This is a genomic window from Caulobacter sp. BK020, assembly GCF_004342605.1.
In the GTDB taxonomy this organism is placed as follows: Bacteria; Pseudomonadota; Alphaproteobacteria; order Caulobacterales; family Caulobacteraceae; genus Caulobacter.
Genome location: NZ_SLZL01000024.1, coordinates 1 through 55,630, shown reverse-complemented (window position 1 = coordinate 55,630; position 55,630 = coordinate 1). Strand labels below are relative to the sequence as shown.

Here is a 55,630-nt window from a genome sequence, read left to right as displayed (position 1 = left end):
CTGTGCCGGTCGCTGAACGACGAGATCCAGTTCCACGCCCTGGGCCGGCTGCAGCTGTTCAACCAGCTTGCGGGCCTCCTAACCCTGCGGTTGCGGTTCGAGGACCTTTGGCGGCGCCATCCGGAAATCCTGGATCAGCCGGTCGAACGCCCGATCATCGTCATCGGCCTGCCTCGCAGCGGAACGACCATCCTGCACCGCCTGCTGTCGCGGGATCCGGCCAAGCGCTCGTCGCCGTTCTGGGAGCAGGTCGCCCCGCTGCCGGACGGCGATCCGACGGCGCCGCAGCCTGACCCCGACCCGCGCCTGGTCCGCATGCGTCAGTCCCTGGACATGCTGGACACGGTCGTGCCCGATCTGAAGCTGATGCACGAACTGACGGCCGACCAGCCGGACGAGGACATCAGCCTGCTGATCTTCGCTTTCGCCTCGCTGCAGTTCGAATGGAGCTACAGGGTTCCCAGCTATAGCCGCTGGCACCAGGCCTTCGACCATACCGAAGGCTACCGCTATTTCCGCCGGGTGCTGCAAACCCTGCAGTGGCTGCGCGGCGGAGAGCGCTGGGTGCTGAAGGCGCCGCAGCATCTGGAACAGCTCGGACCGCTGCTTACCGTCTTTCCGGACGCCATCCTGGTGCAGACCCATCGCGATCCCGTGCCGGCCGTCATCTCCCTGGCCAGCCTGACCACCTATGGCGGACGACGTTACTACGACCACCCCAATCCCCACGCGGTCGGAGCCGACATGGCCTCGATCGTCGAGCGTCTGCTCCGCAAGGGCGTGGAGGACCGGCCGAAGGATGAAGGACGCTTCGTCGACATCCAGTTCACGGACCTGATCGCCGATCCCCTGGGCTGCGTGCGACGCATTTATGCGGTCGCCGGGGATGTGCTGAGCCCCGAGGCCGAGACCGCGATGCAAGCCTGGATCGACGATAATCGCCAGGGCAAGCACGGCGGCCACGACTACGCCGCCGAGGACTTCGGTCTCGACGTCGGCGACCTGCGCCGCCGCCTGGGTTTCTACCAGGACCGCTTTTCCATTCCCGTCGATCGCCGGTTCGCGGGCTGAGGAAGTATCGATGACCTCGCCGATCGATCCCGCCCTGTCGCCCGACGAAATCGCCGCCATCGCCGAGGAGGCCTATGTCTACGCCTTCCCGATGATGATCGCCTATGGCTTCTTCCATCGTCAGACCATGGGCCCCGACACGCCCGAGAAGCAGGCGATCGGACGGTTCACCCACTTCCGGACCCTGGGCAGCCCGACGTTCAACAACGTCATTCCCTGGATCAACACCGACACGCTGTACTCGGCCGCCTGGCTGGATCTGCGGCGGGAGCCCGTGGTGCTGAAGGTTCCGCAGTTTGAAGGGCATCGGTTCCAGAACGTGCAGGCCGCCGACTGGTACACGATGAACTTCTTCACCCGCGGCACGCTGGACGTGGGCAACGCGGCGCGGACCTATCTGCTGACCGGGCCGGACTGGCGTGGTCCTTCGCCGCCCGGTGTCGACGAGGTGGTGACGGCCGACAGCTGGATCATCAAGCTCTTCACCCGGATCATCGTCGAGGGGCCTGGCGACGAGGCCGCCATCCATGCGCTGCAGGACCGATACGCCCTGATCCCGCTCAGCCAGTTCCTGGGTCTGACCCAGCCGCCCGCGCCGCCGGCGGTCGAGTTTCCGGCCCCGCCCGCCTCCGGCCTTCGGGGGCGAGGGTTCTTCGAGCAGCCGTCGCCCGAGTTCATCGCAACCTTCAACCACCTGATGACCCAGGCGGCCGTCCATCCCGACGAGGCGGCGCTGTTCGAGCGTTTCGCCGGCCTCGGCGTGGCGCCCGGCGCGGATTTCGACGCCTCGGCGCTGACGACCGAGCAAGCGGCGGCGATCCAGGCCGGGATCGACGCCGGGCGGGCCAGGATCGAGCATCGGCTGGCCAACCTGGACACGCCGGTCAACGGCTGGGTCTATCCCCTGGACCTGCGCGGCGGTCGCGACCGTCTGACGGGCTCGTCCGACGCCTATCTGGCCCGGGCGGTCGCGGCGCGCTACGCCATTTGGGGGCCGGGGGCTTCGGAGGTGGTCTACATGGTCGCCGAGGTCGACGCCGCCGGCGCGCCGCTGGACGGGGCGGCCGCGGCCTACGAGATGACCTTCGACGCGGCGCCGCCGGTCGACGGCTTCTGGTCCTATACGGTCTATGACGCGGCGACGCGGCTGCTCGTTCCGCATCCGTCGGGGCGCTACAAGCGCGGGGACCGCGACGCCGACATCCGCCGCAACGCCGACGGCGGCTTCACCCTATTGCTCCAGAACGCGCCGCCTCCAGCTGATCGCCTGGGCGACTGGCTGCCTGTCCCGACGGGACCGTTCCAGGTGGTCGGGCGGCTGTACGGGCCCCACGCGACGGTGCTGGACAAGTCCTATTCTCCGCCGCCGCTGGTGGTCCGGCCGCTCCGAACCTAGGCTGGATAGGCCGTCGATTCCACCAGGTCGACATGCAGGTCGTAGTCGGCCAGGCGCGCGTGGATCGCATCGCGGATGTACTTGCGCCCGTCGGCGCCCAGCGCCAGGTGAACGGGCGGCTTGTCCATCGACGCCAGAGTCAGGACCACCGCCGCGCCACGGGCCGGATCATTGGGGGCGGGGACCGTGGGACGCTCCATCGACTCCCGCATGCGCGCCGTCATCGCCGCATAGTCGGGCAGGGGGGCCTGCGCCCACGCCATGCTGCCCGCGCCGAAATTGGTGCGGAAACCACCCGGCTCGACCACCGTCACCCGGATCCCGAACGGTGCGAGCTCCTTGGCCAGGGCCTGACTCAGGCCCGCGACGGCGAACTTGGAGGCGCAGTAGAGCCCCATGCCGGGAAAGCCTCGGGCCCCGGCCACGGACCCGATGTTGATGATGGAGCCGCCGCCACGCGCCTTCAGGTGCGGGATCGCGGCCTTCACGACCCTGAACACGCCGAAGAAATTGGTGTCCATCTCCCGGGCGGCCTCGGCTTCGGTCAGCTCCTCGACCGCCCCGACCAGGCCATAGCCCGCATTGTTGACAACCACGTCAAGCCCGCCAGCGAGGGCCGCCGCCGCATCGACGGCGGGACCGACCGCCTGGGCGTCGGTGACGTCCAGGGCCAAGGCATGGGCGCGTCGCGGAGCCAGGGCTTCGAACGCGGCGAACTGGTCGGGCTTGCGCAGCGTGCCGACGACCACATGGCCGGCCGAGAGGGCCGCTTCGGCGATCGCCCGCCCGAGCCCGCTGGACACGCCGGTAATAAGCCATGCCTTGGGAGAAACCATCGAAAGCCTCGTTGGCGGCGCCTGGACAGCGTCCGCCTCAGCCTTTCCCGACGTGCTGGCCGCGTCCAGTCGTCGCGCTCGCCAAGCTAGGCATATCGCTGACGCGATCAGGACATGGGGTCGCATAGGCAAGGCGAGCGCCGGGGATAAGGTGGATAGTCGAGAGCCCGCCAAAAGAGAACGGGCCTCGCTCGCCGGACAAGCGGCGGCCAGGGATCGAAACGCAGAAGGGGAGCCCGATGGGCATTCGAGGGAATTGGCGTGTGTTAGCCTGCGCGACAACCGCCTTGTGCGGAGCGCCGGCCATTGCCTTGGCGCAGGACGCGCCGACCGCGCCCGCCCAGACGGCGCCGGCCGCGCAAACCGTGACCACCGTCGACGACATCATCGTCACGGCCCGGCGACGGGAGGAACGCCTCCAGGACGTGCCCTTGGCCGTCACCGCCGTTCCGCCCCAGGCCCTGGAACGCGCCAATATCACCAACGTGTCGGGCCTCAGGACCCAGGCTCCGGCCCTGATCATCGTCCCGGGCGCCGGCGCCAACAAGAGCACCCCGACCTTCGCCATCCGCGGCCAGAGCCAGCAGGAGCTGACGATCCTGGCCGACCCGTCGGTCTCGCTCTATATCGGCGACATCGTCGCCCCGCGCTCGCAAGGCGCCAACGGCGGCCTGTTCGACCTGGCTTCGGTCCAGGTGCTCAAGGGGCCGCAGGGCACCCTGTTCGGGCGCAACTCGACAGGCGGCATCGTTCAACTGATCCCGAACGCGCCAACCCACGAAGCCGGCGGCTCGGTCGGCGTCACGGTCGGCAACTTCGGAACCCTGAACACCGAGGCGGTCGTCAACATGCCGCTAGGCGATAAGCTGGCCGCCCGCCTGGCTGTGGTCAGCAACAAGGACGACGGCTACCTGTATGACGTCCTGCTGGGCCGCAACGTAAACTTCACCGACAATCAGGCGCTGAGGTTCTCGCTGAAGTGGGACCCCAATGACGCGCTGACCAACACCCTGGTGGTCGACGCCTACCACTCCAACGAGGGCGGCGCCGGCTCCTATGTCCGCGCCATCAATCCGAACGGGGTCTTCAATTCCGCGCCGGTCCGGACCCCGCGCAACTATCCGACGCTGCAGCAGATGCTGGCCGACCAGCAGGCGCGCGGCACGCTCAAGACCGCCAGCGGCACGCCGTCCTTCTCCAAGGTGGAAACCGTCACCGTCGCCAACTCGACGGTCTACGACCTTGGTGACCACATCTCGGTCAAGAACATCCTCGGCTACCGTGACGTCAAATCGCACAGCTACGAAGACACCGACGGCCTGCCGATCCCGCTGCTGGAGATCGAGCGGATCTTCGATCAGCATCAGTTCTCCGACGAGTTCCAGGTCCTCGGCCAGACCGGCAACCTGAACTGGATCGCCGGGGCTTACTATTTCCGTGAGAAGGGTTCCGACCAGGGCGCCAGCGTCACCGGCGCGGTCGACTTCGGCGACGTGCAGCCCACCAGCGTTTTCGCCTATCCGGGCTGGGCCAACACTTGGATCAAGGCCAAGAACACCAGCTACGCGGTCTTCGCCCAAGGCACCTACGCCTTCCCGAGCGTTGAGGGACTGTCGCTGACCGCCGGCGTCCGTGGCAACTGGGACAAGCGCGAGGCCGACATCCTGAGCCGGACGGCGACGGCCTGCCGCTTCACCATCGACGCCGACCACAACCCGGCCACCGCCGAAACCCGACCGGCCCTGGCCGATTGCGACCTGCCGCTGGCGGTCAAGTACAGCGAGCCGACCTATAACGTCAGCCTCGACTACAAGTTTGGCGACAACAAGCTGGTCTATGTCGCCCACCGCCACGGCTACCGCACCGGCGGCTTCGGCGCCCGCGCCTCGACGGAGGCGGGCCTGCGCCGAACCTTCGAGCCCGAGATCGTCGATGACGTCGAAGTCGGCGTAAAGGCCGACTGGCGCTTCAATGGCGCCTTCCTGCGCACCAACCTGGCCCTCTACAGCAGCCAGTACAAGGACATCCAGCGGCTGTTGCAGGACAACACCGTGATCCCGATCACGACGGTGACCGCCAACGCCCAGAAGGCCCAGGTCCAGGGCGGGGAGTTCGAGTTCCTGTTCCGGCCGGTCCAGTCGGTCGAGCTGTCGGGCTTCTGGGCTTACGCCGACGGGAAGTTCAAGGAGTTCATCGATCCTAATGGCGTGGACCTTTCGGCCACGGCCTTCTCGCGCACGCCCAAGAATGTCTACAGCCTGTCGGCCCGCTTCACGCCGACGATCCCGGACAAGATCGGCAGCGAGCTGTCGTTCGGGGCCAGCTATTTCCACAGCGACGGCTTCGTCGACAATGACGGCGCCGCGCCGACCCAAGTCACCTACGGCTACGAACTGGTCAATCTGACGGCCGAGCTCCGCAATGTGGGCGGGACGAACGCCTCGATCGGCCTCTACGTCAACAATGCCCTGAACGAAAAGTACGACTTCGCCATGCTCGACGTCTTCTCCTCGCTGGGCTTCAGCGCCCGGACCCCGGGCGACCCGCGGACCTACGGCGTGCGGCTGAAGTACGAGTTCTAAGATGCTGAAGGGCCTGGAGGATCACCTCCAGGCCCTAGCTGCCTCGGCAAAGAAAGGGCGGAGATCGATACGATCTCCGCCCTTTTTCTTGTCTGTGCGAGGCGCCTAAGACGGTTCAGCGCGACGCCTTGTCCGGGCGGTAGTCCTGCGGCAGGCCCAGGATCCGTTCAGCCACGGTGTTGAGCAGCATCTCGTCGGTGCCGCCGGCGATGCGCAGGGTCGGCTGGTCCATCCACGACATGGCGAAGTCGGTCTTGGGGCGGAGATGGGCGGCTGCGTCGAACCGTAGTCCGTCGGCGCCCATCAGGTCCAGCGCACAGATCGCGACCTCGCGTCGGCCCCGCGCGCCGACGAGCTTGTGGATCGAGCCCTCGGGGCCGGGTTCGCGGCCCGCGGCCAGTTCCAGCACCGACTTTTCGTGGATGGCCGACAGGGCCTGCTGCGTCGCGAACGCGCGGGCGATGACGCTGCGCACGCGACCGTCCTGGCTGGCCGGCCGACCGTTCAGCTGGGTTTCCTGGGCCAAAGCGACCAGGGCGTCCAACGGCGGTCCGAAGCCGGTCTCGTCGGCGGCGGCCGTATAGCGCTCGATCATCAGGGTCTCGACCGCCAGGCGGAAGCCTGCCCCGACCTCACCCAGGCGCCAGGCGTCCGGGATGCGGACGTCGTCGAAGAAGACCTCGTTGAACTCCTCGGCGCCGTGCAACTGACGGATCGGCCGGACCGTGACGCCCGGCGCCTTCAGGTCCACGAAGAAATAGGTCAGGCCGCGATGCTTGGGAGCGTCGGGATCGGAGCGGGCGACGATCACCCCGTAGTCCGAGTACTGGGCAAAGGTCGTCCAGACCTTCTGGCCGGACAGGATCCAGTCGCCGCCGTCCCGAACGGCGCGGGTGCGCACCGCGGCCAGGTCCGAGCCCGTCGAGGGTTCGGAAAACAGCTGCGACCACATCTGCTCGCCGCGCAGGGCCGGCGGCACGAAGCGGGCCTTCTGCTCGGGCGTGGCGTAGCGCAGCACCATCGGGATCGGCATCGACAGGCTGATGACGAAATAGGCCGAGGGAAAGCCGCGCGCGGCTTCCTCTTCGACGAACAGCACCTGCTCGATTTGGCTGAGACCCGCGCCGCCATATTCGACGGGGAAGGTCAGCCCCGCGAACCCGGCCGCCGCCTTGGTCGCCTGCCAGCGACGAGCGAGCGCAACGTCGTCGTCCAGGGACAGACCCAGGCGCGCGGCCTGGCCGAACTCGGCGACATGCGGATCCATGAAGGCGACGACGCGGGCGCGAAACGCTTCCAGCTCGGGCGAGAGGGCGCTCATGCGGTCAGGTCCCTGGCGTGATGGGCGACCAAGCGTTCGGCCACGACGTCCTCCCAGCGCCCGGCGGCGCACAGCTCGAGGGCCAAGGCCCGGCTTCGGCGATAGTAGAGGTGCAGGTCGTGCTCCCAGGTGACGCCGATCGCGCCGTGAGTCTGGATCGCCTCGCGCGCCGCCAGTTCGCTGGCCTCGATGGCGCAGAGCCGCGCCGCCCCCGCCCGGATCACCAAGTCGTCGGCATTGTCGCGCAAGGCCAGGACGGCGCTCAGGGCCGTGCCGCGCGCCAGTTCGGTGGCGACATAGATCTCGGCGACCCGGTGCTTGATCGCCTGGAACTTGCCGATCGGCTGACCGAAGGCCTGGCGCTCGTTGGCGAAGGCGCGGGCCCGCTCCAGGCAGGCCTCGGCGACGCCCAACTGCTCGAAGGCGACGACCACGGCCACGCCGGCCAGCAGGTCCAGCGCGGCTTTCCGGGCGTCCGCCGTGGTCAGGATCGAGGCCGGGGCGCCTTCGAAGGCCAGATCGGCGTAGCCCCGGCTGTTGTCGAAGGTCTGGACCGGGGCGCGGCGAGTCCGAGCGTCGAGCTCGGCCAGGACCATGACGTCGGTCTCCGTCGCCACGTCATGGGCCAGCGTGACCAGCAAGCCAGCCTGCAGGCCGGCCGCTACGGGACCAAGCGCACCATGCAGAGCGCCGTCACGCAGCTGTGGCGTCGCGTCGGCGTCGAGAGCCGCCGACAAATGGACCGCGCCGATGGTCTCGCCCGCGGCCAAGCCCGGCAGAAGCCTGGCCCGAACCTCAGGCGTTGCATGCCGACGCAGGGCCTCGCTGGCGCCGAAGCTGGTCGAGAGGAACGGCGCGCCGGCGACGAAGCGGCCGGCGACCTGGGCGGTCAGGCAAAGCTCGACAGGGCCCAGGTCCAGGCCGCCGTACTCCTCGGCGATGGTGATCGCCGTCCAGCCCATATCGCGGCAGGCCGTCCAGAAGACCTGGTCATGGCTTCCGGTCCGCTCCAGCAGGTCACGCAGCCGGTCGGGCGAAAAATTGTCGGCCAGCAGGCGTTCGGCCTCCCGGACGATCTGGCGCTGGTCGTCGTCGAGCAGGAAGGCCATGGACTGTGATCCTACAGGCCTTGGGCGATCAGGGCCGGGGCGTCCTTCCAGCCCTTGCCCTCGGCGACCAGGCGTTCCAGGAGCTTGGAGGGGCCCCATCGGGTCTGGCCGTTCTCGGCGCCGAGGGTCCGCGCGGTCTCCAGCACCTTGTCCAGGCCGATCTGCTCGCCCCAGAACATCGGGCCGCCGGTATGGATCGGGAAGCCGTAGCCATTGACCCAGGCCACGTCGATGTCGCTGGCGCGGATCGCGATCCCTTCCTCCAGCTCCTTGGCGCCCTCGTTGACCAGGGGATGGAATAGGCGCGCCAGGATCTCTTCATCGGTGAAGGTGCGCTGCTCGATCCCTTGGCGCTGGGCCTCGGCGATGATGATCGCGATGGCCTCGGGGTCAGGCAGGCGGTCGCGGCCCTCGTAGCGGTAGAAACCTGAACCCGACCGCTGGCCGATGCGGCCCGCCTCGACCATCCGCTCGACCAGTTCGGGCATCCGCTCGTCGGAGGGCAGGGTCTTCTTGCGCACGGCGCGGACGTTGACCGCCTGGGCCATGCCGGCCAGGTCGCGCATGGCCAGCGGCCCCATGGCCATGCCGAAGGCCTCGGCCACGCGGTCGATCTGCTCCGGCGTCGCCCCGCGCTCCAGCATGTATTCGGCGTTGACCGTGTAGTACTGCAGCATGCGGTTGCCGATGAAGCCGTCGCAGTTGCCGGCCAGCACCGGAGCCTTGCCGATCTGTTTGCCCAGCGCCATGACCGTGGCGATCGTTTCCGCGCTGGTCTTAGAACCGCGCACGGCTTCCAGTAGCTTCATCACATTGGCCGGGCTGAAGAAGTGGGCTCCGATCACCTTGTCGGGCCGATTGGTGGCCGAGGCGATCTGGTCGATGTCCAGTGACGAGGTGTTGGTGCCCAGGATCGCGTGCGGCGGGGTGGCTTTGTCCAGCAGGGCGAAGATCTCCTGCTTCAGCGCCATGTCCTCGAAGACCGCCTCGATGGCCATGTCCACGTCGCCCAGGTCGTCATAGCCGCCGATCGGCTGGATGCGGCCCAGCCGATCGTCCATCTGGGCCTGGGTGATCGAGCCACGCGACAGCGAAGTCTCGTAGGTCTTGCGCACCGTCGCCATGCCGCGCTCCAGCGCCTCGGTGTTGACGTCCAGGAGCTTGACCGCGATGCCGGCGTTGGCGAACGACATGGCGATGCCGCCCCCCATCAGGCCCGAGCCGATCACCACGACCTTGCGGACGGGCAGGGGCTTCACCTCGGCCGGAACGTCGGGGATCTTGCGGGCCTCGCGCTCGGCAAAGAAGTAGTGGATCAGGGCCTTGCGCTGGTCGCTGGCCATCAGCTCGGCGAAGGCCTGGTTCTCGTAGGCCTTGGCCTCGTCGAAGCCCCGGTTCGTCGCCGCCTCGATCACGTCGACGATGCGGGCGGGGGCGATCTGGCCGCGCCACTTCTTGCGGTTCTTGGCCCGGAAGTCCTCGAAGACCTTGGGATCGACGCCGCTGACCTTGTCGTTGCGGTCGCGCACTGGGGGCGGCGCGCCTTCGGTCGCCAGCTTCAGGGCGTAGGCGACGGAACCGGCCCGCAGGTCGTCGACGATGGCGTCGAGAATGCCCAGCCGCTCGGCCTCGCCGGCGCCGATGTGGCGACCGGTGGCGACGGCCTCCAGGGCGACCTCCACCCCAGTCAGGCGGGGCAGGCGGATCGTGCCACCGGCGCCGGGCAGCAGGCCCAGCTTGACCTCCGGCAGGCCGACCTTGGCCGAGGCGACGGCGACCCGGGCATGGGCCGTCAACGCCAGTTCCAGCCCGCCGCCCAGGGCCGTGCCATGGATGGCGGCGACGATCGGCTTGGGGCTGGCCTCGAACTGGGCTTGCAGGGTCTGCAGCCGGGGCTCGGCCGCGCTGTTGGGGGTGCCGAACTCGCTGATGTCGGCGCCGGCGATGAAGGTCGAGCCGCCGCCGATGACCACGATGGCCTTGACGCCATCGTCGGCCAGAGCGCGCGCCACGCCTTCGCCCAGTCCCGTGCGGACGGCTAGGCTCAGGGCGTTGACGGGCGGGTAGGCGACGGTGAGGACCGCGACCTCATTCTCGACGGCGTATTCGACGGCGGACATGGAAACTCCCGAAGCTGACGTCCTGTCTTACGCGCGGCGGGAAGGCCGCCTCAACCAAACCCGTCCGTCTGGAGGCTCTGATCGCGCTTACGATGCCGCGGGGATCGGACGCCGCCGCTAGGCCAGGGACTGGCCGTCATCGGCCGCGAAGACGCCGCCGGTGATGGCGCTGGAGGCGTCGGAGCCGAGGAAGCTGACCAGCCCGTCCAGGTGGTCGGGGGTCATGACCCGGCGGCGCGGGAAGGTCTTGATCAGCTTTTGCCCGCCTTCGCCCGCCAGCCATTCGGCGTTGAGCTCGGTGACGATCCAGCCGGGGCAGATGGTGTTGACGTTGATCCCGTAGCGGGCCCACTCCCTGGCTAGGCCCTTGCCCAGCATGGCCACGCCAGCCTTGGAGGCGGAATAGGCGGTCAGGCCCGCCAAGGGACGCAGCGAGCCCACCGAGCCCAGCAGGATGATCCGGCCCCGGGAGGCGTCCGGCGAGGCGATCAGCCGGCGCGCGCCTTCCCGCGCCGTCAGGTAGACACCCTGGACATTGATCCGCAAAAGCTGGCCCAGGTCGTCGGCCGGCAGTTCGGTGGCGGGGCCCTGGGCGTTGACCCCGGCGTTGGCGATGACGATGTCGGGCGTCCCGAACGTGGCTTCGGCGCGATCGTAGGCCGCCTTGATCGAGGCTTCGTCCTCCACGTCCATCTCGACCGGTTCGACCTGGCCGCCGTCAGCGCGGATCGCTTCGGCCAGGGCTTCCAGGCGGTCGAGGCGGCGGGCGCCGGCGACCACCTTCACGCCTTGCGCCGCCAGCATCCGTGCGAACCGTGCCCCGAGGCCCGAGGAGGCGCCGGTCACCAGGGCGATGCGGCCGGTCAGGTCGAGGGCAGAGCTCATGGGAATCTCCTGTTTCGCCAAGGCGATAGCGGTCCGCCTTGCACCCGGCGACCCGGGCGCCGAAGGCATCGGATGGGCGATGCCGTCGGAGGCGGCCGGCGATCAGTAGAGGCTGGCCAGAAGCTCCTTCTCGAACGGGATACGCTCGTCCAGTCGGCCCTCGCGGACCTTGTCGGTCCAGTCAGGGTCGGCCAGCAAGGCGCGACCGACGGCGATCAGGTCGAACTCCCCAGCAGCCATCAGCGCCTCGACCCGCTCGACGCCATCGAGCCCCGCATCGGCGAAGCTGACGGTCGCGCTGTTGATCTGGCCCGGCGCGGTCTTTGCGGTCGAGGCCACGCCGGCCAGGCCGACACTGCCGACGGCGATCACCGGCTTGCCCGTGATCTCACGGGTCCAGCCGGCCAGGGTCTTTTCCGAGAAGTCGCGGAAGCCGACCTCCCAGAAGCGCCGGGTCGAGGCATGGAAGATCGTCACTCCGGCGTCGGACAGCGGCCCGAGCAGTGTCTCCAGTTCCTGCGGCGTCTGGGCCAGGCGGGCGCGATAATCCTGCTGCTTGAACTGCGACCAGCGGAACGACAACGGGAAGTCCGGACCCACCTTGCGCCGGATCGCCTTGACGACCTCGATCCCGAACCGGGCGCGGGCCGCCAGGGTGGGGCCGCCCCAGGGATCGTTTCGGCGATTGGTCTCGTGCCAGAAGAAGGTGTCGATCAGATAGCCATGGGCGGCGTGCAGCTCGACGCCGTCGAAGCCGAGCGCCTGGGCGTTGGCCGCCGCCACCGCATAGGCGTCGATGACGTCGGCGATGTCGGTCTCGCTCATCGGCTTGGTCAGGTGGGTGGTGTTCTCGAAGGCGTTGAGGTTCTCGGAGGGGCCGAAGCCCGGAACGTCGCGATCGGGCGCCATGCCGATCTCGCGGAAGCTGCCGGTGTGCCACAGCTGCGGCATGATCTTGCCGCCCTCGGCGTGCACGGCCTCGACCACGCGCTTCCAGCCGGCCAGCGACGCCTCGCCATAGAACCGCGGCACGTTCTCGTAGCTGTGCGCCGAGGGGTGGCCGATATAGGTGGCCTCGGTGACGATCAGGCCCACGCCGCCGCGGGCCCGGCGGGTGTAGTATTGGACCACATCGTCGTGCGGGATCTCGTCGGGGCAGAAGTAGCGCGACATCGGCGCCATCACGACCCGGTTCTTCAGCGTCAGCGGGCCAACGACGAGCGGCTGGAACAGCGGGCTTTGGTCATCGCCGGAACCGTCCGTCATCTCGTCTTCCTCGGCCGCGCCTTCGAGGCGGATCGTGACGTCCAGAGCCCGCGGTCGCCACCCGGCCGGAGCGATTATCGCATGGCCGATCAACCGCGCTGCTGGCTTCAGACAGGGGGCGGGGGCACTATATAGCTCTGCGACAACGCCGCATCAGACGGCGCGCCCGCGGGCCTTAGGGAACACCGAGCATGCTCGACGACGCCTCCGATCCTTCCGATGCGATGACTCTCAATCCTTCGGGAAACAGCGTCGCCTACCAGCGGGAGAACGTCGCCAAGTGGAGCGACCGGCCCTTCCTGGACGCCGTGGAAACCGCCTCTCGCGCCGAGATCGAGGCCTTGCAGGAAAAGAAGCTGCTGGAGCAGCTGGCCTGGGTGGCGGAGCGATCGGCGGTCGTGCGCGAGGTGTGGAGCGCCGCCGGGGTTGACCCGCTGAGCATCACGTCGCTGGAGGACTTCAAGGCTCGCGCGCCGTTCATGGACAAGGACACGCTCCGGGACTTCCGCGACCGCCACGACGATCCGTTCGGCGGCGTGCTTTGCGTCGATCGGGCCGAGATTCACAACATTGGGTCAAGCTCGGGCACGACCGGGGATCCGACCCTGTTCGCCGAACGCTGGAACCGGCCTTATGAGGGGCCCTTCACGCCGCGGGAGTACTGGCACTTGGGCCTGCGCCCCGGCGACTATGTGCTGGAGCTGAGCACGGTCCTGCGCGGCGTGGCCCATCGCATCACCCGGGCGGCCGGGGCCATTCCGCTGATGCTCAACCACGATCCCAACGAGGTCGAGCAGGCGGTCGAGTGGATCCTGAAGTATCGGCCGACCATCTTCTTCATGTTGTCCTCGCCCGTGATCTACGGCCTGGAGCGGCTGGAGCGGGAAAAGGGGATCGACATGGTCGACCTGTTTTCCAGCTTCAAGGCCTGCATCTACGGCGGCGAGCCGATCGGGCCGCGCATGCAGCGCACCATGGACCGCTGGGGCGTCAAGGTGTTCGAATTCTCCAGCCTGGGAGACTCCGGCACGATCTGGGAATGCCAGGCCAAGGACGGGTTCCACGCCTGGGAGGACATCGCCATCGTCGAGGTTCTCGAACCCGGCAGTGATCGCCATGTCGCCGACGGGGAGGGCGGCGAACTGGTCGTTACAGCCATCCATAACAAGACCGACCCGCTGATCCGCTACCGATCCGGCGACTTCGTCCGCTACACCAAGGCGCCCTGCGCCTGCGGCCGCGAGCATGTGCGCCTGTGGCTGGCCGGCCGACTCGGCGACGAGGTGATCGTCGACGGCGTCTCGATCCTGCCGCGCGACATCTGGACGGCGGTCGAGGAGGTGCCGGAAACCGCCGCCGCCCTGTTCCAGATCATCCGGCCGCAGCGCGAACTCACCGAACTGAAGCTCCGCGTCGGCTACGACGGCGAGCCGGACCTGGATGACGTCGCCCGTCGGGTGGCCGACCAGGTCGAGGGGCGCATCAAGGTTCGCCCGCATGTCGAGCTGATCCCCAACAGTGAACTGATCAAGCTGGGCCCGCCCCACAAGATCCCCCGCGTTGCAAAGGCCTGAGGATGACCGCAGCCGTGCTGGATGCTCCGCCCGTGACCTCGGCCGCCCTGACCTTCGACGCGCCGGACGCGATCTGGGGCGTCGGCAGCGCGCCCGTCGCTGGCGGCCTGGTCCACTATCCGCTCTCGAACCGCGACGTCATGGCCGACGTCGACTGGGCCGAGGGGCAGTTGCGCGCTCTGGGCGTCGAGGCGGGTTCGCTTGTCGACTTGGTGCATAACTACAGCGAGTGCGGTCAGTTCTGGCCCTACTACCTGGCCGGGATGCGGCTGGGCGCGCAGGTGATGAACGGCATGGCCACGCCCTGGGATGTCGGGCGCATCGAGATGTACACCCGGCGCTTCCCCTTGCGCGCCGTGCTCGGCGTCAGCCCGCAGACGGTCGAAGGCATGGCCGTGTTCGGCTTCGATGCGGCCAAGGTGTTCGCCGCCGTGCCGGTGGTTGGCGCGCGGGGTGCGGCCGCCTCGGCGCTGCAGGCGATGAAGCTGCGCCCGCGCCGCATGACGCTCCTTGGTCCGCTGATCCTGATCGCCGGGCCGGACGAGGAGGCCGCGGCCTATGACACAGCGGAATGGATCTTGGAGACCGACGGGGAAGGGCGCATCCTGGTCACGTCGGGCCCCAAGCGCGCCGCCCGCTATGACCGCGTGGACACGGGCTTCCGGGGGCAGGTCGCCGACGGGGGCGTGAAGCTGGAGGCCGGGACATGACCGAGGCCGGCCTGCTGGAGCGGCTGGACCGGATCGAGTCCCACCTGGCGATCCAGCAGCTGGCCGTCCGCTACGCCATGGCCGTCGACCGACGCGACATCGACGAATGGCTGGGCATGTTCGTCGAGGACATCGACTGTGGCCGTCGTGGCAAGGGGCGCGACGCCCTGCGCGGCTTTATAGAGCCGGCCGTCCGCGACTTCTATCGCACCGTCCACACGATCACCGGCCACGCCATCGACCGCATCGATGGCGACGTCGCCGAGGGCCGCGTCTACTGCCGAGCCGAGCACGAGTTCGGCGACCAGTGGATCGTGCAGGCCATCTGCTATTTCGACACCTATGAGCGGCGCGAAGGCGTCTGGTATTTCGCCCGGCGGATCGAGGACTTCTTCTACACCTGCGACGTGATGGAGCGGCCGCAGGAGGCCGACTTCGCCCGCTGGCCAGGGCCAACGCCCAAGCATAGCCCGCCGATGATGCTGCCGCGGTTTCCGACCTGGAGGAGTTTCTGGGGCGACGCGGACGTCTCGGCGATCACGCGTCACCCGGCAGCGAGCTGATCAACCCGCCAGGAAGTCGCGCAGGTCGGGCATGTGCGGCGCATGGGACTGCGCGCCGCCGTCGACGCTGTAGACTTGGCCATTGACGAAGGCGGATTCCGGCGAGGCAAGATAGACCGCCATCCAGCCGATGTCCTCGGGCAGCCCGCCGCGAGGCACGGTGTTCTGGCGCAGCAGGGCCTTTTCCAGCTTGGCGCGGCGCTCGTCGGTGACGGGCTTGGTGGGAATGTAGCCGGGCGAGATGGCGTTGCAGCGCACGCCGTCCGGTCCGTGCTGGGCGGCGACATAGCGGGTCAGGGTCGCCAGGCCGGCCTTGGAGCAGGCATAGGCCGTGTTGCCCAGGTCGCCCAGGAACATCGAGTTCGAGCAGATGTTGATGATCGCGCCGCCGCCCTGGCGCGCCATGTGCGGCACGGCCTCGCGGCACACCAGCATCGGACCGCGCAGGTTGATGGCCATCAGCGTATCCCACAGCTCGACGGTCTGCTTCAGTAGCGGGCCGTCCTGGGTGGCCGACAGGAAGGTGGCGGCGGCGTTGTTGACCACCACGTCGATCCGGCCGAAGGCGGCGATCGTTTCGGCGATCACCGCCTTGACCGAGCCCTCCGAGCCGATGTCGCAAGCCATGGCGACGGCCTCGCCGCCGCCGGCGCGCAGTCGCTCGGCGAGGGCTTCGGCCTTATCCAGCGCAATGTCGGCGATGACCACCCGCGCGCCCTGCGCCACGAACAGCTCGGCTGTCGCCGCGCCGATGCCCGACGCCGCGCCGGTGATGATGGAAACCAGGCCTGCCAGTCGCGTCATGATCTCGATCCCGTCCGATCCCCCGATCTAGGTAGGCGATGGTCTTCGCGCCGTCGCGTGGCGCCAGGCGCTTGATCGCAACAGCGATAGCCTTTGGCGCGGACTCGCTCCCGCCTCGCGCCCGTGGGATTCAAACAGACAGTCCGGTCCGCGGGGAGTTCCATGATCGACCGAAAGCATATCGGCGCCACGACGGAAGAGGTCTCGATCGATGTCGAGCTTAGCCAACTGCGTCTGTTCTGTCAGGCGATCGGCGAGACCAATCCGGTCTTCCTCGACGCCGACGCGGCGCGGGCGGTCGGTCAAGAGCGGATCCCCACCCCGCCGACCTATCCCCAAACCCTGCTGAACCTCAGCCCGTTCAAGAAGAATCTGGTCCTGGACGTGATCGAGGCCGATCTGGCCCGCATGCTGCACGGCGAGCAGGTGTTCGAATATCACCACCCGATCCAGGTCGGCGACACCATCCGCATGCGCCAGACCGTGGCCGACATCTACGACAAGAAGGACGGGGCGCTGGAGTTCATTGTGCTCGAAACGCTGGCGCGCAACCAGGACGACGTCGTGTGCGCCACCCTGAAGAGCGTCGCAGTGATCAGGAACTGAGGCCGGCATGAGCACGCAAGACCTATCGACCCTGAAAGCCGGCGACGCCTTGCCGACCCTGACCACGGGGCCGATCACGCCCCTGACCCTGGCGCTGTTCGCGGGCGGGTCGGGGGACCACAATCCGATCCATGTGGACAAGGCGTTCGCCGTGTCCGCCGGTTTCCCCGACGTCTTCGCCCACGGCATGCTGTCGATGGCCTATCTAGGGCGAGCCCTGACCGATTGGGCCGGGGCGACGGCGGTTCGCCAGTTCGGTGTTCGCTTCGCCGCGATCACGCCGCTGGGCGCTTCGGTCGCCTGTGACGGGATCGTCGAGCAGATCATCGAGCAGGAGGGGGAGCGGCTGGCGAAATTGACGCTGCGGGCGACGGTCGTCGACGGCCCCGTGACCCTGGTCGGCGACGCCTTGGTGCGGATCGGCTGACCCGTGGACCTGAGCTTTTCCCCAGAGGACATCGCGTTTCGGGACCAGGTCCGCGCCTTCGTGGCCCAGAACCTGTCGCCGGATACCCGCCGCAAGGTCGAGCAGGGCAGGGCCCTGGACAAGGCCGATGTGGTCGAGTGGCAGAGAACGTTGAATCGGGTCGGCTGGGCCACGCCCAGCTGGCCGGCGTCGGCCGGCGGTCCGGGATGGAGCGCGGTGCAGCGCTACATCTTCATGGACGAACTCTACGCCGCCTGCGCGCCCGAGCCGCTATCGTTCAACGTCTCGATGATCGGCCCGGTTCTGATCGCCTATGGTAGCGACGCGCAGAAGGCGCGTTTCCTGAAGGCGACGGCCAACCTGGACATCTGGTGGGCCCAGGGGTTCTCCGAGCCTGGAGCGGGATCGGATCTTGCCGCCCTCAGCGCCACTGCGGTGCGCGATGGCGACTACTATGTCGTCAACGGCCAGAAGCTCTGGCAAGGCATGGCGCACCGGGCCGACTGGATGTTCACCCTGGTGCGCACCGATCCGAAGGCGGCCAAGAAGCAGGGCGGCATCAGCTTCCTGCTGATCGACCTGAAGAGCCCGGGCGTCACCATCCGGCCGATCATCACCATCGACGGCCGCCACGAAGTCAACGAGGTGTTCCTGGACGATGTGCGCGTGCCGGTCGGCGACCGGGTGGGCGAGGAGAACCAGGGCTGGACCTACGCCAAGTACCTGCTGTCCAACGAGCGGACCGGCATCGCTCGGATCGGCATGACCCGGCGGATTCTGGCGCGGGTCGCCGACGCCCTGGCCAGCGTCGAGGCGGGCCTGACCGAAGCCGCGCAAGCCCGGCACGCTGTGGAAGCGACCGCGATCGAGGCCGAGCTCCGGGCTCTGGAGATCACCCAGCTTCGGGTCCTGGCGGCGCAGCAGGCCGGGCAGACCGATCCGCGCTCGTCGATCTTGAAGATCAAGGGCGTCGAACTGCGCCAGGCGGCTTCGGAGCTGCTGCTGCGCGTGGTCGGACCGGCCGGCTACGCCTTCGCCTACGAAGGTCAGGGCGAGGCGCCGTCCGAGGCGGCGTCGAACTATTTCACCCTGCGCGCGGCCTCGATCTATGGCGGGGCCAGCGAGGTGCAGAAGAACATCATCGCCTCGAGCGTGCTGGGCTTGTGAGGGCGGGATGAACTTCGATCTTTCCGAAGACCAGGCGATGCTGAAGGACACGGCCGAGCGTCTGTTCGCCCAGGCGGCTGGCGACTCGTCCGGCGACCTGTGGGCCAGGATGGCCGAGCTGGGTCTGTTGGCCGCGCCGTTCGCCGAGGAAGATGGTGGACTTGGCCTCGGGCCCGTGGAGACGATGATCCTGGCCGAGGCGGCGGGGCGAGCCCAGGTTCTGACGCCCTACGCCAGCGTGATCGCCGCCGCAGGCACGGCCTTGCGGCTTGCGACGACCCCGCCCTCGGCACTGATCTCCGGTCTGGCCGGCGGCGAGGTGCGTCTGGCCTGGGCCCATGAGGAGCTGGGCATGCCGAGCGACCAGGCCAGGCGGACGCGGGCGCGATCCACTGGCGACGGCTGGATCGTGACGGGACGCAAGATCAATGTCGCCCATGCCGCCGACGCCGCCCGGCTGGCGGTCACCGTGACGATCGACGGCGGCCAATTGGTGCTGCTGATCCCGTCGGATGCGCGGGGCGTCTCGCGCCGCGACTACCAGCTCTTCGACGGAACGCCGGCCTCGGAGATCAGCTTCTACGAGGTGACGGCGGAGGCGTCGGCGGTCTTGGCCAGCGGCGGCGAAGCCATCGTGCTGATGGAGCGTGTTCGCGAGCACCTTACCGCCTTCCGGGCGGCGGAGGCGGTTGGCTTGATGCAGGCCTTGCTGGACGCCACCCTGGAACACCTGAAGACCCGCCGCCAGTTCGGCGAACCCTTGGCGTCGTTCCAGGCGCTTCGGCACAAGGCGGCAGACATGCTGGTGGCCCTGGAGCAGGCGCGGTCGATGGCGATGCTGGCCGCCTTGTCGGTCGAGGACGCCGACCAGGAGGAACGTCGCAAGACTCTTGCGCAGGTTCGATCCGTGGTCGGAAAATCCTGCAAGCTGGTTGGCCAGACCGCCGTCCAGCTGCATGGCGGTATAGGGGTGACCGAAGAGCATCCGGTCGGACGGGGCTTCCGCCAGCTGACGCTGATCGACCTGGAGATGGAGCGGGGATGACCGGACCGGTTACGCCCTCGTCATCGCTCGAAGGCCAGCTGGTCCTGGTCATCGAACTAGGGTTGCCGGTGATGGCCGGGATCACCGAGGGGCTTGAGGACGTCGGCGCGGAGGTCGTCACGCTGCACGATCCACGGCTAGCGGACGCTCAGGAAGAGGTCGAGGCCGCCTTGGCGACCGTCCTGGGACCGGACCTCGCGCCGGTGCTAGTCGTCCTCAGCCTGCTGGGCGAGGCCACGGCGACGCTGAAGCCGCTGGACGAAACTGACCTCGTGACCTGGCGTCGCGCGGCGTCCGACCCTATCCGGATCGCGATGCGCGTCCTGACCGCCTTGGGTCGGCGGATGAAGCCGGCGGGACGCGGTGCGATCCTGTTCCTGGCGCCATCCTTGTCGCTGGTTGGCGGCCCGGGCATGGTGGCCTTGAGCACCGCGCTGGAAGGCCAGCGCGGCCTGATGAAATCGGTCGCCCGGCAATGGGGCGCGAGCGGCGTGACCCTGAACTGGGCGGCGGCGGCGCCGCGCGCCCTGTCCTCGCATTTCGACGCCGCCGAACTGGCGGCCAAGGGCGACGCCGTGCCGATCGCGCTTGGCCGACGACCGGACGCGCGCGCCGAGATCGCGGGCCTGGCCGCTTGGCTGGCCAGTCCGGCCGGCGGCGGCGTGACGGGGGCGACCCTGATGATCGACGGCGGTGAGTGGATGGTCCCATGACGGGCATGGACTGGACCTCGGCGGCGGGCCTGCTGACTGGCCGCGTCGCCATCGTCACCGGCGCCAGCGGCGGCGTCGGCCGGGGATTGGCCCGCGCCCTGGCGCTGGCCGGCGCCCGGGTCGTCGTGGCGGCGCGCGGTCCGGCCGGCGGCCAGGAGACGGTCGCCCAGATCCAAGCTGAAGGCGGACAAGGTCTTTTCGTCGCCACCGACGTCTGCGACGCCGAGGCGGTGCGGCGCACGGTCGCGACGACGGTACAGATCTTCGGCGGCCTGGACATCGTCGTGCACAACGCCGCGAGCACTCTCGCGCGTCCCACGCCGCTGGAAGAGATCAACGACGCGCTGTGGGCCGAGCAGGCGGGCGTCTCGCTGGACGCCCTGCATCATCTGGCGCACGCCGCGCTGCCCTATCTGCGGGGCACGGGGCGGGGCCGGTTCCTGGTCCTCTCGTCGGCCCAGGGCCAGCATGGCGGAGCGATGAACCCCGCCTATACAGCCCTGAAGGCGGCGCAGCGCGGGTTCGTCAAGGCGCTGGCCCGCGAATGGGGCCCGCACGACATCGTCGTCAACGCCCTGGCGCCGGCGGCCCTGACCGACGCGGCCAAGGCCTATCTCGAGGCCGACCCCGAACGCACCCGCGAGGCGATGAAGAGCTTTCCGCTGGGCCGGATGGGCGACATGCGCGACGACATCGGACCAGCCGCCGTCGCCATGTGCAGCGACCTGTGGCGCTACGTGACCGGCCAGACCGTCAATGTAGACGGCGGGTATTATACGGCCCTGTAACGCCTTGTGGCCGCTCAGGCCGAGGCGGTGAACTTGACGTCCAGATAGGCCTGCAGCCCCTCGACGCCGCCCTCCTGGCCGTGGCCGGAATCGCGAACGCCGCCGAACGGGGTCTCGGGATTGGAGACGGCCAGGGTGTTCAGCCCGACCATGCCGGCCTTCAGCGCGGCGCCGATGTCGGCGATGCGGCGGGCCGAGGTCGAGAAGGCGTAGGCGGCCAGGCCGTAGGGCAGGCTGTTGGCGCGTCGCACCACCTCGTCGAAGTCGGTGAAGGGCACGATCGGCGCGACGGGGCCGAAGGGCTCCTCGGTCATGACCAGGGCGTCGTCGCCGATCCCCGTCACCACGGTCGGTTCGTAGAACCAGCCCTCGTTGCCGCGACGGGCGCCGCCCGTCTCGATCCGGCCGCCACGGTCGCGGACATCCTGGACGATGGCCTCCATCGCCTGGATCCGGCGGGGATTGGCCAGGGGGCCCATCTGCACGCCGGCCTCCAGGCCGTTCCCCAGTTTCAGGCCCTTGGCCACATCGGTGAAGCGGGCGACGAAGCGGTCATAGGCCGCGTCCTGGACGAAGAAGCGGGTCGGCGAGATGCAGACCTGGCCGGCGTTGCGATACTTCGCCGTCGCGACCAGTTCGGCGGTCGCTTCGACGTCGACATCGTCGAACACCACGACCGGTCCATGGCCGCCCAGCTCCATGGTGGTGCGCTTGAGATCACGAGCGCACAGGGCCATCAGATGCTTGCCGATCGCGGTAGAGCCGGTGAACGATACTTTGCGGATGGCCGGCGAGGCGATCAGGTGGGCCGAGACTTCGGACGGCTTGCCGAAGACAAGGTTCAGCACGCCTGCCGGCAGGCCGGCGTCGGCGAAGGCGCGAGCGATCTCGACCGCCGTGCCGGGCACTTCCTCGGCCGCCTTGAGGACCAGGGTGCAGCCGGCCGCCAGGGCGCCGCCGATCTTGCGGCAGGGCGTCAGGGCCGGGAAGTTCCACGGCGTGAAGGCGGCCACGGGGCCGACGGGTTCCTGGGTCACTGTCATGACCACGCCGGGAACCCTGCTGGGGACCACCCGGCCATAGGTGCGGCGGCCTTCCTCGGCGTACCACTCGATGACGTCGGCGGCGTAGGCGATCTCGCCGCGCGACTCGGCGACAGGTTTGCCCTGTTCCAGGGTCATCACCGTGGCGATGGCCTCGATGCGCGTCCGAATGAGGTCGGCCGCTCGGCGCAGCACCTTGGCGCGTTCGCTGGCGGTAGTCGCCGACCAGGTCGGAAAGGCTCGCGCGGCCGCGTCCAGGGCCGCGTCCAGGTCGGCTGCCGAGGCGTGCGGCAGGTCGGCGATCGGCCGCGCCGTGGCGGGATCAAACACGGGCTCGGTTGTCCGGCCTTCGCCCGACAGGAACCGGCCGTCGATGAACAGTTCGAGCGCGGTGTAGGTGGTCATGGAAATAGCCTTCGTTCTGGCCGTCGTCAGACGGCGCGCGCGTCTTCCAGGATCATGTCCGCGGCTTTCTCCGCGATCATGACGATGCCGGCGTGGGTGTTGCCCGAGAGGACAGAGGGCATGATCGAGCCGTCCACGACCCGCAGGCCGGCTATCCCGTGAACCTTCAGCCGCTTGTCCACCACCGCGCCCGGATCGCTTCCCATCCGTGCGGTGCAGGTGGGGTGATAGATCGTGCTGCCGCGTTCGCGACAGTAGGCCAGGAGCTGGTCGTCGGACGCGCAGTCCAGGCCCGGCTCGGCCTCGCTTTCGACGAAAGGCAGCATGGCGGGCTGGCGCATGATGTCGCGCAGCACCTTCAGTCCGCCGACCGTGACGCGGCGATCGGTTTCGGTGGCCAGGTAATTCGGATCGATGGCGGGGGGTGTGAACGGATCGGGGCTGACGATCTTGAGTGTTCCCCGGCTCTCGGGTCGCAGCTGGCAGGACGAGGCCGTGAACCCCGAGAAGGCGTGCAACTTGTCGCCCATCTTGGTGGTCGAGAAGTTGATGAAGTGGATCTGGGTGTCGGGCAGGGCCACGGCTGGGTCGGTCTTGAGGAAAGCCCCGGCATAGCCGGCGCTGACCGTCAGCGGCCCGCGGCGCTGCAGGGCGAATTTCAGCCCCACGCCCGCCATCCGCCACGGACTGCGCATGTCGTCGTTGAACGTGATGGGCCGGGCGCAGCGCAGGACCATCCGCACCTGCAGGTGATCCTGGAGGTCGGCGCCGACGCCCTGAAGATCATGGATCACGGGTACGCCGTGCGCGCTCAGCAGGTCGCCCGGCCCGACCCCGGACAGTTGCAACAGCTGGGGCGAGCCGATGGCGCCGGCGGCCAGGACGACCTCGCCGCGGGCGGTCGCGCGCGCCAGTTCGCGGTCGCGGCGCCACTCCACGCCCACCGCCCGACGTCCTTCGAGCACCAGCTGGGTGGCGTGAGCGCGGGTCACGACGGTCAGGTTGGGCCGTTGGCGCGCCGGGCGCAGATAGGCCACGGCGGAGCTGACGCGAAGGCCGCGCCGCGAAGTGGTCTGATAGTAGCCGGCGCCTTCCTGGGTCGCGCCGTTGAAGTCGTCGTTGCGCGGGTGCCCCGCCTCTTGCGCCGCCGCGATGAATGCGTCGCACAGCGGGTGAGGCTCGGCCTGGTCCGAAACGGGCAGGGGACCGCCCTGGCCATGGAAGGCGTCGGCGCCGCGCACCTGGTCCTCAGCCTTGCGGAAATAGGGCAGGACGTCATCATGGGACCAGCCGACATTGCCCAGCCGTCGCCAGGCGTCGAAGTCCTCCTTCTGGCCACGGACATAGACCAGGCCGTTGATCGAGCTGGATCCTCCCAGCACCTTGCCGCGCGGCTGGTTGATCCTGCGGTCGTTGAGGCCGGGCTGAGGCGTCGTCTGGAACATCCAGTTGACCTTGGGGTCGACGAACAGCTTGCCGTAGCCCAGCGGGATGTGAATCCAGGGATTGCTGTCCTCGCCCCCCGCTTCCAGCAGAAGAACCTCATACCTGCCGTTCGCGCTCAACCGGTTGGCCAGCACGCAGCCCGCCGAGCCCGCGCCGACGATGATGTAGTCGAAGGCGCCGAACTCACGCATGCAGCACCTCGCGGGCCAGTCGGGCCACCTCGTCGGCTATGGCCAGGGAGGCCGTCAGGCCGGGGCTTTCGATGCCGAACAGGTTGATCAGGCCGGCGCCCGGTTCGGCGGGGTTGGCTTCGATGCGGAAGTCGGCGGCTGGCTCGCCCGGGCCCGAGATCTTGGGGCGAACGCCGGCGTAGCCCGGCGTCAGGGCGCCGTCAGGCAGGCCTGGCCAGTAGCGCCGCACCGCGCCGTAGAAGCGCTCGGCGCGTCGGGGATCCACCGCGTAGTCGGGTTCTTCGACCCATTCCACGTCGGGCCCGAACTTGGCCTGCCCGCCCATGTCGAGCGTCAGGTGGACGCCGAGGCCCCCGGGCTCGGGGGTGGGATAGATCAGGCGACTGAAGGGAGACCGTCCCGACAGGGTGAAATAGCTGCCCTTGGCGTAGAAGGCCGTGGCCTTGGCACGGGACGGCAGTCCCTCGGCGGCGTCCGCCAGGCCTGGAGCGCCGAGGCCGGCGCTGTTGACCACCAGTCGCGCCTTCAGGGACGGTGCGGGGTCTTGGCCGATGGTCAGGGCGACGCCGTCAATGTCCAGACGCATCGCCGTCACGGGGGTGAGAAAGGCCGTCATCGCGCCGCGCGCCTCGGCCTCGCCCTGGAGCGACAGCATGTAGGCGTGAGAGTCGATGATGCCGGTCGACGGCGAATGCAGGGCGGCCACGCAGGCTAGGGCCCGCTCCATCGCCCGGGCGGCGTCGGCGTCGAGCCAGGTCAGGTCGTCGACGCCGTTGGCCAGGGCGGCCTGCCGGATGCGTTCCAGCTCCGGGATCTGGTCGACATGGCTGGCGACGATCAGCTTGCCGCAGCGCCGGTGCGGAATATTGCGGCTCTCGCAATAGGCGTAGAGCTGGGCCTTGCCTTCCACGCACAGCCGCGCCTTCAGCGAGTCCCTGGGATAGTAAATGCCGGCGTGGATCACCTCGCTATTGCGCGAGCTGACCCCCGAGCCGATGTGATCCTGCGCCTCCAGGATCACCACCTCGCGGCCGGCCACGGCCAGCGCGCGCGCCGCCGCAAGACCGACGACCCCGGCGCCGATCACTACGCATTCGACTGTGTCCATGCACCAGCGTAAACACGGGATCGGCGCGGGTTGAAGTCGAGCCCGGCCAGGATCGCGGACGCGATCAGCCGAGCTCCGCATGGGGTGTTTTTCGGGAAGCGGGTCTCCTAGTCTGGCCTTGGACGGAGATGACATGACCGGCGATTCTGAGATCCTGGAACGCGACAGCGGCGGGCCCCGGGCCATGGGGCGGGTGCTGGCCCTGCTGGAGTTGCTGGCTGGCGCCCCGGTGGGCCTACCGCTTGCCGACATCTCCGTCGCGCTCGGCGTGCCCAAGAGCACGCTGCTCAACAGTCTTCGTCCCCTGGTCAGCGACGATTTCCTGGTCGTCGAGGGGCCGCTGTACCGGTTGGGGCCGCGCGCCTTCCGCCTGGCGGCCACCGTCGGTTCGGCCTACGACCTGCCACGACTTGTGAGGGGTTATCTGCGCGCCCTGGCCGACGCGACGCAGGAATCGGTCAATCTGGCCGTGCTGGACCACCAGACCCACCGGTTCGTCTATATCGACGTCCTCGAAAGCCCGCGTCCCGTGCGCTACACGGTGCGTCTGGGCATGAGCGGTCCGCTCTATTCGACGGCGGCGGGGCGGGTGCTGCTGGCCTATCAGTCGCCCGACTATCAGAACGACTACGTCGCCAAGGCCAAGCTGACTCCGTTGACCGCCCGGACCAATACCGATCGCGAGGTCCTAAGAAGTCAGCTGGAGGAGGTCCGCCGGAAGGGCTTCTGGGTCAGCCTGGGGGAGTCGGTGGAGGATTCCGCCGCCGTGGCCGCGCCGGTGTTCGGGCCGGACGGCGGGGTCCTGGCCGCGGTTTCACTAGGCGCCCCCTCGGATCGGCTTGTGGCCAACCAGGACGCGCTGGTGGCCGCGGTCGTCAAAACGGCCGCGCACGCCTCGGGAGGCATGGCGGCCGCTTGACGCTCCCTCTTTCGGGGAGCTGTCGCGAAGCGATCGGGCTCTCCGCTAGAGGGGCAGGCCGGCCAGCTTCATGCCGTTCTCGTACATGACCTTGGCCGTATCGGCGTCGCTCAGGTCCTTGCACGCCTCGTCGGCGAAGATGCGCGGCTCCTCGACGCCCTCCGAATGGGGATAGTCCGAGCCCATCAGTAGCCAGTCGGCGTCGCCGGTCTGGTCGACGATGGCTTTGATGTTGTCCTCGGGATAGGCGACGATCTTGACGTGGCGCTTGAAGATCTTGCTCGGCCGCTCTTTCAGCTGGCCGGCCGGCCAGTAGCCGTTCTTGGCCATGCCGCGCACCTTGTCCATCTTGACCAGCATCGAGGGCACCCATTCGGCGCCGTTCTCGGCCGAGATCAAAGTGATGTTGGGGAACCGCTCGAAGAAGTTCAGCAGGACGAAGCTGGACAGGGTCTCGATCACCGGCCGTTCCGAATAGCCGTGCATCCACATGAACGCGGTCTGACGCAGGCGCGACTTCTGCATCGGCTCGCCCCAAACGGCCATGTGGTCCTTCAGGTAGATCGCCTCGGACACGTGGAAGACCACGCCGACGCCGGCCTCGTTCAGGATCGCCCAGAAGGGGTCATGGTCGGGATGGGCTGGGGCCTTGCCGTTGTAGGGACCCATCGGCATCAGCACGAACTTGGCGCCGTTGGCCACCGCCCACTTGGCCTGCTCTATCGCCTGGGGCAGGTCCGCCAGGGTCAGGACCGGGCAGCTGAAGATCTTGTTCTTGTAGTTGAATTTCCACTGGTCGAGCATCCAGCGGTTATAGGCGTTGAGGATGGCGTAGGCCGGATCGGGCTCGTCCAGATAGCTGATCGCGCTGACGAAGTTGCCGCAATAGAGCATCGACGAGCGAACGTCCCACCTGTCCAGAACCTTCTCCCGCTCTGCCGGGTCGGTCATGGTCGGGGTGATCGGCACCCGCATGTCGACCTCGGCCTTGCCTTCCTTCTGGGCCCGCAGCCACTCGTGCAGCTTGCCGGGCGGCGGGATCTTGAAATCCTCGGTCATGTAGTCGGCGCTGATCTCGACCTTGCGCTTGCCGACGTGCAGGGCGAACTGGCCGTCGTCGGCGACCTTGTAGTTCAGGCCCCAGTCTTCCTTGTACTTGGCCGGCACATAGACGTCGAAGGCCTCCGGGGTCTCATAGAGGTGGGTGTCGGCGTCGAAGATGGGACCCGTGTAGCGCCTGCCGGTCGCGTGCTCAGGGGCGATGGCGGTGTCGGTCATGGAAGGCTCCTCGCCGCGTTCGGCTGGAATTACAGAAAACTGAATATCGTTCAATTTTCTGCGCATGCGGTGTGGGTGTCAAGGTCGCGGGCGGTCGCAGGGGGATCGCGCATGCGATCCTGCGGGTTCAGCCCACCACCAGATCGGCGACCGAGGCCTTCTGCGTCTCGGTCAGCGGCGATGGCCGCCGGCCCGCGCGATCCACATAGACATGGACGAAATAGCCGGCGGCCACCGGCGCCTCGCGGCCCTCGACGAACAGGCCGATCTCGAACCGGATGCTTTTGTCGCCCAGCTTTCCGATGCGCACCCCGGCCTGGACGGTCTGCGGAAACTCGACGGGAGCGAGGAAGCTGCAGCGACTCTCGACACACAGGCCGATCGACGGCGAGTCCGGCAGCCAGATGACGCCGCGCTCGAACAGCATCCGGGTCACGGCGGTGTCGAACCAGCTGTAGTAGATGACGTTGTTGGCGTGGCCGTAGGGGTCGCCGTCGGCCCAGCGCGTTGGAATGTCCACCCACCAGCCGTAGTGTTCGCGGCGCTCGTCCTGGGGCTTGCGGGCCTCGGTCATGCGGCGGCTCCCTGGCGGACGAGGCGCAGGAATTCGGCGCGGGTCCGCGGGTCGTCGCGGACCACGCCGCGCAGGCTGCTGGTGGTCAGCCGCGAGCCCGGCGTGTTGACCCCGCGCAGGGTCATACAGCTGTGCTCGGCCTCGATCACCACCCCGACCCCTTGCGGCTGCAGAACGTCCTCGATGGCCTGAGCGATCTCGGCGGTCAGCTTCTCCTGGATCTGCAGGCGCCGGGCGAAGCCGTTGACCACCCGCGCCAGCTTGGAGATGCCGACCACCTTGTTGGTGGGCAGATAGCCGACATGGGCGACGCCGGTGACCGGCAGCATGTGGTGCTCGCAGAAACTGACCACGCGGATGTTGCTCAGCACTACCAGCTGGTCATAGCCGGCCACTTCCTGGAAGGTCCGCTCCAGATAGCCGTGCGGATCGGTCTCGTAGCCGGAGAACAGTTCGCGATACGACTTGGCCACGCGTTCGGGGGTGTCGAGCAGCCCCTCGCGCGAGGGATCATCGCCGGCCCATTCCAGCAATGTCCGTACAGCGGCTTCGGCATCGGCCTGGCTCGGTTTGCTCATCGGTGGGTGCTCACGCCTTCTCGAACAGGTGAACGGCGGACGCGGTTCCTAGGCCGACCACGTGGGTCAGGCCGATCTTGGCGCCGGGGACCTGGCGTGCGCCGGCTTCGCCGCGCAGATGCAGCGCGACCTCGTACATGTTGGCGATGCCGGTCGCGCCCAGCGGATGGCCCTTGGACAGCAGTCCGCCCGAGACATTGACCGGCACGCGCCCGCCCAGGGCGGTGACGCCCTCGTCGATCAGCCGCCCGGCCTCGCCCAGGCCGCACAGCTGCAGGTTCTCGTAGTGCAGCAGCTCGGCGGTGGCGAAGCAGTCGTGCAGCTCGACTAGGCTGACGTCGAGCGGGTCGATCCCGGCTTGCTCGTAGGCCGACTTCGCCGCCAGCTGGGTGCAGCCGTTGACGTCGGGCATGATCGGGTTGCGCGGGTTCCAGGGATCGGAGGCCAGGGCCGAGGCCAGGACGCGGATCGCCCGCGTCAGGCCCAGTTCCCGGGCCTTCTTCTCGGACACCACGACGGCCGCCGCGGAACCGTCGACGTTCACCGAGCACATCAGCTTGGTGTTGGGATAGGCGATCATCTCCGAGCCCATCACCTCCTCCAGCGGCGTCTCCTTCTGGTAGACGGCCTTGGGGTTCATGGTCGAATGGTGGTGGTTCTTCACCGACACCTTGGCGAACTGCTCGAAGGTGGTGCCGTATTTTCCCGCGTGCTCCATTCCGGACTCGGCGAAGACGGCCGGCATCGAGGCCGAGCCGAACAGGCCCTCCAGCGAGATGCCGGTCTCGTGGCCGGCGCCCAGCATGCCGCGTGGCATCTTCTCGACGCCGACGGCCAGCACCACGTCGTACAGACCCGACTTGACCGCGATCCAGGCCTCGCGAAACGCCGAGGCCCCTGTGGCGCAGGCGTTGGAGATGTTGGTGACCGGAATGCCCGTCTGGCCGATCTCGCGCATGATCGCCTGGCCGGTCATGTCATATGCGCCGAAGACCGACCCGCAGTACATGGCCTGGACGTCGTGGACGCCCAGTCCAGCGTCATCGAGAGCCAGCAGGGCAGCCTCGCCGCCCAACTGAGCGAAGGTGCGGTCCGGATACTTGCCGAACTTCAGCATGTCGATGCCGAGGATGTAGACGTTCTCGCTCATGGCGGACCTCAGGCTGAAGGTTCGAAGAAGAAGGCGACATAGGACGCGCCGTCCTTGTCGGTGCGGCCCAGGGCGTCGCCGAACACCATCCGGACCGGCATGCCGACCGGCAGCGCCTGCGGCTCGGCCGCGACATTGATCAGGTTGCCCTTCAGCGTCAGGCCGTCGTCCAGATCGACGATGGCCGAGATGAAGGGGACGGGCACGCCGGGATAGGAGCGCCGGACGATCGAATAGGCGAGCAGCTTGCCGGTGGTCGGCGCGCGATAGGTCTCGATCGAGTCGCGCGCGCCGCAAGCCGGGCAGGCCAGATGAGTCGCCGCCGTGCGGGCGCCGCAGGCGCGGCAGAGGCGGCCCTCGACGAAAGGCTCGGGCCCGTCCAGGCGGATCCAGGGCAGGGCGGGGCGGGGGGCTAGGGTGTCGGTCTGGGTCATGGCTTGGCCTCAGGCGCCCGTAAACACGGGCGGGCGTTTGTCGAGGAAGGCCTCGACGGCCTCCTTGTGGTCGGCGGTCTCGTGGGCCAGGGCCTGGAAGGCGGCCGACAGTTCCAGCACGTCGGTCAGCCGGGAATGCTGGCCTTCGCGCAGCAGGCGTTTGGCCAGCCGAACGGCGCGCGGCGGATTGGCCGCCACGCGCTCGGCCAGCTTGAGCGCCTCGTCCATCACCAGGTCGGCGGGGACGACCTTGTTGACCAGACCCATCTCGCGGGCCTCGGCGGCGGTGTAGGTGTCGCCCGTCAGGATCATCTCGGCGGCGCGGGCGTAGCCGATGGTGCGCGGCAGAATCCAGGCGCCGCCATCACCGGGCACGATGCCCATCTTGACGAAACTGGCGGCGAACTTGGCGGCGTCCGAGGCGACGCGCATGTCGCACAGGCAGGCGAGGTCGCAGCCCAGGCCGATGGCGTGACCGTTGACGGCGGCGATGCTGGCGATCTCCAGGCCGGCGAAGGCCAGGGCGATCTTCTGTACGCCTTTCTTGTAGTTGTCCCGGGTATCGGCGGGTGTGGCCAGCGGGCCGATGCCGTCGCGATCGCGCATGCCCTTCAGGTTGCCGCCGGCCGAGAACGACGCGCCCAGGCCGGTCAGGACGAGCACCGAGATCGAGCGGTCGGCATTGGCGCGCTCGACCGCCTCGACCAGTTCGGCGCAGTCGGCGTGTTCGCCGATGGCGTTGCGGGTGTCGGGCCGGTTCAGGGTCAGGATCGCGATCCGGCCGCGGGTCTCGTAGAGGACGAAGGGGTCGCGCATGAAGTGACGGTTTCCATCTGCGGATTTGAGGCAAACCATTCCCAAACGCAGGCCGGGACAAGCGTCATGGCGGCTTTAGAGGTGACATATCACCCACACGATGACCCCGACCGTCACCTTGTCACGCGATGGCGCATCGCGACGATGACGCTCTGATACGTGCGCCGCCGGCGGCGTGGGGAGGGAGTTGTCCTATGTCGTCCAAGACCCTGGAAGGTGTCAGGATCCTGGATTTGAGCCGCGTGCTGGCGGCGCCGTTGGCCAGCCAGATGCTCGCAGATCTCGGCGCGGACGTGATCAAGGTGGAGCGCCCCGGCACGGGCGATGAATCCCGCGACTATGGCCCGCCTTTCCTGAAGGATCGCGACGGCAGCCCAACCTCCGACGCGGCCTTCTACCTCAGCTGCAACCGCAACAAGCGATCCGTGACCGTCGACTTGGCCTCGCCGCGCGGCCAGGAGATCGTGCGCCGGCTGGCGGCCGACAGCGACGTGGTGCTGGAGAACTTCAAGACCGGCGCGCTGAAGAAGTACGGCCTGGACTACGAGAGCCTGAAGGCGGTCAACCCGCGTCTGGTCTATTGCTCGATCACCGGCTTTGGCCAAACCGGCCCCCTGGCCCACAAGCCCGGTTATGACGGCGTCTTTCAGGCCATGGGCGGGATGATGAGCGTGTCGGGGCTGCCTGATGACGCTCCGGGCGGCGGCCCGATGAAGGTCGGCATATCGATCGTCGACATCCTGACCAGCCTCTACGCCTCCAACGCCATCCTTGCCGCCCTGCATCATCGCGACGTGGGCGGTGGAACGGGCCAGCACATCGACCTGTCGCTGCTGGACTGCGGTGTCGCTTCGCTCAGCCATTTCGCCATGAACTACTTGGTGTCGGGCCAGATCCCCGCCCGGCGGGGCAACGGCGGTTATGGTGGGGTGCCTTCGCAGACTTTTCGCTGCGCCGACCGCGACATCTTCCTGACGGCGGGCAACAACGCCCAGTTCACCCGCCTGTGCCTGGCGCTGGACCGACCGGACATCGCCAAGGATCCGCGCTTCGACAACACCGCCGGGCGCATTCGCAACCGCGACGCCCTGTTGGCGATGCTGGACGCAGTGTTCGCCACCAAGCCGGCCGGCGACTGGCTGGAGCGGCTCGACCTCGCCGATGTGCCATCCAGCCCGGTCAACGACATCGCCGACGCCCTGGCCAATCCACAGATCGTGCATCGCCAGATGCTCCAGGACGTCGAGCACCCTGTCGCCGGTCCCATCAAGACCCTGAGAAACCCGATCCGGTTCTCCGAAACCCCGATCACCGACTACGTCGCGCCACCCTTGGTGGGCCAGCACACAGACCAGATTCTGGCCGCCGCCGGCTACGGACCAAAGGACATCGAAGGTCTGCGGCACGCCGGTGTCGTCTGATCATCCGACTTTGTAGGCGCGCGTCCGCGCCACGACTTTCAGAAGGAACATTCGCCATGACCGACAAGATCCTGAGCCGCAAGGACGGCGCGATCGGCCACATGATCTTCAACAATCCCGACAAGCTGAACGCCATCTCGCTGGAGATGTGGGAAGGCATGTCGACGATCATGGCCGACTTCGACTCCGATCCGGACATCCGGGTGATCGTCATTTCGGGGGCGGGCGGCGTGTCGTTCATCGCCGGGGCCGACGTCTCGAAGTACGAGGAAGAGCGCATGGGCGAGAACGCCCAGGAGCACTACGCCCAGACCGGCGAGCGCGGCCTGTCGGCGATCTACAACAGCGAGAAGGTGACGATCGCCGCGATCGACGGCTGGTGCATCGGCGGGGGCATCTCGGTCGCCGTGTCGTGCGACCTGCGTTACTGCTCCTCCAAGTCGAAGTTCGGCCAGCCGGCCATGCGCTACGGCATCGGCTATCGCTACAAGAGCCTGTCGCGGCTGGTCGACATCATCGGTGTCCCGGCGTCGAAGGACATGCTGCTGGGCGGCCTGCAGTTCACGGCGGAGGAGGCCTTCGCCAAGGGACTGGTCGGCCGGGTCCTGCCCGAAGGTGAAGCGTTCGGCACCTTCATCGCCAAGACCGCCGCCCAGATCGCCGGTGGCGCGCCGCTGACCGCCAAGCAGGTCAAGTACACCCTGGCCACAATCTTGAAGGATCCCGCCGATCGCGATCTGGCCAAGTGCGAGGAGATGTTCCAGACCTGCTATGCATCGACGGACTACAAGGAAGGCATTCGCGCCTTCGCCGAGAAGCGCAAGCCGCAGTTCACCGGCGCGTGACCGGCGGGCGCGTGACCGGGAGGTTGGAGCGATGAAGGACAAGGTCGTGATCGTGACCGGCGCGTTCGGCGCCTTGGGGCGCGTGGTCGCCCTGGGAGCGGCGGCGCGTGGCGCGCGGGTCGTCGCCGTGGACTACGCGGCCTCGGCGCCAGGCGACCTTGTCTCCGCGCTGGGCGAGGGAGCGCTGTTCAAGGGCGGGGTGGACCTGTCGGACGCGGGCGCGGCGACCAGTGCGATCAATGCGATCGTCGAGGCCAACGGGCGGATCGACGTGCTGGTCAACATCGCGGGCGGTTTCGCGTGGGAGACGGTCGGCGAGGGGGAGGCCGCCACCTGGGAGCGGCTGCACCGCCTCAACCTGATGACGACGCTGAACGCCTCCAAGGCGGCTCTGCCCCACTTGGTCGCCAGTGGCGCAGGGCGCATCGTCAATGTCGGGGCCAACGCCGCGCAGAAGGCGACGACCGGCATGGGGGCCTATGCGGCCTCAAAAGCGGGCGTGCATCGGCTGACCGAGGCGTTGGCGGAAGAGTACAAGGGGCGGGTGACGGTCAACGCGGTCCTGCCCTCGATCATCGACACGCCGGCCAACCGCGCCGACATGCCGGACGCCGACTTCTCGACCTGGGTGAGGCCCGAGGAGCTGGCCGCTGTGATCCTGTTCCTGGCCTCCAGCGAGGCCAGCGCGGTGACCGGAGCTCTGCTGCCGGTCGTCGGCCGCGTATGACAAGGTCGCCAAGACCATTTGGCTCGGGAGCCGACGCATGACCTACAGCGGCAAGTGGCTGGACCAGCCCGAGGAGATCCTGTTCGAGGTGTCCGAGCGGGTCGCGCGCATCACCCTGAACAAGCCCGACAAGCGCAACGCCCTGTCGCCCCGGACGTTGCAGGAATTGCATGACGCCCTGCTGGAGGCCGACGATCGTCTCGACGTCAATGTCGTCATCCTGCGGGGCGCCGGCAAGGACTTCTGCGCCGGCTACGACCTGGGCGGGGTCTATGCCGGGCGCAAGGCCGAAGGGGAAGCGGCCGCCACGGAGGCGCCCAGCTATCGCAGCTCGTCCGGCAGCTACGACGACGACGCCTGGTTCATGGAGCGCCAGCAGGCCCTGACCACGGTAATCTTCGACCTGCACAAGCCGGTCATCGCGCGAGTGCAGGGCAACTGTCTGGCCGGCGGCACGGACCTGGCGCTGATGTGCGACTTCGTCATCTGTTCCGACGAGGCCAAGATCGGCTTCCCGGCGGCCCGCGCCAACGGCTCGCCGCCCAATCACATGTGGATCTATCACTGCGGGCCGCAGTGGGCGAAGCGCATCCTGATGACCGGCGATAGCATCCGGGGCAGGGATGCCGTTACGATCGGCCTCGCCCTCGAGTCGGCGCCGGCAGACCAGCTGGACGCGGTGGTCGACGAACTGGCCCGGCGGCTGTCGTTCGTCGACAACGAACTGCTCTCCGCCCACAAGCGCATCGTCAACCTGGCCCTGGAAGGCATGGGCGCCCGGACGATCCAGCGCCTGGCGGCCGAGAACGACGCCCGGGCTCACCTGTCCAAGGGACCCCGGCGCACACAGTTCAAGGCGGACATGGCCGAGCACGGGCTGAAGACGGCGCTAACCAACCGCGACGCGCCGTTCGGCGACGGCGTCATCCGGCTGCGCGAGGACTGACCGCTTATCGACCAGGCGATGATCGCGGCAAGTCGCCTTCTTCGTTTTGCCGAGAACCCGAGCACGGCTAACCTGTTCGATGTCGTCGCGCCCGACGCGAAGCATGGAAACCCAATGCAACTCCAGACCGGCCCACTTCCACTCTACCACCAGATGGAACAGGATCTGCGGTCGCGTCTGCATGGCGGTGAATTCGGCCCCGGCGATCCCTTGCCGACCGAAGAGCGCCTGTGCGAGCAGTATGGGGTCAGCCGCATCACCGTGCGGCGAGCGCTGGAGGCCCTGATCGCCCAAGGCCTGATCGTCAGGCGTCGCGGCGTGGGTTCGTTCGTGGCCGAGCGCAAGGTCGGCTCGCGGTCCATTTCCCTCAAAGGGTCGCTGGACGAGTTCCTGGCCGGCGCCGGCGTGATGGAGCCGGACCGGCTGTCGCTCGAACATGACGTGCGCAACGCCGAGGCGGCGGCGATCCTCAACCTGCCCGACGACGCCGGCATGACGCGCCTGGAACTGATCAGTCGCATCGACGGCGAGCCGGCGGCCTATCTGGAGATCTATTTCCCGCTTGAGGTCGGTGGGAAGCTTGAACAGCTCGACTTCGTGACGGCGGGCGTGCCAATCATTCGCGCCGTCGAGCGGCGCCTGAACGTTCGCGTCGCTCGCGCCCAGCAGAGGATCGAGTCTGGGGTGGCCGGCAGGGTCGCCGCGGCCCATCTGGGGCTGCGGCCCGCTGATCCGGTGCTGCTAGTCACCCGCGCCTATTACCTGGCTAGCGGCCAGCCGATCGAGGTGGTGTTCGTGCGCTACCACCCCGCCCGCTACAGCTACGTCATCGAGTTCCACGCCGACGGTCGCGCCGGTTGAGCACTCCACGGTCCGCAACGAGACATCCGTAAAATTCGAACGACGTTCAAAAAACCGAAAAAGAACGTTGCGACTCCCAAGTTGTTATGACAACATAACGTCATAAGAAACGAAGGGAGGTTGCCGTGGTGAAGTCATTGGATCCGAAGAAGATCAAGTCGGCCCAACGCGCGCTCGAAGTGCTGGAGTATTTTTCCGACGCGCGGCCGACGGCCACCGTCATGGATATCGCCCGCTCCATGGGCTATCCGCAGTCGAGCACGTCGGAGCTTCTCAACTGCTTGGTTTCGCTGGGCTATCTGAGCCGTGATCGCGATCAGCGCACCTATCGGCCCACGGCCCGGGTGGCGGTGATCGGTTCGTCGGTCCAGCCTGAGCTGTTCCGCAAAGGGCGCCTGCTGGCCATTCTCGACCACCTGGCCGAAGAGGCCGGCGTCACCGTCACCCTGGCCCACAAGGTCGGCATGTCAGTGCAGCACATCCACGTGGTGCGCGGCGGCGACGCGCCCGCCGACATCGACGCCAGCGCCGGCCTGGCGGCCTCATCGGCCGGCAAGGTGCTGCTGGCCACGTTCGACCCGGTTCTGGTGCGGAAGCTGGTCCACCGGATCAACGCCGAGGCGCCGGAGGGGACCGACCGCATCTGCGCCGTCGAGTTCGGGGAGGCGCTGCGCCAGGTCCGGATCCAGGGCTACGCCCAGCATGTGGACGGCGACCAGGCCAGCCTGTCGATGCTGGTTTCGCAACTGCGCGACGCCCACGCCTTGGCGCTCAACATCCACGGGGACAGAGCGTTCTTCGAAGCCAACAAAGATTGGCTACTGCAGATGGTGCGCGGGGCCATCGCTCGCCTGAACAATCCGGCCTTGGGACGTTCTCTGGACGTCGGCGCCGCCCAGCCGGAACGTCGTTCCGCCTGATCATCCATCTCTCATGTCGGCGACAGCGGCCGCGCCCTGGGGTGCGGCCGCTTTTGCGTTCGTCAGGCGTCAGCTGCGCCCAGGATGACCGTTGCCTGGCTGGACAGGACGCCGCCGTTGCCGTGGGCGATGGCGAAGCTGGCGTCCGCGACCTGGCGATCTCCGGCTTCGCCCCGCAGCTGGCGCACGGCCTCGACGATCGGGAACAGGCCGTACATGCCCGGATGGCAGCACGAGAGGCCGCCGCCGTTGGTGTTGACCGGCAGGGCCCCGCCCGGCGCGATCCGCCCGTCCTGGACAAAGCGGGCGCCTTCGCCCCTGGCGCAGAAGCCGAGATCCTCCAGGAACAGGATCGTGTTGATGGTGAAAGCGTCGTAGACTTGGACGACGTCGATGTCGGCGGGCGTCAGGCCGGCCCGCTCATAGGCCCGCGCGCCCGACCTGGCGGCGGCGGTGACCGTCAGATCCTCAAGCCAGCCGATCTCGCGGTGGTGGGTCTCGGCGGCGGCGCCCATGATTTTGACTGGCGCCCGCTTCAGGTCGCGCGCCCGGTCGGCTCGGGTCATCACCACGGCGGCGGCGCCGTCGGTCACCAGGCAGCAGTCGAGCACCGACAGCGGGTCCGAAACCATCCGCGAGGCCAGGTAGTCGTCCATGGTCAGGGGATCGCGCTTGAACGCCTCCGGATTTAGTATCGCCCATTGTCGGGCCGCCAGCGCCACCTCGCCCAGTTGCTCGCGCGTCGCGCCGTACTGATGCATGTAACGGGCGGCGGCCAGGGCGTAGGAGCTGACCGGGTTGAGCGGACGATAGGGCGCCTCGTAGCGCATGGGCTGGACGGTCGAGACCAGTTTGCCGGTCGCCGTCGCCTGGTTCGAGCCGTAGGCGATCAGGGCGTAGTCGATGGCGCCGGCGTCCAGGAGATAGGCCGCATGCTCGACATAGGTCTGGAAGGCCGATCCGCCGGTGCGATTGTTGTCGGTGACCTTGGGCCGGATGCCCAGGTACTGCGCGAACGACAGTCCGCCCATGGTGTCGGTGGGGTGGCAGAAGAAAAGGCCGTCGACATCGGCCAGCGACAGCCCGGCGTCCTCCAGCGCCATAACGCTGGCGATCGCGGCGAGGTCCGAGGACTCGTAGCCCGGCGCTTTGCCCTGGCCGAAGGTGGCGGCGCCGACGATGGCCGTGCGGCCGCGGGGGAAGTCGCTCATGCCGGCTGCTCCGCCAGGTCGAAGACCACGACCGGTTCGCCATCCTGGTCGACAATGCGCGCCTGGACGACCATGCCGATCGCGACGGCGGCGGGATCCACACCCTCGACCCGGCTCATCATGCGCGGCCCTTCGGCCAGATCGATCAGGGCGACGTTGTAGCTAGGCTCGGGCGGCTTCTTGCGCACGACCGTGGTCGAGTAGACCACGCCACGGCCCGAAGCCTCGACCCATTCCAAGTCCCGTGCGCCGGTCCCAGGCGCCACGACGCGCGGATAGAAGACATGGGCGCCGTCCCCCTTCGAGCGCTGGATCATGAACCGGCCCTGCGCCAGGAAGGCGCGGAACTCGGCGTCCGGATGGGTGACGTCCATCGGTCAGTTGCCGACGAACTGGGCTTTGCGCTTCTCCTTGAAGGAGTTGGTCCCCTCCCGGAAGTCTTCGGTCTGGACCATCAGCGGCTGGATGTTGGCCTCGAAGTCCAGGGCCTGGTCATAGGTTTGGGCTGGGGCGGCGTCGAACTGGCGCTTGGCCATGGCCAAGGCGATGGTCGGGGCGTTGACGAAGCTGGCGGCGACCTCGCGGGCCTTGGCCAGGGCCTCGCCGGGGGCCGTAGCGTGCAGGGTCAGGCCCAGTTGATGGGCCTCGGTCCCGCTGACGAAGCGGCCCGAATACATGATCTCCTTGGCGCGCTGGATCGGCACGTAGCGGGTCAGCAGGAACGCCGCGCCGCCGTCCGGCGCCAGGCCGATGTGCCGAAAGGCGAACTGGAACCGGGCGTTCTCGGCCGCCACGGTGATGTCGGCGGCCAGGGCCAGGGCCCAGGACATGCCGATGCACACGCCCTCGACAGCGGCGATCACGGGCTTGTTGGTGTTGGCCACGGCGCGGGCCATGCGGTGCAGGTGGCGCATGCGATAGAGCGAGCCGCTGATCCCGCCGCCGCCCATCTCGCCGACGTCGGCGCCGGCGCTGAAGTCCGAGCCCGCGCCGGTCAGGATGATCACCCGCACGGAGTCGTCGTCCTGGCATTTCAGGAACGCATTCTCGATCTCGGTGCGCATGGCCAGCAGGATGGCGTTCTTACGCTCGGGCCGATTGATGGTCACGGTCGCGACGCCGTTTTCGATGCTCAGATCGATCGCCATGTCGGTTGGTCTCCTAAACTCTGGCTTCAAGGCATAGCACCGCGCCTGAGGCGGTGACGACCCGCCCAGGACCCTTGTTCTTCCCCATATCGCGGCTGCGATAGGGGCCCGGCCGTCCTTGCGACGTGCGACGCGGCGGGCACATTGGCGGCGTGCAAACCTTCGACGCCCATCCCTTCGACCCGCCGGACGGCGTTCCGACGCTACGCCGCGAGGTGCGCGATTTCATCGCTCGCGAAGCGCCGAAATCCGACGCCGCCAGCCGCGCGAACTGCTGGGCCGTCTGTGACGCGGACTTCAGCAAGGCGATGGGCAAGGCCGGCTATATCGGCATGACCTGGCCGGTCGAATATGGCGGCCACGCTCGCCATCCGCTGCATCGCTACGTCGTGCTAGAGGAGTTGCTGGCCGCCGGCGCGCCGGTCGGCATGCACTGGATCGCCGACCGCCAGAGCGGACCGCTGCTGCTGCGCTACGGGACCGAGGAACAGCGACGGACCCATCTGCCCAGCATCGCGGCCGGCGAAACCTATGTCTGCATCGGCATGAGCGAGCCGGGGGCGGGGTCGGATCTGGCGTCCATCCGCACCCAGGGCGTTCGCGACGGCGACGGCTGGCGCATCAGCGGCCAGAAGGTCTGGACCACCAACGCCCATAACGCCCAGTTGATGATCGCCCTGGTTCGGACGGTCGAGGGCTCGCAGCGCAACGAGGGTCTGACCCAGTTCCTGATCCCGCTGGACACCCCCGGCGTGACGGTCCGGCCGATCATCGACCTGGTCGGCGGGCACGACTTCAACGAGGTCTTTCTCGACGACGTCCATGTGCCGGACAGCGCCCGGGTCGGTCCGGAAGGCAACGGCTGGAAACAGGTGACGGCCGAGCTGTCGCTGGAGCGGTCGGGACCCGAACGCTACCTGTCCAGCTATGCCGCCCTGGTCGAACTGATCCGTTTCGCGGGGCCGGACCCCGAGCCGGTGCTGGCCGTCCTGATCGGGCGGCTGACCGCCGAGCTCTGGACCCTGCGGCAGATGTCGCAATCCACCGCCGCCAAGCTGGCGGCGGGCGAGGATCCCGCGCTGGAGGCGGCGATCGTCAAGGATCTGGGCAACAGTTTCGAGCAGGAGCTGCCGCGCGCCATCCAGGCCGCGCTTGACGGCGCCGAGGATCTGTCGGCCGCTACCGACCTGACGCGAGTCCTGGCTCTGCTGCTGCAGGTCTCACCGTCGTTCTCGCTGCGCGGCGGCACGCGCGAGATCCTGCGCGGCATCATCGCCAGGGGGCTGGGTCTGAGATGAGCGAGACACGGACTCTGCTCACCGACACGGCCGATCGCCTGTTCACGGACCTCGCGGCCCATCCCGACGCTCCGTTTGCTGAGGTCTGGCCCTCAATCGCTGAGGCCGGCTTCGAAAGCCTGCTGTTGGGCGAGGACGAAGGCGGTTTCGGCGGCGACTGGGGCGACCTGTTCGCGGTGGCGCGACTGGCCGGATCGCACGCCCTGGCGGCGCCGGTCGGCGAGGCGGCGGTGGCGGCCTGGGCGCTGACGCGTGCGGGCCTGACGCCGGCCGAGGGCCTGGCGACGATCGCGCCCGCGGTCGACGGCTGCGTCGAGAACGGCCGGTTCACCGGCAGCCTGAAGGCGACGCCCTGGGGCGGCGCGGCCCAGACGGTCGTCGCGACGCATGCTGGGTCGCTGCTAAGGCTGCAGACGACAGACTGCCGGATCGAATCTGGCCACAGCCCGGTGGGCGAGCCGCGCGACACGCTGACCTTCGAGGGCGCGGTCGCGGAAGCCGCGCCGAGCGACATCGACCTGTTGGCTTGCGGCGCCTTCCTGCGGACGGCTCAGATCGCCGGCGCCCTGGACGCGGCCCTGGCCGCCTCGATCGCCTACGCCAACGAGCGGGTGCAGTTCGGCAAGCCGATCAGCAAGTTCCAGACCGTCCAGCAGACCCTGGCGATCTTCGCGATCGAGGCGGCGGCGGTGAACTCCGCTGGCCAGGCGGCCGCCAGGGCCGCCGATGCGGGTGTCGCCGATTTCGAATTCGCGGCGGCCAAGCTTCGAGCCAACATCGCGGCCGGGCAGGGCGCGGCCCTGGCTCACCAGGTGCACGGCGCCATCGGCTTCACCCAGGAACATCCGCTGCACCGCCTGACGCGCCGCCTGGCCGGATGGCGTTCGGAATTCGGCAGCGACCGCTTCTGGGCGCAACGGCTGGGGCGGCGGGTCGCCGGACTGGGGCCTGACGGCCTGTGGCCCGAACTCGCCCGGCGGTCCGACGCCGCGTGACTGGATTTGCAAGGGGAGGGCGCATGCCCGAAGCCGTCATCGTCTCGACCGCCCGAACGCCGATCGGCCGGGCTTTCCGGGGCGCGTTCAACAATACTCATGGGGCCGATCTCGGCGGGCATGTCATCGCCGCGGCGCTGGAGCGCGCGGGCGTCGCGCCGGGCGAGGTTGAGGACGTCATCCTGGGCTGCGCCACGCCCGAGGGGCCGACCGGCAACAACATCGCCCGCCAGTCGGCGATCCGCGCCGGCTGCCCGGTGACCGTGCCGGGCTTCACGCTGGACCGCAAATGCTCGTCGGGCCTGCAGGCCATCGCCCTGGCGGCCCAGCGCCTGCTGGCCGGCGAAGGCGACATCTTCGTCGCCGGCGGCGTGGAGAGCATCTCGCTGACCCATCATCACCTCAACCGCCACCGCAATCGCAGCGACTGGCTGGTCGAACACAAGGCCGACATCTATCTGCCGATGATCGCCACGGCCGATACCGTCGCGCGCCGCTATGGGGTCAGCCGGGAAATCCAGGACGCCTATTCCCTGGAAAGCCAACGCCGCACCGCCGCCGCCCAGGCCGCCGGCCGATTCGACGCCGAGCTCGCGCCGCTGAAGAGCCTCAAGCAACTGACCGACAAGCAAGGCCAGGTGATCGGTGAGGAAGAGGTGCTGCTGACCAAGGACGAGGGCAACCGGCCGGAAACGACGCTGGAAGGCCTGGCCGGGCTCAAGCCGATCAACGGCGAGGAAGCCTTCATTACGGCCGGCAACTCTTCTCAGCTCTCGGACGGCGCCAGCGTCTGCGTGGTGATGTCCGCCGACGAGGCCGCGCGTCGGGGCTTGAACCCGCTGGGTCGGTTCAAGGGCTTCGCGGTCGCCGGTTGCGAGCCGGACGAGATGGGGATCGGGCCCGTGCATGCCGTTCCCAAGCTGCTGGCGCGGCATGGTCTCGGCGTCGACGACATCGACCTGTGGGAGCTGAACGAGGCCTTCGCCGTGCAGGTCGTCCATTGCCGCGACGTGCTCGGGATCGACCCGGAGCGCATCAATGTCGACGGCGGCGCGATCGCGATCGGCCACCCCTACGGCATGAGTGGGTCGCGCCTGACCGGACACGCCCTCATCGAGGGGAAGCGCCGCGGCGCCAGGCGTGTCATCGTCACCATGTGCATCGGCGGAGGCATGGGCGCCGCCGGTTTGTTCGAGATCGACCGATGACCGACCGCTACGCCGCCTTCGACCGCCTGAAGTTCGACCGCCCCGCGCCGCGCGTGCTGCGCCTGACCCTGAGCAATCCGGGCAAGGCCAACGCCGTGACGCCGACCATGCACCGTCAGCTGGAGGAGGTCTGGGCGGCGATCGACGCCGATCCCGAGACGCGGGTGACGATCGTCACCGGCGAAGGCCGCGCCTTCTGCGCCGGCGGAGCGCTGGACGACATGCCGGTCGCGGGCGCCCTCGACGCCAACCAGCAGTTCTCGCAGGACTTCAACAACGCCACCCGGTTGGTCCGTAACATCATCGCGTCGCGCAAGCCCATCGTCTCGGCGGTAAACGGCGCGGCGGTCGGGGCGGGCCTGGCTCTGGCCCTGCTGGCCGACGTGCCGATCGCGGCCAAAACGGCCAAGCTGCTGGACGGACACGTCCGCATCGGCGTCGCGGCGGGCGACCATGCGGCGATCGTCTGGCCGCTGCTATGCGGCATGGCCAAGGCCAAATACTACCTGCTGACCAACCGCCCGATGACCGGCGAGGAGGCCGAGCGCAACAATCTGGTCGCCCTGGCGGTGGAGGCCGAGGCGCTGGAGGCGACGTCGATCGAGGTCGCGCTCGAGCTGGCCGCCGCCGCGCCGACGGCGGTGCGGATGACCAAGTACGTGCTGAACCACTGGCTGCGCCAGAACGAGGCGATCTTCGACCTGTCGGCCGCGTTCGAGATGGTCAACTTCTCCGGCGCGGAAGCCAAGGAGGCGCTGAAGGCCATGGAAGAAAAGCGTCCCCCCGACTTCACCACCGACGTGCTGTTCTGAGAGGCCCGCGATGAGCGACGGACATTCGACCGACGGCATGGACCTGAACGCCCTGCGCGACGGCGTGAGGACGGTGCTGTCGGAACAGGCCTCGCACGAGAAGGTGGCCGCCTTCACCAACGCGGAGGGCGTGCGCGATCAGCCGCTGTGGTCGCAGGCCGCCGAGCTGGGCTGGCTGGCGCTCTTCGCCGACGAGGCGCATGGCGGTCTGGGCTTGGGGCCGTCCGAGCTTGCCGTCATCTATGAGGAACTGGGACGCGCCGTCGCGCCCTTGCCGGTTCTGGGGACGATGCTGGTCGTCGAAGCCCTGGCGCGGGGCGGTGACGCTGACCAGCAGGCGGCCTGGATCCCCCGACTCGCGGCCGGCGAGTTGGCCGGAGCGGTATCGATGCTGGCGCCCGGGGCTCCCGCACCGACCCTGACGCTATCGACAGGCCCCGGCAGCGGCGTGGTGCTCGACGGCGTGGTGGAGAACCTGCTCGATGGCGCGGCGGCCGATGTCCTGCTGTTGCTGGCCCGCGAGGGCGAGGGCTTGCGCTGGGTGCTGGTGGAGCCCGCTGTCGACGGCGTCACGGTCGAAAAGGCCGCCACCGTCGATCGCACTCGACACCTGGGCGTGGCGCGGTTCGAGCGCGTGGTCCTGCCGGCCGGTCGGGTGCTGACCGGAGATGCGGACGAGATCGCGCAAGCCTTGCTGCACCACGCGGCTCTGGCTCTGGCGAGCGACGCCCGAGGCGGCGCCAACGCCATCTTCGAAATCACGCTCGACTACCTGAAGACCCGCGAGCAGTTCGGCAAGCCGATCGGCTCGTTCCAGGCCTTGAAGCACCGATGCGCCGATCACAAGATCGCCCTGGTCGCCTCGGGCGTCTTGGTCGCCGAGGCCGTGGCCAAGGCGGCGAGCGGTGATTCCGCGGCCGGTCGCTACGCCCTGGCCGCCAAGGCCCTGGCGAGCGAGGTCTATGCCCGCGTGGCCCAGGACGCCGTGCAACTGCACGGCGGCATCGGCTACACCTGGGAGCATCCCTGCCATCTCTATCTGAAGCGCGCCAAGCTGAACGAGCAGCTGTTCGGCGGGCCGGCGGCCTATCTCGACGGGGTCACCGACCTGCTCTTGGCGGCGGCCTGAGGGAGCATGACCATGTCCGTCCAGACCGCGACGAACCCATCAACCGCGACCCGCCGGTTTGACCCGCTGGCCCGCAAGGATGACTTGGACGCCTTCCGCGCCGAGGTGCGGGCTTGGCTCGAGGCGGTGGTGCCCGCCGACTGGCGCGCGCGGATGACCGGCGCGAGCGAGGCCGACTATGTCGCCTTCCAGCGCTGGTGGTTCGCCGAGATGGGCAAGGTGGGCCTGGCGACGCCGCACTGGCCCCGCGACTGGGGCGGCGCCGATATCGGCATCCGGCATCAGGTCATCATCTTCGAGGAGATCGCCCGCGCCCAGGCGCCCAATCCGGACATGTTCGTGATCTCGCTCTACCACCTGCCAGCCACGCTGTTCGGGAACGGCTCGAAGACGCAGCGCGACCGGTACCTGACGGGCGTCAAGGAGCGTGGCGAGGTCTGGTGCCAGGGTTTCTCGGAACCCGGATCGGGCTCGGACCTGGCTTCGCTGCGGACGCGCGCCGAGCGCAAGGGCGACGTCTATGTGGTCAATGGCCAGAAGGTCTGGTCCTCGTACGGCGCCTTCGCCGACTACTGCCTGTTGCTGGCCCGCACGGACCCGACCGCCCCTAAGAAGCAGGCCGGCATCTCGTACTTCATCCTGAACATGAAGGCGCCGGGCGTCACGGTGCGGCCGATCCGTCAGGCGACCGGCCAGGCCGAATTCTGCGAGATCTTCCTCGACAATGTCGAGATCCCGGTCAGCGACCTGATTGGCGAGGAGAACGCCGGCTGGGCCATCGCCCAGTCCACCCTGTCGGCCGAGCGCGGCCTGATCATCTTCGAACTGTCCGAGCGCATGGCGCGGACCCTGGACGCCGACCTCGCCGATGCCAAGCGAACCGACGCGGCTTGGCTGAAGGACGACGAAGCCCGCCGCGCCTTCACCCGCGCTTACAACGACATGGTCGCCTTGCGCCTGATGATCCGCGCCCTGATGCAGGAGATCGAGACCGACCCGCATATGGGTTCGACCACGATGCCGACCTACATCAAGGTGCACTTCTCGGAGCTGCTGCGGCGCTACACCGAGTTTCGGCTGAAGCTAGGCGGGCTGTCGGGCCAGCTTCGTCAGCCGATCATCCTGGGCGGCGGGCACCAGACCGGCAACGCCATGCACGACTTCCTGCTGAGCTACGCGTGGACGATCTCGGGCGGCGCCAACGAGATCCTGAAGACCATGATCGCCGAGCGCGCGCTCGGCCTGCCGCGCTGAGGATCGCCGATGACCGACACTGAGACCTCCGCCGCAGTTCTGGTCGATACACCCGCCGAGGGCGTTGCCCGGATCACGCTGAACCGGCCCGAGGCGCTGAACGCCTTCACCTTCGACATGTACGAGGCGCTAATCGCGGCGTTCGAGAGCCTGCGCGACGATCCAGACGTACGGGTGATCATCCTGACCGGCGCGGGGCGAGCCTTCTGCGCCGGCCACGACGTGCGGGTGGGCGGCAAGCCTACCTGGGTCCGGCCGGGCCTGGGGCGCATCCAGTCGGGCAAGTACACCATGCGAGTGCTGGGCCAGATCCCCGTCCTGATGCGGGCCATGCCCCAGCCGATCATTTGCGCGGTCAACGGCACGGCGGCCGGCATCGGCTACGCGCTGGCCCTGGCCTCGGACATGACGCTGGCCGCGCGGTCGGCCAAGTTCGTCAACGTCATCCACAACGCCGCGACCGGCGCCGAGCTGGGGATGAGCTATCTGCTGCCTCGCGCCGTCGGTGCGCAGCGGGCGGCTGAGCTGCTGCTGACCGCGCGGGCGGTGCAATCGGACGAGGCCGAGCGCATCGGCTTGGTGCTGCGCGCGGTCGACGACGACGTCCTGATGGACCAGGCCTTGGCCCTGGCCGACGCTGTCGCCGTCAACAGCCCGGTCGGCATCTGGCTGACCAAGCAGTCGCTGTGGTTCAACCAAGGCGCCGGCAGTCTGGAAGCGGCCATCGAGCTGGAGAACCGCGCGGTGCTGGCCAGCCAGGCGACCGAGGACGCGGCCGAGAAGCGCGCCTCCGCCATCGAGAAGCGCCGCCCCAAGTTCAAGCACACCTGACGCGCCGAACGACGGCCGCGAGCGAGGAAACCTTCATGTCAGACACGATCCGCTTCGACGACAAGGTCGTCGTCGTCACCGGCGCGGGCAACGGCCTGGGCCGCACCTATGCGCTGCAACTGGCCCAGCGTGGCGCCCAGGTCGTGGTCAACGACCTGGGCGGCTCCACCGACGGCCGGGGCGACGACCAGTCGGCCGCCTCCCGGGTGGTCGAGGAGATCCGTGCGGCAGGCGGGGAGGCGACGGCCAATTTCGACAGTGTGGCCACCCAGGCGGGCGGGGCAAACATCATCAAGACGGCGCTGGACGCCTATGGCCGGATCGACGCGGTGATCGCCAATGCGGGCATCCTGCGCGATCGCAGCTTCTCCAAGCTCAGCCAGGAGGAGCTCGACATCATCCTTGACGTCCACCTGCGCGGGACGATGTTCACGGTGCAGCCGGCGTTCAACTGGATGCGCGAGAACGGTGGCGGAAACATCGTGATGACAGCCTCGCCGTCGGGTCTGTTCGGGGCGTTCGGCCAGGCCAACTACTGCGCGGCCAAGCTGGGTATCGTCGGCATGATGCGGGTCATGGCCATCGAGGGCGCCAAGGCCGGGATCAAGGTAAACGCCCTGGCCCCGACCGCCGCCACCCGGCTGACCGCCACGGCCGGCATGTCGGGCGAGGCTGCCGAGCCGAAGTCGCCTGAGGAGGATCCGATGTCCACCGCGCGGGTCTCGCCGCTGGTGCTGGCCCTGGCCCACGAAAGCTGCCCGGCCTCGGGCGAGATCTTCAACGCCGGCTGCGGTTGGATCAGCCGCGCCGTGGTCGCCGTCAACGAAGGCGTGCTGCTGGACGACTTCTCGCCCGAGGGCGTCGCCGCCCATTGGGACGCCATTCGCGACGCCTCCAAGCTGACCGTGCCAGTCGACGCGACCGACTACTGGCGGATGATCCAAGCCAAGACTGGCGCGACGGGCTGATGATGTCGCCGCTGACCCTGCACGACCTCCTCGACCTGGAGGACATCGGCTCGGACTATTTCCGCTCGCGCCGCACCGAGCCGAACCTGAGCGGAGCCTTGTACGGCGGCCAGGTCCTGGCCCAGGCGCTGCGCGCCAGCCAGTTCACGGTGAACGGGCGGCCAGTCCATTCGCTGCACGGCTACTTCATCCGTCCCGGCGCCGAGGCCGAGCCCGTCGTCTACCAGGTCGAGCGCACACGCGACGGCCGCAACTTCACCACCCGGCGGGTCATCGCCCGACAGAAGGGCGTGCCGATCTTCCACATGGAGGCCTCGTTCCACGACGGCGCCGAGGGCGTCGCCCACGCCCAACCTGCGCCTGCCGTTCTGGGTGCGGACCAGGTTTCGGCCGAGGATCCCTTCGAACGGGCGATCACGGCGGCGCGCGGCGCCGACGATCCGACGCCGCGAACTCTGTTGCCGCTGGTCGAACGCCGCCTGGTTCCAGCCGAACCGGGCGCGCGAGAAGCCGAGCGCCAGCTGTGGATGCGGGCCCGGGGCGAAGCCCTGAACGAGGTCGATCTGCGCGCTTGCGGCCTGGCCTATCTGTCCGACTTCTGGCTCGGCGGCGTCGCCAAGGCCCCGCATCCCGAGGCGGTGCGGCAGCGGATCGCCAGCCTCGACCACGCCCTCTGGTTCCACGCGCCCGCCCAGCCGACTGACTGGCTGCTCTACGAAATGTCCAGCGCCTGGGCGGGCTCGGCGCGGGGCTTGGCCCAGGGCCGCATCTATGACGAGTCCGGCGGACTGGTCGCGTCGGTGGCGCAGGAGATCTACCTGTTCCCGGGCGAGATGCATGCCGCGCCCCGCGTGGGCGAACTTTGAACCCTTCGGGCAGATCGTCGGATCGCCCATGCGATTGGCGAGGCGGGGGCGGCTTGCATCGGTCGCGAGTGGGGTAAGGTCGGGCCATGAACTTCGATCTCGATCCGGCCGACGCGGCGTTCCAGGCGGAGATGCGCGCCTTCATCCGCCAGGCGCTGCCGGCGGATATCGCCCGACGCGGCCGCCAGGGCTTCCATGCGACGCATGACGACGTCCAGACGTGGATGCGCATTCTGAACGCCCGTGGCCTGGCCGCGGTGCATTGGCCCCGGCAATACGGCGGCACCGACTGGTCGCCGCTGCGGCGGCACCTGTTTCAGGTCGAGCTGAGGGCGGCGGGCGCGCCGGTGCCGGATCAGGCTGCGCTCGAACTGGTCGGGCCGGTGATCTACACGTTCGGCGACGAGGTCCAGAAGGCCCGCTACCTGCCGGCGATCCTCAACGCCGACACCTTCTGGTGCCAGGGTTTCTCGGAGCCGAACTCGGGCTCGGACCTGGCGTCGCTGAAGACCAGCGCGGTGCGAGACGGCGACCACTACCTGGTCAATGGCCAGAAGACCTGGACGTCGGAGGCCCACAAGGCCGACATGATGTTCGCCCTGGTCCGCACCGACGGCGAGGCCAGGCCCCAGGCGGGCATCTCGTTCCTGCTGATCGACATGAAGAGCCCGGGCGTCTCCGTCCGGCCGATCTACACGATCAACGAAGGCCTCAGCGTCAACGAGGTGTTCCTCGACAATGTCCGGGTCCCGGCCGAGAATCTGGTCGGCGATGAGAACCGCGGCTGGGGCTACGCCAAGTTCCTGCTCACCAACGAGCGGACCATGAGCGCGGAGACCCCGCACACGGCCTTCGACCTGGAACAGGTCAAGCAGATCGCCGCTGTCGAGATGCGCGGCGGGCGGCCGCTGATCGAGGATCCGCTGTTCGCCGCCCGGCTAGCCCGCTTCGAAATCGAGCTCCGGGCTCTCGAAACCGCCGTCCTGCGCGTGCTGCACATGGGCGACAACGACCCGGCGCTGAACGCCACCGCCTCGGTTCTGAAGCTGCGCGGCTCCGAGCTGCGCCAAAGGATCGCCGACCTGGCCGTCGAGGCTCTGGGCGACCATGGGCTGGCGGTGTTCCCGGACGTCGAGGGGCAGGACAACATGGACGTCCTGGCTCCGGTCCCGCCGGCGCCCGACTACGCCGCCGGCTGGCTATCGCGCATGATGTTCCGCCGCGCGACCACGATCTATGGCGGGGCCAACGAGATCCAGCGCACCATCATCGCCAAGTCGGTGCTGGGTCTGTGAGGGCATAGGACGATGGATTTCTCTCCAACCCAGGAACAGGCCGCCCTGAAGGAAAGCGCGCGGCGGCTTTGCGAGCGCGACTACGGCTTCGAGCAGCGCCGCCATCGGATGCGCGGCGCCGAGGGCTTCTCGCGCGATCTGTGGAAGACCTTCGCCGACCTTGGCTGGCTGGGCGCGGGCCTGTCGGAGGACGACTTCGGCTACGGCGGCGGACCGGTCGAGACGGCCCTGCTGCAGGAGGAGTTCGGCCGCGTGCTGCTGGTCGAACCCTATCTGTCCTGCGCAATCATCGCTGCGCGGGCCATCGTGGCGCTGGGCGATCCGCCCCAGAAGGAAACCCTGCTGGCGCCGCTGGTCGCGGGCGAAAAACTGATCGCCCTGGCCCATAACGAAGCGGCGATGCGCGGCGACGACGCGGCCGTCCGGACCGAGGCGAAGCGGACAACGGACGGCTGGCGACTGAGCGGGCGCAAGACCTTCGTGCTGGGTGGTTCCAGCGCCGACATTCTGCTGGTGTCGGCCAGAACCCCGGGCGGCGTCACCCTGTTCGAGGTCCCCGCCAGTGCGGCGGGGCTGGAGGTCACCGCCTATCACGCGGTCGACGGCCGGCGGGTGGCCGACCTGGTGCTGACGGACGTGGCGGTGAGCGATGCGACGCGGATCGGTCCGGAGGGCGGGGCCCTGCCGGGGATCGAGCTGGCCGTCGATCATGGAGTCATCGCCCTGATGGCCGAATGCGTCGGCGCCATGGACGCGGCCCTGTGGCTGACCCGCGACTACCTGTCGACGCGCAAGCAGTTCGGCGTCACCCTGAACACCTTCCAGGCTCTGCAGCACCGGATGGCCGACATGCTGGTCGAGACCGAGCTGGCGCGGTCGATGCTGCTGCGCGGGATCGCGGCGCTGTCGGATCCCGATCCGCAGGCGCGCCGGGCCGGCGTATCCGCCGCCAAGGTCCAGATCGCCGAGGCGGCCGTGAAGGTCACCGGCGAGGCCATCCAGATGCACGGCGGCATCGGGGTGACGGAGGAATATGTGGTCGGCCATTTCTACAAGCGCGCGGTCCTGGCCCGTGGCCTTTTCGGCTCGATCGACCTGCACCTGGAACGCTTCGCGGCCTGGTCGCGAAAGGCGGTCGCATGAGGACGCTGGGCGACCTGATTACCCGCGCGGCGCGGTTCTCACCCGACGACGTCGCCTTGGTCCATGGGGAGCGGCGGTTCACCCATGCCCAGCATCTTGACCGGGCGCGGCGGTTGGCTTCGGCCTTGCACCGCGCCGGCTGCGCGCGCCAGGATCGCGTCGCGGTCCTGGCGATGAACTGCACCGAATATGCCGAAGCCTTCAGCGCCGCCTGGCTGTCGGGTTTCATCCTGAGCACGGTCAACTTCCGCCTGGCTTCGCCGGAGATCGCCTGGGTCCTGGGCGACACCGCGCCCCGCGCCCTGGTGTTCGAGGTCCAATATGCCGAGGTGGTCGCGGGGCTGAAGGACGCCCTGCCGTCGATCGAGATCTTCGTCTGCATCGGCGAGGCCCCGGACTGGGCTGTGGCCTACGAGGACTTTCTCCAGACCGGCGACCCCGAGGGCGCGCCGTTTGAGGCCCGACCCGACGACATCGCCCATATCATCTACACCTCCGGCACCACGGGCCGGCCCAAGGGCGTCATGCGCTCGCACCGCGCCGAGCTGGCGATGGGCGAATGCGTCTGCCTGGCCATGGACGTGCGGCCGCGCGGCCGGATGCTGGAGGTGATGCCGATGTTCCACGCCGGCGCCCAGTCCAGCATGCTGGCCCAGATGTGGCGAGGCGGGGAGATTCACATCCACCGTGCCTTCGATCCGAAGGCGGTGCTCGAGGCCATCGAGACCGAGAAGATCACCCATCTCCACCTGGTGCCGCTGATGGTGCAGGCGCTGGTCGATCACCCGGATTTCGACGGTCACGACGTCTCCAGCGTGGAAACCATCCTCTACGCCGCCGCGCCGATGCCCGTGCCGGTGCTGCGCCGGGCGCTGGCCCGCTTCGGCCCGGTGTTCGTCAATGCGTGGGGCCAGACCGAGGGCACGGGCACGGCCCTGCCCAAGCATCTGCACGCCGTCGATGGGCCCATGGTCGAACTGCTGGGCTCGATCGGCAACGCCTATCCGCTGACGCAGGTGCGGATCGTCGACGACCACGGCCACGACTGCGCGGTCGGCGAGGTCGGCGAACTGTGGATCCGCGGCGAAGCGGTGATGACGGGCTACTGGAACAACACGACCGCAACCTTGGAGGCCTTTCACGACGGTTGGCTGAAGACCGGCGACATGGGCCGGTTCGACGCCTGCGAGCGGGTGTTCCTGGTCGATCGCAAGAAGGACATGATCATTTCCGGCGGCGAGAATATCTATTCGCAGGAGGTCGAACGGGCGATCGCCGAGCATCCGGCGGTGGCCCAGGTGGCGGTGATCGGCGCGCCGGACGAGAAGTGGGGCGAGGCGGTGGTGGCGGCCGTCATCCTGCACCCGGGCGCGCAAGCTAGCGCCGCCGACCTGATCACCCACACGGCCAGTCTGATCGCCAGCTACAAGAAGCCCAAGCAGGTCCTGTTCCTCGACGCCTTTCCGACCCTGCCCAGCGGCAAGGTCAACAAGGTGGCGCTGAGGGCGATCCACGCTTCATCGCATGCTTGATCCTGTGGCTCCGAGCGATGGCCGCGCATTGACCCGAGCCGGCGCCGAACGGACAAACCCTATGATGGCGCCCGTTCGGCGCCCGTTCGATCAGGACTGACGATGGCTTCGGCGCGCGATCCGGTGGTGGTTGGGGTTTATCTGACCCAGCAGGCGAGGACCTTGCCGGGCCGGACGTCGCACGAGCTGCTGATCGAGGCCGTGAAGGGGGCGATCGCCGACGCGGGGATCGACCGCCGCGATATCGACGGCGTGGCGCTGGACTGGCCCGGTCCGGGCGGCGCGCCAGGCGACTCCGCCAGCTGGGCGCCCTATTTCGGCGCGCCGCTGAAATGGGTCGACAGCCACTTCATGGACACCACGGGCGTGCGCGGCGTGCTCAAGGCCGGGGCGGCGATCTCGGCGGGGCTGTGCGACACCGTGGTGATCGGCAGCGCGCGGGCGGGACCGTTCAACACCACCGGCGCGGCCGTCGGGTCGGGCATGGGGCTGGAGTGGATAGACCCCTATGGCGCCTCGACCATGGCCTATTTCGCCTTGGTGGCCCGCCGGCACATGCACCAATTCGGCACGACCTCCCAGCAGATGGCCCACGTGGCGGCGGTGATCCGCAATCACGGCCGCACCAACCCCGAGGCGGCGCTGTACGGCGGCGAGCCGGTGACGATCGAGGACATCCTGGCCTCGCCGATGATCGCCGATCCGTTGCACCGGCTGGACTGCTGCCTGATGAACGAGGGTGGCGCGGCCCTGATCATGACCACCGCCGAACGGGCCAGGGACCTGGCGGTCAAGGGCGTGCGAGTCGCGGGCGGCGCCATGGAGTTCGCCCAGGGCAACTACATCAACCCGCCGCTCTACCGCGATGTCCGGACCCTGGGCCAGGCGGCGCTCGCGCGGGCTTTCGGCCAGGCAGGGCTGTCGGTCGCCGATGTCGACGTGTTCTGTATCTACGATCCCTGCTCGTTCGAGGTGCTGCGCCAGTTCGAGATGCTGGGCCTGTGCGGCGAAGGGGAGGGCGGCGATTTCGTGGCCGGCGACCGGCTGACCCTGAAGGGCGACTGCCCGACCAATCTGGACGGCGGCATGCTGGCTGGAAGCTGGACGGGCACCAGCCAACTGACCGGCAAGGTCATCGAGGGCGTGCGCCAGATCCGCGGCGGACTGGGTGCGCGTCAGGTCACGGACGCCGAGGTGGCGCTGGTCACCAACGCCGGCTCCGGCGCCCAGCATCTAGAAACCCTCCTCCTGACCGGGAGCTGAGCCATGGCCGACGCCGCGTTCGACTTTCCTGTCACGACCCTGTCACGGCCCTATTGGGAAGCGGCGGCGCGGGGGCGCCTGATCGCCCCGCGCTGCAACGCCTGTCAGCGGTTCTTCTTCGCCCCCGAGGTCGCCTGCACCCATTGCTTCTCCACCGACTGGAGCTGGGTCGAGGCGGCGGGCCAGGGCGAGGTCTACAGCTATACGACCATCCATCGCGCCCCGGTCCCGGGCATGGCCACGCCGTACGTGCTGGCGGCCGTCGAACTGCCGGAAGGCTTCGCCATGTTCGCGCATCTGGTCGATTGCCCGCCTGAGGCCCTGACCTGCGGCCTCCCGGTCGAGGTCGATTTCCGACCGCTTCACGACGGCCGGATTGCGCCTGTGTTCAAGCCACGCCAACCCAGCGTCTGATGTAGAGACCCCCATGTCCGATCCGCTGCATACCCTGACCCTGCTGGACGTGCTGCAGGAGCACCGCCGGTCCTATCCAAACCGCACGGCCCTGGTGCAGGAAGGCCGCCGCTACACCTACGCCGACTTGGAAGACCGCGTGAACCGGCTGGTCAACCTGTGGGAGTCGCTGGGCGTCGGGGCAGGCGAGCGCGTGCTGTGGCTGGGTCAGAATTCTCTGGCCGTGCTCGAGGGGATCCTGGCCTGCTCGGTTCTCGGGGCCATGTTCTGTCCGCTCAACTGGCGCCAGTCGCCGGAAGAGATCGCCTTCGTGATCGACGACCTCCAGCCGCGCGTGCTGCTGTGGCACGAGGGCGAGATCGGCGAGGCGGTGAAAGCCGCGCGCGAACTGGCCCAGTGGAAGCAGGGGACCTGGATTCACTTCGACGAACCCGGCCCCGATGGGTACGAGGGAAGGCTGCAGGCGGCCGATCCGGCGCTGCGGGAGCGCGCGATCGACGTCCATGCCGGCTGCGTGATCATCTACACCGCTGCGTTCGGCGGTCGGCCCAACGGGGCGATCCTCAGCCAGGCCGGCGTTATGGCCCAGAACGTCAACATCATGCTGGTCCAGGGGCTGACCTCGGGGACCATCTTCCTGAACTCCGGGCCGCACTTTCACATCGGCACCCTGATGGTGACGCTGGGCGTGTTCCACGCCGGCGGGGCCAATGTGATGATCCGTCGGACCGAGGTCGCCGTGATCGCCGAGGCCCTGCACGCCGAGAAGTGCAGCTTGGCCTTCCTGGTGCCCAAGACGATCGACGAGCTGCACGCCTTCAACGCTGACGGCCGCTACGACCTGACCCATTTCCGCTCGGCCGCCCTGCCGACCGAGGACTATTCGATGATGGGCTATGGCCAGACCGAGGTCGGCGGATTGGTGACCTGGGCCCACTACGATCGCAAGGCCGTCAGCATCTTCGGCCGCACCAGCCCGGTCGCGGTGGTGCGGGTGTTCGACGAGGACGGCAACGAGGTTCCCGACGGCGAGGTGGGGGAACTTGGGGCCCGTGGACCGACGGTCGGCCTGGGCTATTGGAACCGTCCGGAGATCAACGCCCGCCGCACGCGGTTCGGCTGGTGGCTGACCAACGACCTGGGCCGACGGGAGCCGGACGGGTCGATCAACTTCGTCGGCCCCAAGGTCCAGATGATCAAGTCGGGCGTCGAGAACATCTATCCGGCCGAGGTCGAGGGGTGCCTGAAGAGCCACCCGGCCGTGGCCGACGCCGCGGTGATCGGCGTGCCCGATCCGCGTTGGATCCAGAGCGTCAAGGCGATCATCGTCCGCAAGCCGGGCGCGGAGGTCGCCGACGTCGACCTGATCGAGCACTGCCGCGCCCGGATCGCTTCGTACAAGAAGCCACGCTGGGTGGAGTTCGCCGACGCCATTCCTCGCACCCCGGCGGGACCGACCGACTACGCCGCCCTGGACGCGGCCTATGGCGGCGGCGGCTATCCGGGCGGCAAGGATTACAAGTACTAGGCTGTGGTGACGATTTAGCTATTTGAGCCATAGCATGATGGCGGCGAGGGTTACGAAGCCCATGAAGGTGGCCGCCAGCTTGTCGTAGCG

At 68.4% G+C, this 55,630-nt stretch carries 53 protein-coding genes (1 of these 53 cut by a window edge); 34 read left to right on the top strand and 19 right to left on the bottom strand.

Going from position 1 to position 55,630, the window contains the following annotated elements; genetic code table 11:
- Both EV278_RS21445 and EV278_RS21440 read left to right on the top strand, forming a co-directional pair.
- Positions 1 to 1,071, top strand: the 3' portion of a protein-coding gene (locus tag EV278_RS21445; protein ID WP_132095876.1) for a sulfotransferase. It extends 225 nt beyond the left edge of the window; 1,071 of the gene's 1,296 nt are visible here — the last part of the coding sequence; the start codon falls outside the window, past its left edge; the stop codon is at positions 1,069 to 1,071.
- Positions 1,072 to 1,081: 10 nt separating this feature from the next.
- Positions 1,082 to 2,467, top strand: a complete 1,386-nt coding sequence (locus EV278_RS21440) for a DUF1254 domain-containing protein (protein WP_132095874.1) — start codon at positions 1,082 to 1,084, stop codon at positions 2,465 to 2,467.
- Here the strand turns inward: EV278_RS21440 and EV278_RS21435 are convergent.
- Positions 2,464 to 3,303: an oxidoreductase gene (locus EV278_RS21435; protein ID WP_165916737.1), complete on the bottom strand. Its 840-nt coding sequence runs from the start codon at positions 3,301 to 3,303 to the stop codon at positions 2,464 to 2,466. The genes EV278_RS21440 and EV278_RS21435 overlap by 4 nt on opposite strands.
- Positions 3,304 to 3,614: 311 nt before the next feature.
- Here EV278_RS21435 and EV278_RS21430 point away from each other — a divergent pair, with 311 nt between their 5' ends.
- Positions 3,615 to 5,885 (top strand): TonB-dependent receptor plug domain-containing protein, encoded by a 2,271-nt coding sequence (locus EV278_RS21430; protein ID WP_207905542.1) that lies wholly within the window; start codon positions 3,615 to 3,617, stop codon positions 5,883 to 5,885.
- A gap of 115 nt (positions 5,886 to 6,000) precedes the next feature.
- Here EV278_RS21430 and EV278_RS21425 read toward each other — a convergent pair whose 3' ends face one another.
- From EV278_RS21425 to EV278_RS21405, 5 genes are all read right to left on the bottom strand, one after another.
- Positions 6,001 to 7,206: an acyl-CoA dehydrogenase family protein gene (locus EV278_RS21425; protein ID WP_132095868.1), complete on the bottom strand. Its 1,206-nt coding sequence runs from the start codon at positions 7,204 to 7,206 to the stop codon at positions 6,001 to 6,003.
- Positions 7,203 to 8,315, bottom strand: coding sequence for an acyl-CoA dehydrogenase family protein (locus EV278_RS21420; RefSeq protein ID WP_165916736.1), 1,113 nt, complete (start codon positions 8,313 to 8,315; stop codon positions 7,203 to 7,205). The genes EV278_RS21425 and EV278_RS21420 overlap by 4 nt, the downstream gene beginning before the upstream one ends.
- Positions 8,316 to 8,326: 11 nt before the next feature.
- Positions 8,327 to 10,435: a 3-hydroxyacyl-CoA dehydrogenase NAD-binding domain-containing protein gene (locus EV278_RS21415; protein WP_132095865.1), complete on the bottom strand. Its 2,109-nt coding sequence runs from the start codon at positions 10,433 to 10,435 to the stop codon at positions 8,327 to 8,329.
- Between the two features lie 117 nt (positions 10,436 to 10,552).
- The gene (locus EV278_RS21410) at positions 10,553 to 11,320 is read right to left on the bottom strand and encodes an SDR family NAD(P)-dependent oxidoreductase (RefSeq protein ID WP_132095863.1); all 768 of its coding nucleotides are present in this window, start codon (positions 11,318 to 11,320) and stop codon (positions 10,553 to 10,555) included.
- A gap of 102 nt (positions 11,321 to 11,422) precedes the next feature.
- Complete coding sequence (locus EV278_RS21405; protein ID WP_132095861.1) at positions 11,423 to 12,586, bottom strand: NADH:flavin oxidoreductase; 1,164 nt, start codon at positions 12,584 to 12,586, stop codon at positions 11,423 to 11,425.
- Positions 12,587 to 12,777: 191 nt separating this feature from the next.
- Here EV278_RS21405 and EV278_RS21400 point away from each other — a divergent pair, with 191 nt between their 5' ends.
- The 3 genes from EV278_RS21400 to EV278_RS21390 are packed head-to-tail and all read left to right on the top strand — an operon-like array spanning position 12,778 to position 15,433.
- Positions 12,778 to 14,160, top strand: coding sequence for a phenylacetate--CoA ligase family protein (locus EV278_RS21400; RefSeq protein ID WP_132095859.1), 1,383 nt, complete (start codon positions 12,778 to 12,780; stop codon positions 14,158 to 14,160).
- A 2-nt stretch (positions 14,161 to 14,162) separates the two neighbouring features.
- Positions 14,163 to 14,870, top strand: coding sequence for a hypothetical protein (locus tag EV278_RS21395; protein ID WP_132095857.1), 708 nt, complete (start codon positions 14,163 to 14,165; stop codon positions 14,868 to 14,870).
- Positions 14,867 to 15,433 carry a nuclear transport factor 2 family protein gene (locus EV278_RS21390; RefSeq protein WP_132095855.1) on the top strand — a complete coding sequence of 189 codons (567 nt, stop codon included), beginning with the start codon at positions 14,867 to 14,869 and terminating at the stop codon, positions 15,431 to 15,433. The genes EV278_RS21395 and EV278_RS21390 overlap by 4 nt, the downstream gene beginning before the upstream one ends.
- On the opposite strand, the gene EV278_RS21385 is transcribed toward EV278_RS21390, so the two are convergent.
- Positions 15,434 to 16,237 carry an SDR family oxidoreductase gene (locus EV278_RS21385; protein ID WP_132095853.1) on the bottom strand — a complete coding sequence of 268 codons (804 nt, stop codon included), beginning with the start codon at positions 16,235 to 16,237 and terminating at the stop codon, positions 15,434 to 15,436. It abuts the gene before it with no gap.
- A 162-nt stretch (positions 16,238 to 16,399) separates the two neighbouring features.
- Between EV278_RS21385 and EV278_RS21380 the strand changes: the two genes are divergently transcribed.
- Genes EV278_RS21380 through EV278_RS21355 form a run of 6 tightly spaced genes read left to right on the top strand, consistent with a single transcriptional unit; the run spans position 16,400 to position 20,983 of the window.
- Positions 16,400 to 16,843, top strand: a complete 444-nt coding sequence (locus EV278_RS21380; protein ID WP_132095851.1) for a MaoC family dehydratase N-terminal domain-containing protein — start codon at positions 16,400 to 16,402, stop codon at positions 16,841 to 16,843.
- A gap of 7 nt (positions 16,844 to 16,850) precedes the next feature.
- Entirely contained in the window at positions 16,851 to 17,270 is a 420-nt protein-coding gene (locus tag EV278_RS21375) for a MaoC/PaaZ C-terminal domain-containing protein (protein WP_132095849.1), read from the top strand.
- A 3-nt stretch (positions 17,271 to 17,273) separates the two neighbouring features.
- On the top strand, positions 17,274 to 18,437 hold the full coding sequence (locus tag EV278_RS21370) for an acyl-CoA dehydrogenase family protein (RefSeq protein ID WP_132095848.1): 1,164 nt from the start codon (positions 17,274 to 17,276) through the stop codon (positions 18,435 to 18,437).
- Between the two features lie 7 nt (positions 18,438 to 18,444).
- A complete protein-coding gene (locus tag EV278_RS21365) occupies positions 18,445 to 19,482 on the top strand; it encodes an acyl-CoA dehydrogenase (protein ID WP_165916735.1) in 1,038 nt (345 codons plus the stop codon).
- Positions 19,479 to 20,195, top strand: a complete 717-nt coding sequence (locus EV278_RS21360) for an SDR family oxidoreductase (protein ID WP_132095844.1) — start codon at positions 19,479 to 19,481, stop codon at positions 20,193 to 20,195. The genes EV278_RS21365 and EV278_RS21360 overlap by 4 nt, the downstream gene beginning before the upstream one ends.
- The gene (locus tag EV278_RS21355) at positions 20,192 to 20,983 is read left to right on the top strand and encodes an SDR family oxidoreductase (RefSeq protein WP_207905541.1); all 792 of its coding nucleotides are present in this window, start codon (positions 20,192 to 20,194) and stop codon (positions 20,981 to 20,983) included. Before EV278_RS21360 ends, EV278_RS21355 begins: the two co-directional genes overlap by 4 nt.
- 14 nt (positions 20,984 to 20,997) lie before the next feature.
- On the opposite strand, the gene EV278_RS21350 is transcribed toward EV278_RS21355, so the two are convergent.
- The 3 genes from EV278_RS21350 to EV278_RS21340 are packed head-to-tail and all read right to left on the bottom strand — an operon-like array spanning position 20,998 to position 25,257.
- Positions 20,998 to 22,431 carry an NAD-dependent succinate-semialdehyde dehydrogenase gene (locus EV278_RS21350; RefSeq protein ID WP_132095842.1) on the bottom strand — a complete coding sequence of 478 codons (1,434 nt, stop codon included), beginning with the start codon at positions 22,429 to 22,431 and terminating at the stop codon, positions 20,998 to 21,000.
- Positions 22,432 to 22,457: 26 nt separating this feature from the next.
- Entirely contained in the window at positions 22,458 to 24,068 is a 1,611-nt protein-coding gene (locus EV278_RS21345; RefSeq protein ID WP_132095840.1) for a choline dehydrogenase, read from the bottom strand.
- Positions 24,061 to 25,257: an NAD(P)/FAD-dependent oxidoreductase gene (locus tag EV278_RS21340; protein ID WP_347812835.1), complete on the bottom strand. Its 1,197-nt coding sequence runs from the start codon at positions 25,255 to 25,257 to the stop codon at positions 24,061 to 24,063. Before EV278_RS21340 ends, EV278_RS21345 begins: the two co-directional genes overlap by 8 nt.
- Before the next feature lie 52 nt (positions 25,258 to 25,309).
- Here EV278_RS21340 and EV278_RS21335 point away from each other — a divergent pair, with 52 nt between their 5' ends.
- Positions 25,310 to 26,095: an IclR family transcriptional regulator gene (locus EV278_RS21335; protein WP_165916734.1), complete on the top strand. Its 786-nt coding sequence runs from the start codon at positions 25,310 to 25,312 to the stop codon at positions 26,093 to 26,095.
- 45 nt (positions 26,096 to 26,140) lie between these two features.
- On the opposite strand, the gene EV278_RS21330 is transcribed toward EV278_RS21335, so the two are convergent.
- The 6 genes from EV278_RS21330 to EV278_RS21305 all read right to left on the bottom strand — a co-directional run bounded on the left by EV278_RS21330 (position 26,141) and on the right by EV278_RS21305 (position 30,925).
- A complete protein-coding gene (locus EV278_RS21330) occupies positions 26,141 to 27,373 on the bottom strand; it encodes an amidohydrolase family protein (RefSeq protein WP_132095834.1) in 1,233 nt (410 codons plus the stop codon).
- 127 nt (positions 27,374 to 27,500) lie between these two features.
- Entirely contained in the window at positions 27,501 to 27,947 is a 447-nt protein-coding gene (locus EV278_RS21325; protein ID WP_132095832.1) for a thioesterase family protein, read from the bottom strand.
- A complete protein-coding gene (folE, locus tag EV278_RS21320) occupies positions 27,944 to 28,525 on the bottom strand; it encodes a GTP cyclohydrolase I FolE (protein ID WP_132095830.1) in 582 nt (193 codons plus the stop codon). Before folE ends, EV278_RS21325 begins: the two co-directional genes overlap by 4 nt.
- Before the next feature lie 10 nt (positions 28,526 to 28,535).
- A complete protein-coding gene (locus EV278_RS21315) occupies positions 28,536 to 29,675 on the bottom strand; it encodes a thiolase family protein (RefSeq protein ID WP_132095828.1) in 1,140 nt (379 codons plus the stop codon).
- An 8-nt stretch (positions 29,676 to 29,683) separates the two neighbouring features.
- Entirely contained in the window at positions 29,684 to 30,109 is a 426-nt protein-coding gene (locus tag EV278_RS21310) for an OB-fold domain-containing protein (protein ID WP_132095826.1), read from the bottom strand.
- A gap of 9 nt (positions 30,110 to 30,118) precedes the next feature.
- A complete protein-coding gene (locus EV278_RS21305; protein WP_132095824.1) occupies positions 30,119 to 30,925 on the bottom strand; it encodes a crotonase/enoyl-CoA hydratase family protein in 807 nt (268 codons plus the stop codon).
- Between the two features lie 194 nt (positions 30,926 to 31,119).
- Between EV278_RS21305 and EV278_RS21300 the strand changes: the two genes are divergently transcribed.
- From EV278_RS21300 to EV278_RS21275, 6 genes are all read left to right on the top strand, one after another.
- Complete coding sequence (locus EV278_RS21300; protein ID WP_132095822.1) at positions 31,120 to 32,346, top strand: CoA transferase; 1,227 nt, start codon at positions 31,120 to 31,122, stop codon at positions 32,344 to 32,346.
- 56 nt (positions 32,347 to 32,402) lie between these two features.
- Positions 32,403 to 33,191 (top strand): enoyl-CoA hydratase, encoded by a 789-nt coding sequence (locus EV278_RS21295; protein WP_132095820.1) that lies wholly within the window; start codon positions 32,403 to 32,405, stop codon positions 33,189 to 33,191.
- A gap of 31 nt (positions 33,192 to 33,222) precedes the next feature.
- Positions 33,223 to 33,918, top strand: a complete 696-nt coding sequence (locus EV278_RS21290) for an SDR family NAD(P)-dependent oxidoreductase (protein WP_132095818.1) — start codon at positions 33,223 to 33,225, stop codon at positions 33,916 to 33,918.
- Between the two features lie 37 nt (positions 33,919 to 33,955).
- A complete protein-coding gene (locus EV278_RS21285) occupies positions 33,956 to 34,864 on the top strand; it encodes a crotonase/enoyl-CoA hydratase family protein (protein ID WP_132095816.1) in 909 nt (302 codons plus the stop codon).
- A gap of 114 nt (positions 34,865 to 34,978) precedes the next feature.
- Positions 34,979 to 35,725 carry a GntR family transcriptional regulator gene (locus EV278_RS21280; protein ID WP_165916733.1) on the top strand — a complete coding sequence of 249 codons (747 nt, stop codon included), beginning with the start codon at positions 34,979 to 34,981 and terminating at the stop codon, positions 35,723 to 35,725.
- A gap of 125 nt (positions 35,726 to 35,850) precedes the next feature.
- The gene (locus tag EV278_RS21275) at positions 35,851 to 36,645 is read left to right on the top strand and encodes a helix-turn-helix domain-containing protein (RefSeq protein WP_132095812.1); all 795 of its coding nucleotides are present in this window, start codon (positions 35,851 to 35,853) and stop codon (positions 36,643 to 36,645) included.
- 62 nt (positions 36,646 to 36,707) lie between these two features.
- Here the strand turns inward: EV278_RS21275 and EV278_RS21270 are convergent, their stop codons facing one another.
- Genes EV278_RS21270 through EV278_RS21260 form a run of 3 tightly spaced genes read right to left on the bottom strand, consistent with a single transcriptional unit; the run spans position 36,708 to position 39,004 of the window.
- Positions 36,708 to 37,856, bottom strand: a complete 1,149-nt coding sequence (locus EV278_RS21270; RefSeq protein ID WP_132095810.1) for a thiolase — start codon at positions 37,854 to 37,856, stop codon at positions 36,708 to 36,710.
- Positions 37,853 to 38,230 carry an OB-fold domain-containing protein gene (locus tag EV278_RS21265; RefSeq protein ID WP_132095808.1) on the bottom strand — a complete coding sequence of 126 codons (378 nt, stop codon included), beginning with the start codon at positions 38,228 to 38,230 and terminating at the stop codon, positions 37,853 to 37,855. Before EV278_RS21265 ends, EV278_RS21270 begins: the two co-directional genes overlap by 4 nt.
- 3 nt (positions 38,231 to 38,233) lie before the next feature.
- A complete protein-coding gene (locus EV278_RS21260) occupies positions 38,234 to 39,004 on the bottom strand; it encodes an enoyl-CoA hydratase-related protein (RefSeq protein ID WP_132095806.1) in 771 nt (256 codons plus the stop codon).
- A gap of 152 nt (positions 39,005 to 39,156) precedes the next feature.
- Here EV278_RS21260 and EV278_RS21255 point away from each other — a divergent pair, with 152 nt between their 5' ends.
- The 15 genes from EV278_RS21255 to EV278_RS21185 all read left to right on the top strand — a co-directional run bounded on the left by EV278_RS21255 (position 39,157) and on the right by EV278_RS21185 (position 55,540).
- The gene (locus EV278_RS21255) at positions 39,157 to 40,302 is read left to right on the top strand and encodes an acyl-CoA dehydrogenase family protein (protein WP_132095804.1); all 1,146 of its coding nucleotides are present in this window, start codon (positions 39,157 to 39,159) and stop codon (positions 40,300 to 40,302) included.
- A complete protein-coding gene (locus tag EV278_RS21250; protein ID WP_132095802.1) occupies positions 40,299 to 41,297 on the top strand; it encodes an acyl-CoA dehydrogenase family protein in 999 nt (332 codons plus the stop codon). Before EV278_RS21255 ends, EV278_RS21250 begins: the two co-directional genes overlap by 4 nt.
- Before the next feature lie 23 nt (positions 41,298 to 41,320).
- Positions 41,321 to 42,505: an acetyl-CoA C-acyltransferase gene (locus EV278_RS21245; protein WP_132095800.1), complete on the top strand. Its 1,185-nt coding sequence runs from the start codon at positions 41,321 to 41,323 to the stop codon at positions 42,503 to 42,505.
- Positions 42,502 to 43,317, top strand: coding sequence for an enoyl-CoA hydratase/isomerase family protein (locus EV278_RS21240; RefSeq protein WP_132095798.1), 816 nt, complete (start codon positions 42,502 to 42,504; stop codon positions 43,315 to 43,317). The genes EV278_RS21245 and EV278_RS21240 overlap by 4 nt, the downstream gene beginning before the upstream one ends.
- Positions 43,318 to 43,327: 10 nt before the next feature.
- On the top strand, positions 43,328 to 44,446 hold the full coding sequence (locus EV278_RS21235) for an acyl-CoA dehydrogenase family protein (RefSeq protein WP_132095796.1): 1,119 nt from the start codon (positions 43,328 to 43,330) through the stop codon (positions 44,444 to 44,446).
- A 12-nt stretch (positions 44,447 to 44,458) separates the two neighbouring features.
- On the top strand, positions 44,459 to 45,700 hold the full coding sequence (locus tag EV278_RS21230; protein WP_132095794.1) for an acyl-CoA dehydrogenase family protein: 1,242 nt from the start codon (positions 44,459 to 44,461) through the stop codon (positions 45,698 to 45,700).
- Positions 45,701 to 45,709: 9 nt separating this feature from the next.
- Positions 45,710 to 46,531, top strand: coding sequence for an enoyl-CoA hydratase-related protein (locus tag EV278_RS21225; RefSeq protein WP_132095792.1), 822 nt, complete (start codon positions 45,710 to 45,712; stop codon positions 46,529 to 46,531).
- A gap of 35 nt (positions 46,532 to 46,566) precedes the next feature.
- On the top strand, positions 46,567 to 47,499 hold the full coding sequence (locus EV278_RS21220) for an SDR family NAD(P)-dependent oxidoreductase (protein ID WP_132095791.1): 933 nt from the start codon (positions 46,567 to 46,569) through the stop codon (positions 47,497 to 47,499).
- Positions 47,499 to 48,365, top strand: a complete 867-nt coding sequence (locus tag EV278_RS21215; protein WP_132095789.1) for an acyl-CoA thioesterase domain-containing protein — start codon at positions 47,499 to 47,501, stop codon at positions 48,363 to 48,365. Before EV278_RS21220 ends, EV278_RS21215 begins: the two co-directional genes overlap by 1 nt.
- 86 nt (positions 48,366 to 48,451) lie before the next feature.
- Positions 48,452 to 49,660 carry an acyl-CoA dehydrogenase family protein gene (locus tag EV278_RS21210; protein WP_132095787.1) on the top strand — a complete coding sequence of 403 codons (1,209 nt, stop codon included), beginning with the start codon at positions 48,452 to 48,454 and terminating at the stop codon, positions 49,658 to 49,660.
- 12 nt (positions 49,661 to 49,672) lie between these two features.
- A complete protein-coding gene (locus tag EV278_RS21205) occupies positions 49,673 to 50,803 on the top strand; it encodes an acyl-CoA dehydrogenase (RefSeq protein ID WP_132095785.1) in 1,131 nt (376 codons plus the stop codon).
- On the top strand, positions 50,800 to 52,335 hold the full coding sequence (locus EV278_RS21200; RefSeq protein WP_132095783.1) for a long-chain-fatty-acid--CoA ligase: 1,536 nt from the start codon (positions 50,800 to 50,802) through the stop codon (positions 52,333 to 52,335). The genes EV278_RS21205 and EV278_RS21200 overlap by 4 nt, the downstream gene beginning before the upstream one ends.
- A gap of 102 nt (positions 52,336 to 52,437) precedes the next feature.
- Positions 52,438 to 53,598, top strand: a complete 1,161-nt coding sequence (locus EV278_RS21195) for a thiolase family protein (RefSeq protein WP_132095781.1) — start codon at positions 52,438 to 52,440, stop codon at positions 53,596 to 53,598.
- Positions 53,599 to 53,601: 3 nt separating this feature from the next.
- A complete protein-coding gene (locus EV278_RS21190) occupies positions 53,602 to 54,012 on the top strand; it encodes a Zn-ribbon domain-containing OB-fold protein (protein WP_132095780.1) in 411 nt (136 codons plus the stop codon).
- A 13-nt stretch (positions 54,013 to 54,025) separates the two neighbouring features.
- A complete protein-coding gene (locus tag EV278_RS21185) occupies positions 54,026 to 55,540 on the top strand; it encodes an AMP-binding protein (protein WP_132095778.1) in 1,515 nt (504 codons plus the stop codon).
- Positions 55,541 to 55,630: the final 90 nt, after the last annotated feature.

What these genes read in the sequence shown, in the direction of transcription:
- folE (WP_132095830.1), bottom strand. Translation starts at nt 28,525, where the DNA reads ATGAGCAAACCGAGCCAGGCCGATGCCGAAGCCGCTGTACGGACATTG.
- EV278_RS21210 (WP_132095787.1), top strand. Translation starts at nt 48,452, where the DNA reads ATGAACTTCGATCTCGATCCGGCCGACGCGGCGTTCCAGGCGGAGATG.
- EV278_RS21240 (WP_132095798.1), top strand. Translation starts at nt 42,502, where the DNA reads ATGACCGACCGCTACGCCGCCTTCGACCGCCTGAAGTTCGACCGCCCC.
- EV278_RS21185 (WP_132095778.1), top strand. Translation starts at nt 54,026, where the DNA reads ATGTCCGATCCGCTGCATACCCTGACCCTGCTGGACGTGCTGCAGGAG.
- EV278_RS21420 (WP_165916736.1), bottom strand. Translation starts at nt 8,315, where the DNA reads ATGGCCTTCCTGCTCGACGACGACCAGCGCCAGATCGTCCGGGAGGCC.
- EV278_RS21350 (WP_132095842.1), bottom strand. Translation starts at nt 22,431, where the DNA reads ATGACCACCTACACCGCGCTCGAACTGTTCATCGACGGCCGGTTCCTG.
- EV278_RS21290 (WP_132095818.1), top strand. Translation starts at nt 33,223, where the DNA reads ATGAAGGACAAGGTCGTGATCGTGACCGGCGCGTTCGGCGCCTTGGGG.
- EV278_RS21195 (WP_132095781.1), top strand. Translation starts at nt 52,438, where the DNA reads ATGGCTTCGGCGCGCGATCCGGTGGTGGTTGGGGTTTATCTGACCCAG.
- EV278_RS21235 (WP_132095796.1), top strand. Translation starts at nt 43,328, where the DNA reads ATGAGCGACGGACATTCGACCGACGGCATGGACCTGAACGCCCTGCGC.
- EV278_RS21260 (WP_132095806.1), bottom strand. Translation starts at nt 39,004, where the DNA reads ATGGCGATCGATCTGAGCATCGAAAACGGCGTCGCGACCGTGACCATC.
- EV278_RS21375 (WP_132095849.1), top strand. Translation starts at nt 16,851, where the DNA reads ATGAGCACGCAAGACCTATCGACCCTGAAAGCCGGCGACGCCTTGCCG.
- EV278_RS21265 (WP_132095808.1), bottom strand. Translation starts at nt 38,230, where the DNA reads ATGGACGTCACCCATCCGGACGCCGAGTTCCGCGCCTTCCTGGCGCAG.
- EV278_RS21405 (WP_132095861.1), bottom strand. Translation starts at nt 12,586, where the DNA reads ATGACGGACGGTTCCGGCGATGACCAAAGCCCGCTGTTCCAGCCGCTC.
- EV278_RS21225 (WP_132095792.1), top strand. Translation starts at nt 45,710, where the DNA reads ATGACCGACACTGAGACCTCCGCCGCAGTTCTGGTCGATACACCCGCC.
- EV278_RS21345 (WP_132095840.1), bottom strand. Translation starts at nt 24,068, where the DNA reads ATGCGTGAGTTCGGCGCCTTCGACTACATCATCGTCGGCGCGGGCTCG.
- EV278_RS21230 (WP_132095794.1), top strand. Translation starts at nt 44,459, where the DNA reads ATGTCCGTCCAGACCGCGACGAACCCATCAACCGCGACCCGCCGGTTT.
- EV278_RS21250 (WP_132095802.1), top strand. Translation starts at nt 40,299, where the DNA reads ATGAGCGAGACACGGACTCTGCTCACCGACACGGCCGATCGCCTGTTC.
- EV278_RS21355 (WP_207905541.1), top strand. Translation starts at nt 20,192, where the DNA reads ATGACGGGCATGGACTGGACCTCGGCGGCGGGCCTGCTGACTGGCCGC.
- EV278_RS21220 (WP_132095791.1), top strand. Translation starts at nt 46,567, where the DNA reads ATGTCAGACACGATCCGCTTCGACGACAAGGTCGTCGTCGTCACCGGC.
- EV278_RS21300 (WP_132095822.1), top strand. Translation starts at nt 31,120, where the DNA reads ATGTCGTCCAAGACCCTGGAAGGTGTCAGGATCCTGGATTTGAGCCGC.
- EV278_RS21385 (WP_132095853.1), bottom strand. Translation starts at nt 16,237, where the DNA reads ATGACGCGACTGGCAGGCCTGGTTTCCATCATCACCGGCGCGGCGTCG.
- EV278_RS21365 (WP_165916735.1), top strand. Translation starts at nt 18,445, where the DNA reads ATGAACTTCGATCTTTCCGAAGACCAGGCGATGCTGAAGGACACGGCC.
- EV278_RS21270 (WP_132095810.1), bottom strand. Translation starts at nt 37,856, where the DNA reads ATGAGCGACTTCCCCCGCGGCCGCACGGCCATCGTCGGCGCCGCCACC.
- EV278_RS21310 (WP_132095826.1), bottom strand. Translation starts at nt 30,109, where the DNA reads ATGACCCAGACCGACACCCTAGCCCCCCGCCCCGCCCTGCCCTGGATC.
- EV278_RS21330 (WP_132095834.1), bottom strand. Translation starts at nt 27,373, where the DNA reads ATGACCGACACCGCCATCGCCCCTGAGCACGCGACCGGCAGGCGCTAC.
- EV278_RS21340 (WP_347812835.1), bottom strand. Translation starts at nt 25,257, where the DNA reads ATGCGGAGCTCGGCTGATCGCGTCCGCGATCCTGGCCGGGCTCGACTT.
- EV278_RS21190 (WP_132095780.1), top strand. Translation starts at nt 53,602, where the DNA reads ATGGCCGACGCCGCGTTCGACTTTCCTGTCACGACCCTGTCACGGCCC.
- EV278_RS21390 (WP_132095855.1), top strand. Translation starts at nt 14,867, where the DNA reads ATGACCGAGGCCGGCCTGCTGGAGCGGCTGGACCGGATCGAGTCCCAC.
- EV278_RS21395 (WP_132095857.1), top strand. Translation starts at nt 14,163, where the DNA reads ATGACCGCAGCCGTGCTGGATGCTCCGCCCGTGACCTCGGCCGCCCTG.
- EV278_RS21205 (WP_132095785.1), top strand. Translation starts at nt 49,673, where the DNA reads ATGGATTTCTCTCCAACCCAGGAACAGGCCGCCCTGAAGGAAAGCGCG.
- EV278_RS21435 (WP_165916737.1), bottom strand. Translation starts at nt 3,303, where the DNA reads ATGGTTTCTCCCAAGGCATGGCTTATTACCGGCGTGTCCAGCGGGCTC.
- EV278_RS21415 (WP_132095865.1), bottom strand. Translation starts at nt 10,435, where the DNA reads ATGTCCGCCGTCGAATACGCCGTCGAGAATGAGGTCGCGGTCCTCACC.
- EV278_RS21425 (WP_132095868.1), bottom strand. Translation starts at nt 7,206, where the DNA reads ATGAGCGCCCTCTCGCCCGAGCTGGAAGCGTTTCGCGCCCGCGTCGTC.
- EV278_RS21315 (WP_132095828.1), bottom strand. Translation starts at nt 29,675, where the DNA reads ATGAGCGAGAACGTCTACATCCTCGGCATCGACATGCTGAAGTTCGGC.
- EV278_RS21360 (WP_132095844.1), top strand. Translation starts at nt 19,479, where the DNA reads ATGACCGGACCGGTTACGCCCTCGTCATCGCTCGAAGGCCAGCTGGTC.
- EV278_RS21285 (WP_132095816.1), top strand. Translation starts at nt 33,956, where the DNA reads ATGACCTACAGCGGCAAGTGGCTGGACCAGCCCGAGGAGATCCTGTTC.
- EV278_RS21200 (WP_132095783.1), top strand. Translation starts at nt 50,800, where the DNA reads ATGAGGACGCTGGGCGACCTGATTACCCGCGCGGCGCGGTTCTCACCC.
- EV278_RS21305 (WP_132095824.1), bottom strand. Translation starts at nt 30,925, where the DNA reads ATGCGCGACCCCTTCGTCCTCTACGAGACCCGCGGCCGGATCGCGATC.
- EV278_RS21215 (WP_132095789.1), top strand. Translation starts at nt 47,499, where the DNA reads ATGATGTCGCCGCTGACCCTGCACGACCTCCTCGACCTGGAGGACATC.
- EV278_RS21440 (WP_132095874.1), top strand. Translation starts at nt 1,082, where the DNA reads ATGACCTCGCCGATCGATCCCGCCCTGTCGCCCGACGAAATCGCCGCC.
- EV278_RS21280 (WP_165916733.1), top strand. Translation starts at nt 34,979, where the DNA reads ATGCAACTCCAGACCGGCCCACTTCCACTCTACCACCAGATGGAACAG.
- EV278_RS21245 (WP_132095800.1), top strand. Translation starts at nt 41,321, where the DNA reads ATGCCCGAAGCCGTCATCGTCTCGACCGCCCGAACGCCGATCGGCCGG.
- EV278_RS21295 (WP_132095820.1), top strand. Translation starts at nt 32,403, where the DNA reads ATGACCGACAAGATCCTGAGCCGCAAGGACGGCGCGATCGGCCACATG.
- EV278_RS21325 (WP_132095832.1), bottom strand. Translation starts at nt 27,947, where the DNA reads ATGACCGAGGCCCGCAAGCCCCAGGACGAGCGCCGCGAACACTACGGC.
- EV278_RS21380 (WP_132095851.1), top strand. Translation starts at nt 16,400, where the DNA reads ATGATCGACCGAAAGCATATCGGCGCCACGACGGAAGAGGTCTCGATC.
- EV278_RS21410 (WP_132095863.1), bottom strand. Translation starts at nt 11,320, where the DNA reads ATGAGCTCTGCCCTCGACCTGACCGGCCGCATCGCCCTGGTGACCGGC.
- EV278_RS21400 (WP_132095859.1), top strand. Translation starts at nt 12,778, where the DNA reads ATGCTCGACGACGCCTCCGATCCTTCCGATGCGATGACTCTCAATCCT.
- EV278_RS21335 (WP_165916734.1), top strand. Translation starts at nt 25,310, where the DNA reads ATGACCGGCGATTCTGAGATCCTGGAACGCGACAGCGGCGGGCCCCGG.